The organism is Providencia sp. PROV236 (assembly GCF_033676985.1).
In the GTDB taxonomy this organism is placed as follows: Bacteria; Pseudomonadota; Gammaproteobacteria; order Enterobacterales; family Enterobacteriaceae; genus Providencia; species Providencia manganoxydans.
Genome location: NZ_CP096297.1, coordinates 2,420,992 through 2,478,662, shown reverse-complemented (window position 1 = coordinate 2,478,662; position 57,671 = coordinate 2,420,992). Strand labels below are relative to the sequence as shown.

Here is a 57,671-nt window from a genome sequence, read left to right as displayed (position 1 = left end):
GAGATGGTTATTTCATCGCCATAATCTAGAAATTGAAATAGCGTTTGTAGTTCATGATACCCATCAGCTCTACGACCTGTGATGTAAAGAAATAGATTTAATTTTGCGGGCGAGGGCCATGTCAAAGTCATTTCTGTAGCGTCCAACTATCCATTTTGAGTTTAATCAGTCGTGAACCTTGGCGTAACTCTAGGTTACTTGGCAACATTGGCGAAGTACTTTTATCATAAGAAAGATAGTTGAGTTGCCACGTTTCACCATTTTGTTGGAACGTTATTGATTTCAGTAAATGGTTTTCATCAAGTTCAAACTCAGTTGCACGTCCCGGGGAGCCTGTTAGCCATGCGGTGAGGTCATCAAGAGGGATCTCCATTCCAGTGAGTTGATAAATCAACTCTGAAGGTACGTCACTCATGTGAGTTTGCCCATCTTTAGTCGTAAGGCGAGCTAAATCAGGTTCGACTGTTAATTCTAATTCGCGGCTACCCAATGGGTTAGTTAATAATAGACGGTATTTTTCAGGCGTATATTGTTGCCAGAAAAATTTAGCGTAAGTTTTGGTTTCCCCGCCGTTATAAACAAACGAGCCACGTGTTTGATAATCTCGTAGGGCATTAAGTTCTTGTAAATGTGTTTTCCATTGAGGGTCGGATGCTGAGCCAGTTCCTGTTGTTGTTTGTTTGTTGAAGACACATGCGGTTAGCAATAAACACGACAGCGGCAGTAAACGCCACAAACCCCGTGTTGTGATAGAGCGATAAGTAGCCCAAGTAGTGAACAGTTGCATAGCGACTCTCAAAAATCATTTAGTGAAAATAAATGGTGGCCTATCAAAACCTAGGCCCAAACCGAAGTGTAACCTGTTATTGTCAGTGAAGAAAACGTCTTCATTAGCAATGATAATAGTGAAAACAGGGTAAACTGAATAAAATAGTGCGCGAAAAACGCTAAATTATCAATCAGATTGAGGCTGATTTGCCTATCTATACAATTAGCTATAACTACGGTTTGCGTTACGATCCAAATTATTGCATTTTAGATACCTATTATTATTGATATAGGGAATACCTTATTATATATAATAAAATAAAGAGTACATTTGTAAGCTTATGCGATGTAAACTTTATAATAACAATAAGGTATGTGATGAAATAGCCATCAATTTTCTCCGCCAAAATCTGGCCTTGATCATCTTTATAATCTTTGATTATTAGCAGGGCGTAGAAAGCGCGGCTCGGATCATCTACAATAGTAGGTAAACAAATCACGGTAATATGATTACTGTTGAATAATTAATTAGCAATGTGAGCAATGTAATTAAGCACAATGACCCTATTAGCCTTAGGCATCAACCATAAAACGGCACCAGTGGCTCTGCGTGAGAGGGTCACTTTTGGACCAGAAAAAATAGACCATGCACTTGAGCAGTTATTACAACAGCCTCAAGTTAGCGGTGGTGTTGTGCTGTCGACGTGTAATAGAACAGAGCTGTACCTTAGCTTGGAATCGCAAGAGCAGGCGCAAGAACAGTTGATTGCATGGCTATGTGAATTTCATAATATCACTGACAAAGATTTAAAGCCTAGCTTGTATTGGCATGAGGGTGATCAAGCCGTTAGCCATTTAATGCGTGTTGCTAGTGGGTTAGACTCATTAGTGCTTGGCGAACCCCAAATTCTTGGGCAAGTCAAAAAAGCCTTTGCACTTTCTCAAGATAATCATTCACTCTCCAGTGAGCTAGAGCGTTTATTTCAAAAGTCATTTTCAGTGGCTAAGCGTGTTCGTACTGAAACTGAAATCGGCGCTAATGCTGTCTCTGTGGCCTTTGCCGCATGTACACTAGCAAGGCAAATTTTCGAATCACTTAAACATTTGAATATACTGCTGGTGGGAGCAGGGGAAACGATTGAATTAGTGGCCCGCCATTTACGTGAGCATGGCGTACAGCGCATGATGATTGCCAATCGTACTCGCGAGCGCGCTCAATTATTAGCCAGTGAAGTTAACGCTGAAGTGATCACACTCTCTGATATTGATACGCGTTTAGCGCAAGCAGATATTGTGATCAGCTCGACGGCTAGCCCATTACCTATTATTGGTAAAGGTATGGTGGAGCGAGCGATGAAAGTACGCCGTAATAAACCAATGTTACTAATTGATATCGCAGTTCCTCGTGATATCGAGGAAGATGTTGAAAAATTACGAGATGTTTATTTGTACACCGTTGATGATCTTGAATCCATTATTCAGCAAAACTTAGCACAACGTAAAGCTGCTGCTGTCGAAGCTGAATTTATTGTTGAACAAGAAAGCAGCCATTTCATGGATTGGTTGCGCTCGCAAGCAGCAGTGTCTACAATTCGCGATTACAGAGCGCAAGCAGAGGCAATCCGCGCGGGTATGACAGAAAAAGCACTCGCGGCAATTAGTCAGGGTGCAGATCCTGAACAAGTTATTACGCAACTTACCCAACAATTGACCAATCGCTTGATCCACGCACCGACAAAGTCTTTACAGCAAGCTGCTGGAGATGGTGATGTGGAGCGCCTGAATCTACTTAGGGACAGCTTAGGGCTGAACCATCAATAACCACATTTTAATCATGGGTCTGATATAACGAATGAAGCCTTCTATTGTCGCAAAACTGGAAGCATTACAGGAACGCTATGAAGAAATTCAAGCACACCTTGCCGATGCAGGTGTGATTGCTGATCAGGGGCGTTTTCGCGCCCTATCAAAAGAGTATGCTCAACTGACTGATGTCGCAAAATGTTTTACCGCATGGCGAACTGTTCAAGAGGATATCGAAACAGCAGAAATGATGCTAGATGATCCTGAAATGAAAGAAATGGCTCAAGAAGAGCTGAAAGAAGCAAAAACGCGCAATGAAGAGCTAGAGCAGCAGTTACAATTACTATTATTACCAAAAGATCCGGATGACGAATACAACTGTTTTCTTGAAATTCGTGCGGGTGCAGGTGGTGATGAAGCGGCTATTTTTGCGGGAGATCTATTCCGTATGTATAGCCGTTTTGCAGAAGCAAATCGTTGGCGTGTTGAGCTAATGAGTACCAGTGATGGTGAGCACGGCGGTTATAAAGAAGTTATCGCAAAAATATCGGGTGAAAGTGTCTATGGACGCCTGAAATTTGAATCGGGTGGTCATCGTGTTCAACGTGTGCCTGAAACTGAATCGCAAGGGCGTATTCATACATCGGCATGTACGGTCGCAATCCTTCCTGAATTACCTGAAGCTGAACTACCTGATATTAGTCCTGCTGACTTGCGTATTGATACTTTCCGTTCTTCTGGTGCGGGTGGACAGCACGTTAACACCACCGACTCAGCGATTCGTATTACTCACCTTCCAACAGGTATTGTAGTTGAATGTCAGGATGAACGTTCACAGCACAAAAACAAAGCTAAAGCGATGTCAGTGTTGGGAGCTCGTATTCGTCAAGCTGAAATGGATAAACGTCAAGCCGCAGAAGCTTCGGAGCGTCGTAATTTATTAGGTTCTGGAGATCGTTCTGATCGTATCCGTACTTATAACTTTCCTCAAGGTAGGGTAACGGATCATCGAATTAACCTAACCCTATACCGTTTAGACGAAGTCATGGAAGGAAAACTAGATACGTTAATTCAGCCAATTATTAACGAATATCAAGCTGACCAACTTTCTGCATTATCTGAGCAAGACTAATGCAGTATGGTGAATGGGTGAGCCTAGCTGTTGCTAGGCTGTCAAATAGCGACAGTGCTAAACGAGACGCAGAGATTTTATTGCAACACGTCACTAGGCAAACGCGAACATTTATTTTTGCATTTGCGGAGACAGAGTTAAAACTCGTAGAGCAAGATCACTTAGAATCTTTGTTGCAACGCCGAGAGCAAGGTGAACCCATTGCTTACATCATTGGTGAACGTGAATTTTGGTCTTTGCCATTATTTGTCTCACCTGCAACACTTATCCCTCGTCCTGACACTGAATGTCTTGTTGAACAAGCCTTAATACGTTTGCCAGCACAGCCTTGTCACATTTTAGATTTAGGGACAGGGACAGGGGCAATTGCATTGGCTCTTGCTTCTGAACGTTTGGATAGCACAGTTGTCGGTATCGATTTCAATCCTGAAGCAGTTTCTCTGGCACAAAGCAATCAACAGCGTTTAGCTATAAATAATGTGCAGTTTTTGCAAAGTGATTGGTATAAGGCTCTTTTCAATCAACATTTTGATATGATTGTTAGTAATCCACCTTATATTGATGGAAATGACGTTCATTTACAGCAAGGCGATGTAAGATTTGAGCCTTTGACTGCATTAGTGGCAGATAATCAAGGATTGTCAGATTTAGACCATATTGTTTCCAAGTCGAAAGGATATCTTAAACCGAAGGGTTGGCTGCTGGTTGAACATGGATGGCAACAAGGTGCAGCGGTACGAAAACTGTTTGAACAATATGGATTTAGCAATATTGAAACCTGCCTAGATTATGGCGGCCGAGATAGAATTTCGCTTGGGCAGTGGAATAAAGCAGTGGAAGAGTGATGAAAACCATAAAAAATATTGAATTCAATAAAATACCTTTAAGTGAAGGTATTATGATGGTCTCGCAAAACGTTCGTGTAGATTTTCCTCTGATGCAGGTTCAAGCTCAGTTAGATAGCTTAGTAGAGACAGCTAAAGCGGTTATCGATTTACAGGCTGATAATGAAAGCAAGATAAATCAGTTGCTGTGCCTTTTTTATCAGCAGTGGCGCTTTGGTGGAGCAGATGGTATTTATGCTTTATCTGATATGCTTTGGTTAGATAAGGTTTTGGCCTCAAAACGAGGTACACCCGTCTCATTAGGCTCAATATTCCTATATATCGCCGAGAAACTTGATATTGCTATAGAGCCAGCGGTGTTTCCAACCCAGCTACTTTTGCTGGCACAAAAAAATGATGGTTCTCAATGGTTCATAAACCCAGTTAATGGTGAAACGTTATCGTGGCATACATTAAATCTTTGGCTTAAAGGAACAGTCGATCCATACTCTGACCTTGATGACGATCAACTTGATGTTGCGGAAAACAGTGTGATTATTCGTAAATTATTTGACACGCTGAAAGCATCATTGATGGAAGAAAAAAAGATGGAATTGGCACTAAGGGTTTGTGAAACATTACTGGCGTTAGATCCTGAAGACCCTTATGAAATCCGTGATCGTGGGTTAATCCTCGCACATTTAGATTGTAATCATGTTGCGTTGAATGATTTAAACTACTTTATTGAACATTGCCCAGAAGATCCTGTTTCTGAAATGATTAAAATTCAGATATATTCATTAGATAATCTTCCTGTAGTGTTACATTAATTTATTGTATAGACAGAAAACTGTCTCGATATAAAAGGTAAGAGCATGCAACAGAAAATGGTCAGTATTGGTGATATCCAAGTCGCTAATAATCTCCCTTTTGTTCTTTTTGGTGGGATGAACGTTCTTGAATCACGTGATATGGCAATGAAGGTGTGTGAGCACTATGTAACTGTGACTCAAAAATTAGGCATTCCTTACGTATTTAAAGCATCGTTTGATAAAGCTAACCGTTCATCAATTCATTCATATCGTGGCCCAGGCCTTGATGAAGGAATGAAAATTTTTGAAGAATTGAAAAAAACCTTTGGCGTAAAAATTATTACTGATGTTCATGAACCATCACAAGCTCAACCCGTTGCTGAAGTCGTGGATGTAATTCAATTACCTGCATTTTTGGCACGTCAAACCGATTTGGTTGCAGCAATGGCTAAAACGGATGCTGTTATCAATATTAAAAAACCACAATTTATCAGCCCAGGGCAAATGGGGAATATCGTTGAAAAATTTATTGAAGGTGGCAACGATAAAATTATCCTGTGTGACCGTGGCGCGAACTTTGGTTATGATAATTTAGTGGTTGATATGCTTGGCTTTAATGTCATGATGCAGGCCTCTAAAGGTTGCCCAGTTATTTTTGATGTTACTCATTCATTGCAATGTCGTGATCCATTTGGTGCTGCCTCTGGTGGTCGTCGTGCTCAAGTTGCTGAATTGGCAAGGGCGGGTATGGCTGTTGGCCTAGCTGGGCTGTTCCTTGAAGCTCATCCAGACCCAGATAACGCGCGTTGTGATGGCCCGTCAGCTTTACCTTTGAATAAACTAGAGCCATTCTTGCAGCAAGTTCAAGCCATTGATGCGCTTGTTAAAAGTTTTCCTGAGTTAGATACTAGCCGTTAATCACTATTTGGTATGCAACTCAATCAAGTTGTCAACATGTTCGGCGCTGATCTGCAGCGCCGTTATGGTGAGAAAATTCATAAAATTACCCTTCATGGCGGTTTCAATTGCCCTAATCGGGATGGCACTCTTGGTCGCGGTGGTTGTACATTTTGTAATGTGTCTTCTTTTTCTGATGAAACCCAATCGTCTCTATCCATTAGCGAACAAATTCGTGGACAAGTGACTAAAATTACCCGTGCTAATCGCTATCTTGCTTATTTTCAAGCCTATACGAGTACTTATGCAGAGGTATGCATATTAAAAGAGCTCTATGAAGAAGCTCTTAAACAGGCTGACATTGTTGGATTATGTGTTGGAACGCGTCCCGACTGTGTCCCTGAAGAGGTTTTATCGCTATTGAGCAGCTATCGTGAGCGCGGTTATGAAATATGGTTGGAGCTAGGTTTACAAAGTGCCCATGATAGAACACTGCATCGTATTAACCGAGGGCATAATTTTTCGTCGTATCAGCAAACAGCGAGTAAAGCACGACAATTGGGATTGAAGGTGTGTACCCATCTTATTTGTGGATTACCTAACGAAGACCAATTAATGAATATGCAAACACTCGATAAAGTCCTTGAATGTGGAACAGATGGCATTAAGTTGCATCCTTTACACATTGTTGGTGGCAGCATAATGGCTAAAAGTTGGCAAGTTGGACGTCTTCAACCGATCACATTGGCGGATTACACCTCAATAGCTGGCGAAATGATCCGCCATACTCCATCTGAAATTATTTATCATCGTATATGTGCTAGTGCTCGACGTCCGACACTATTAGCACCAGAGTGGTGCTCAAACCGTTGGTTAGGCATGAATAGTCTATATCAGTATCTACTGTCTCATGGTGGACAAGGCTCTGCATTGTAGCTCCTGTAGCTGCGTCTAAAATATAAATATTCAGACTAGAATAAATTAATGTGGCATGGAGACGCCCAACAAGACTGATTGAATATTGTTAGTTTTATTGCTGATAAAAATCCTCAATCAGCACAACAAATAAAAAATGAAGTAGCAACCAAGGCTTTACAACTATTATTTTTTCCAGATATGGGGCGAACAGGACAAGTAAAAGGTATGAGGGAATTGGTGATTAATCACCACTATGTCATTATTTATGTTCAATTGAAAAGTAATATCATTATGTTAAGGGTGTTACACACTCCACAGCAATGGCCGCCGATCTCAGTAATTTGAAATAAAAAATTAGCCGCTACTCGGGTATCTGATAGCGGCTAATTTTATTTATTCAGAATCAAGCTCTTCAAGAGCTTTATCTATCGAATTATAGAAACTTAATGTGCCTTCAATTGGTGTCACACGTGCGCGAGCCAAGGTTTTTAAAGGCTGGAATGGAATATCACACACAACAATATGCGTGTCTTTTTTTACGGTATCGATAAATTTTTGAAATGCTTCTAAGCCACCCGCATCGAGAACAGGGACAGCATCCCATTGCATAACGATCGTTTCGTAACCTTCACTTTTGATCCTTAACTCATCAAATATGCGTTCTGCGGCAGCAAAGAACAGAGGACCATTTACGCGTACGACCAATCGACTTTTCGTCTCATCCGTTGCTGCTAACTCACTAATTCGTGTCATGTTGGCTATGCGGCGCATAAATAGCAATGATGCTAAAACGATACCGACAGTAATTGCAATCACCATATCAAATAACACAGTCAGAGACATACAAAGCAGTAGAACAATGATGTCGTCTTTAGGGGCGCGACGTATCAGGTCGATAACTTTACGTGCGGCGCTCATATTCCAAGCGACCATTAACAACAGTGATGACATCGCAGCAAGAGGCAGATAGGAAAGCATTGGTGCCAATACCAGTAATGTAAGTAGTACTAGCAGTGAATGGATGATAGCTGATACGGGTGAGGTTGCTCCTGCACGAACGTTAGCCGCTGAGCGTGCAATAGCTGCTGTTGCTGTGATCCCACCAAAAAATGGTGCAGCGATATTACCAAAACCTTGGCCGATCAGTTCACTATTTGAATGATGTTTTTTACCTGTCATATTATCAAGTACGACAGCGCAAAGTAGTGATTCAATAGCCCCTAAAACGGCCATAGAAAAAGCGGCTGGCATTAAAGCCGTAATCATTGACCAGCTAATTGGTGCACTACCAGGAAGCTCCCACGGTAGAACAAATTGAGGTAAAATGGGAGGGATACCGTTACCCTCAGTGCCATCAGGTAATAAATAACTAAATTGCGAACCAATAGTAGCCACTTGCTTATCAAACAGTGATAAACACCACATGACTAAAGTACCTGCGACCAACGCTGGTAAGTGACCGGGTAACTTTAAGCCAAGTTTTGGCCAATAAATTAGGATTAATAAGGTAACAAGACCAATTAATGTATCGCTATATTGTAAGGTTGGTAAGGCATTAGCTAATGCAATGACTTTATCAACATAGTTTTCGGGCACGTGCGCCAATTGCAGGCCAAAAAAATCTTTAATCTGCATTGTGGCAATGGTGATAGCGATCCCTGAAGTAAATCCCAATGTGACAGAAACAGGAATATATTCGATAAATTTCCCGAAGCGGGCAAAACCCATTGCCAGTAAGATAAGCCCCGACATAAGTGTCGCAACCAGTAAACCACTTATGCCAAATTGTTGAGACACTGGATATAGGATCACTACAAAAGCGGCCGTGGGGCCTGAAACACTGTAACGTGATCCCCCCGAGATGGCGATAACAATACCTGCAATTGCCGCAGTATACAGCCCATATTGCGGAGGCACACCACTTGCTATAGCTAAGGCCATTGCTAATGGAATGGCGATAATTCCGACGGTGATCCCTGCAATTAAATCTTTAATAAAACGTGCAAAGGTATATTTTTCTTTCCAACATGAATCTATTAGCGCACTAAATGGGCGCAATCTATTAATTTTTTTTGTACTCATTGTACCCCACCAAAATAACAGGGTGAAAATAATGGAAAACGAATGACAAAGGATACGCTGAATTCATTGGAAAAAATCTGTTATGAGTCAATGAATTCGTAATTATCATAACGGTTACAGTGCCAAAAGTAAAAAAATGGCTAATATCTTATTGTGGCACCTCTAAAAATGAATAAATAGTAATTTATTATAGTTAATAAGAATCAATGAATAATACCATTCATTAGTAAGATTTTATTACATTCTCATCATTATCACTGAAACTATTAACCAAACCCAATGTATAACAACTAATGAGAGTGCATAATTAAATAATTTTTTTGTACCATACCAACGTTGATGCATATTGGTAATTGTTTGTTTTTTAGGAAAAAGATATTGTAATGCAAAATCAAAATGAGAGCAGTCATCCTGTTGATATAAAACTTGAAATAATTGATTATCAAACCATAGTCTAAAGATATAATAGTGGCTAATAATAAAAATAATGCTATTAACAAATAAATATACCCAGTTATCGAATGAGTATATATAGAGAATGAACTGACAAATAAAGGCGAGCAATGATGCACTTGCTAAATAACGCCAACTTGATGTAAAAATAACCATGACATTGCCGCATTGCCTATTAGATAAATTATTCATGGCATTCTCCTATGTGAATGATATTTCTGATACCAATGATTTAATTGTTCAATAGTTGCTTCATTTAGGATCACTTTCGGCCTTACTTGAGTCACAATTTTAATTGCATCATCAATCGTTTTTGCTTGATGCTGATGGACTAACCAAGCGATAACAATCGTTGCACTGCGTGAATAACCTAGTTTGCAGTGTACATAAATTGAACCACTCTTCGCTAATTCATCCATGGTGTGTACGGCACGTTCAATATCTTTCGCGCTTATTGGTAACAAATCTATTTGTGGTTGGCTACGGTAAATTAAATTTTTGCTATAAACATTGCGTGGCCACTCGCAAGTCATGTCGAAAACGGCTTGTGTTTGCAAAGGATAAAGCGGACGTCCTCCTAAAATAATATGCTCGCTGACTTTACTGGGTTGTCGACATGCGCTTGCATAGTAATGATAGGTACCAATAGCGATGAGTCGATATGGGAGAAGTATTATGTAAGCTGATGGAGAGAGCCCCCCTTCAGGGGTTTTTTGGAACACTGAAGCACCCAACCCTAGGTATCCAAGGGTGACCAATAGGAATGTAATAGCAGGCCATAATAGTATCCATGCTCCTCCTTGGAAGGTAATGGCAATAAATAAGCAGATCAAAGCCCCGATACCATAGTTAATCGATATTTTTAAACTACGTCGGCTGCCGGTGTAGTGCCAGTGCCATTGGCTATCAATAGGCAATAGATAACTAATGATAACACCCACAGCAAAGCCACTGATGACATCAATAAAATGGTGTTGCCATGTGGTAAGGACAGAAAAGAGTATTAATAATGACCAGCTATGAAGTATCCGATGCCATTTAGCGGGTAGATGAGCTCGGAAACGTAGCCAGAGCAGCCATAATAGGATGATATGTAATGAAGGAGCTTGATTGTAAGGAAGGTCGAACATCTCAAGGCGATCAAACATCCATCCAGTAATGTGGCTTGTTTCAGGTCTAGGGAAACTAAATTTTAACGGAAATAGTAAAAAACCAATGCATGCGGCTAATGATCCCGCAATTAAACGTAGCGCATGGATAGTTTGTTCACGTACTGAGGTGCATATGAAAAGGGATAAACCATAGAAAAGGTCAATACTCCAATAGGGGATAATAGTCCAAGCTAGAAATGGAATATGTTTTTCCCATGAATAAACATAGGAAGAAACTTGGGACAATGAAGCCGTGTAGGTATTGACTTGCCCATACGTGAGGAAGAAAAAAGGGGCTAAAAAGATTAACCAAATAAGACCGTATAACCAAATTTGTCGCCGAGATGCGGAGGGCAATGGTTTATGTAGGGATATCATTCGGTTACCTTATTTTTATCACTATTTATATGGTTTGTGATTCATTTAATGCTAATAAATTATCGTAGTGATTAGATGGCAAAATAACCATCTAATCCAACGTTAATACAGCGTATTAGCAGCGCCGAGCAATAGATACGGTAAATATACCCCAGCTATCAATTAATTGATTGAGTTTTTCAAAACCAGCTTCTTTAATGAGAGCATCCATTTCACCTTGGCTACGGCAGCGCATAACCCATGCTTGGCCGCCTTGGTGGCTTGGCAGTACGCGAGCAATCATTTCAACTTGAGGGTGCCATGGTTGACACGTATAGATGAGAAGCCCACCGGAAGGTATGGCACGGGACAAGCCATTTAATGAAGCACGGATCAGCTCATTGCTTGGGAAAAGTTCATACAATCCACTGACGATCCCCAGTGTAGGCGCTGGCGTTACCGCAGCAAGATCATCAGCATCAAAGGCATTACCTTCTTCAAAGCGGGCTTTATCTTCAAGGTAACGTTCTTTGATCTGCAAGCGGCCTTGTTCAACATTGATTGTGCTGTAATCACGTAAGAGGAGTGACTCAACTTTGCCATAGTCGTTGATAGCATCAAAAAGGTATCTGCCTTGGCCTGCGGCAATATCTATGATACGAACAGGCTGTTGATTGTCATGGAGATCGCGGATGGCTTGTCGAATGATATTTTCAATATTGGTTTTACGCTGACGTATACCTTGCCAGCCAATACTGTTGAGATATTGTCTATCAATGATTCGGCCAAATAATCCATTACCTTGTGCTTTATTGCGATAGATATAATCGAGGGTCGAGCCGGAATCAAAGCCTTTATCATAACCGATGCGTACACCTTCGGAAGTTTTTCCTAATGTACTCATTAGTTTACCAAGGAGCTTATAACCTATATTTTTAGGGCACCAAATAGGCATTGGTTTAGTGAGTTCACGATAAGCATCAGCACTGACACTCCATGTATCTTCATATTGGTAGTCATGTTGGTAACGGGGTAATGAAAATAATTTGCCAATGAACTCACGGATCTTAGCGATTGGAATATGACGCTCTTTCTCACCTAAAGTGTCATGGTAAAAATTAGGTAGGATATGTTTTTCTTTGATGGGGGTGTTCAGCCGTGCATAAAATTGGTGTTGAGGTTTGTGGTGCACCACATGATCACTACCTGAAATAAATAATTGTGTAGGCAGAGTGATTGCACTCGCATCAGAAACAATTCTGTCAGCTGTTTTGTAAAGTTCGAGCAGAATGTTAACGGCAATAGGACGTGTAATTAATGGGTCGCGATTGAAAGAATCAATGCGTTGTTGATCATGAGTTAAAAATTTAGCTTTTACGTAGGAGTTCACATAAAACAATCCACGTATTTTTTGCATCAGCGCTAATCCACTACGAGCAAAAGGAACATAAAGTTTTACTTTAAAAGCAGGGGATGCTAACACCATACCTCTAATGGGAGGCGCATAATCATGTACCCAAGTAGATACGAGGACCGCACCAACACTTTGACCAATAACAATGATATTTTCTAACGGTATTTGATATTGCGTAGAAACATAACGAACGAATTCATCAACATCATGTACAGAGGTACTGAGTGATGGGCTATAACCTCTAGGGCCATCATTACGACCGTGCCCACGGGCATCCCATGCAAACATGCTATAGTCAGGTAACTCTAATTCATCAACCAAATGAGCGACCCGCCCTGAATGCTCATGGCCACGATGAAACAGTATAATTGCTTTATCACTGGGTTGTTCTGCGGGCCAATAGCGGTAAAACAGTGAAGTACGATCACTGGTAGTGAATTGTGATTCAATAACAGAGCGTTGTGTTAAATAGTCTGTCTGCACGTTCATAGTAGTTCCTTAATATGAATGATCATCCGTTTTAGCGTTGAGCTCAATCAGCGCACGACGAATACGGTTAAAGCAGGTATAAAACAGCAACAAGGACAGAAAGATAAATATGAGAGTAAACCAATAGGATGTTATCCACTGTGGAAAAATCGACACGATAAGCCCTATAGCGCCAAATACAAAAGCACGATCACTTTTACCGATAGGCCCATCGTAGCGGCGCGAGGCACCAATAGCTTGTGCGATAACACCAATAAATTCAGTGAAAAGAGCAAGTATTAGAATGAGCAAGATCAACCAAAAATCATGTGGAAATAATAAGATAAAGGGTAGGTACAATGCGATATCAGAAATGACATCTCCAATTTCATTTAAAATTGCGCCTAGGTCACTTTTTTGATCGTGTTCACGCGCAAGCATGCCATCAATTGCATTGAGCGCCATACGAATAAACAAAATAAAGGGTAATAATATAAATAGCTGTGGATACGGGAAAAGGAGTAGTAATGTTCCTACTATGATGGACAATAGCATTGCAGCAACGGTTACTTGATTAGCGGTTACATTTGAATCATAAAGCTTTTGTACAATAGGGCGTAACAGGCTCTGAAATTTAGGTTTCAGATCATAGATTGTCATTTATTCATCCTTGTTATTCGCAACAGCAATACATCAAATATACTTTTAGTCATTCAAGATACGGTTGGGCGACAAGTGCATGAATCGCTGGGAGGTTTGCATTAGTCGATGACTAGTGTGAGTGAACGTAGTCAACAGCCCTGTAACTTGAAATATAGTAAGTATCCAACTATATCAATACGCTATTATTACTAAGCTGCAATAAGAGCTATCCTAAGTTAATGATGTGGTGACAGTGTCACTTTTTGTGAAAATAAAGATACGAATAATATTGAATTATCAAATATGCTATTAAATATGGCATCTATATGATGCAGCTAAAGGTATTAGAGAACGAATAGGCCAATCTACTCGCTACTAGGTATACAGCAAGTTGTTGTATTTTGCATTGAAGTATGGCGACTACGCCAATCGCGTAAGTCACCGTATTCTCTGTGCCATTACAGCTTATTTAATTATTTTCTAGTTACACTAGGAGCTGTTTTAAATATAAAAGAAAATAATCATTGTTTATATTTCGATAGCTTGGTCTTCAATAAATGACGTTTTAGCAATATTAAGGCGCATTCGTTTAAATTGACTCGGCGTCATTGTGGTCATTTCTTTAAATTTACGACAAAAAGCACTGTGATCGGCGTAAGCGCATTTGATAGATATTTCAGTGATAGAATAATCCTCCTCAAGCAATTCAATAGCATGCTCAAGTCGTTTCTTTTGAATATATTGCTGGGGAGTTATATGAAATATGGCTTTAAATTGGCGGTTGAGTTGTGATAAAGATAATCCAGAAATCTCTGCGAGAGTGGTTATTTTTATCGGTGTATCAAAGTATTGACTAATATAATGTTCTACTTGGCTTAATTGCTTATTTAATTTAGGGCTAACAGACTTTTCATCTTGCAAATCGACAGAAATTCCTGCAACACCAATGACTTGGTTGCATGTGTTAAATATAGGTACTTTAGTCGTGACACACCATCCTAATAAACCTGCCTTATAAAGATGTAATTCTAATTTGTTAATGACGCTAATTTTCTTTTGCATCACAAGATAGTCTTGTGAGCTATAGCTTCCACCTAATTCAGCATGAAAAATATCTTCTGCCCGTTTACCAATTACTCCATCAATAGATTTAATTTTACAGCGTTTTGCTAGGTTTTCATTCGCTAGAAGATATTTAGCATCACAGTCTTTAACAAAGAAAGTAACGTTAGGTAATGTATTGATTAAAGGCATGACTAGCCCAAGGTGATTTAAAAGTACGTCAATATTATCAACGGGAAACAGCATATTCTCCTGACTAATCAGTAGCAATTTATTTAAATTAATCATGCGGCCTCCTAGAAATTCAACATATTTAATCAGTTATCTTAAATATTTTTAAATTGTGCTGAATTACGCATCAGTGTGCACGAAAGATATCAAGATTCTTTAACAAAAATCAAGCATTCTGTTAACAATTAATGTGGCAGAGGACGCAATATGCACAAGCGCTATACAAAAATCGAAGTAATTGATTCACACACAGCAGGCGAGCCAACACGCTTAGTGATTGATGGTTTTCCTGATTTGGGCGATGGAGATATGGCTTCTCGATTAAAATGTCTAAAAAATGATCATGACCAATGGCGTACAACTACCATATTGGAACCACGTGGCAACGATATTTTAGTTGGGGCGCTACTTTGCAAGCCGCAAAACCCACAAGCAGCGGCGGGAGTCATTTTTTTCAATAATGAAGGTTATCTAGGTATGTGTGGGCATGGCACTATTGGCCTCGTAGCCTCATTATCTTACTTAGGTAAAATCACGGCTGGAGAGCATCTTATTGAAACACCGGTTGGTGATGTTAGGGCTACACTCCATGCTGATGGCAGCGTTAGCATTCAAAATGTTTACTCTTATCGTTATCGTAAATCAGTCACCCTTAATGTACCGGAAGTTGGCGTGGTAACGGGAGATATTGCGTGGGGAGGCAATTGGTTCTTTTTGGTTGAGCAATCCCCTTTAGCTATTGACTATCGTAATGCTAAGGCACTAACCGAGGTATGTATAAAGATAAAGAGTGCATTGGTGGAGCAAGGGATCTACGGAAAAGACGGTCAGGAAATTGACCATATAGAATTGTTTGGCAGTTACGAGAAAGCCGATAGTCAAAGTTTTGTGTTATGTCCTGGTGGTGCATATGACCGTTCACCTTGTGGTACGGGAACCAGCGCTAAACTGGCCTGTTTGGCCGCAGATGGCAAACTAAATGAAGGTGCCCTTTGGCATCAAGCGAGTGTAATCGGTAGCCAGTTTGAGGCGAGCTACTTATGGGCTGATGGTAATGGCATCATTCCAACGATCCGTGGAAACGCTTATATCAGTGGTCGAAATACCTTATTGCTTGATGAAACTGATCCGTTTTGTTGGGGGATCACGGTATCGTGAGGGTATAACATGGATAAAAAACATTCTGTGGTTGTCATCGGTGGCGGAATTATTGGATTAAGCATTGCACTGACATTGCAAGCGGATGGCACTGATGTCTTGTTAGTCGAAAAAGATCATATAGGCGCAGGAGCCTCATTTGGTAATGCGGGGCATATTGCAACAGAACAAGTTTTTCCTGTTGCTGACCCTTCGATTTTGAAATCTATCCCTGGAATGTTATTCGATCCCCTTGGGGCACTGCGTTTGGATTGGCGTTATTTACTGAGATTAACACCGTGGTTATTACGTCTGCTTGGTAACATGCGACATAAACCATTTACACATATTCATCATGCGTTATCTGCAATTAATGGTGTTTCTTTAGAAGCATGGCAATCATTTAGTGAACAATGGCAATTAGCTGATTTAATTAAGATTGAAGGCTCTTTACTGGTCGCAGAAAAAGCCTCATCACTAGAAAAATTACGTAAACATGGTGAATATCTCAATTCGATAGGTGTCACCAATCAGCTATTAACCCAATCACAGTTGCTTGAGCGTGAACCTACATTAGCACATAACCAGTTGGGGGGACTGTTTTACCCTGATACGGGGCATGTGGTCGATCTTAAACAGTTACACATCAAATTAGTTGAGCATTTTTCACGTTTAGGTGGTGAATTACTCACCGAGTGTGAAGTGACAGCAATTAATGCACCAAGCAATGACAAAGTGGTGTTAACCACATCGCAAGGCCAAGTCGTAGCAAAACAAATAGTGATTGCTGGTGGCGCATTTTCTAAGTCCTTAGTCAGTATGATCAGCCGCATTCGTGTACCACTTGAAACAGAGCGTGGCTATCATTTAATGCTGCCTAATGAAATAGGCCGATTAAACGTACCAGTATCAAGTATTGATAGACGTTTTATCATGACACCTATGAATGGCGGATTACGCCTTGCCGGTACAGTCGAATATGCAGGCTTGAAACGACCCGCAAATATGCAACGAGCGCGTCATTTCCTACCGCTTGCTAATCCAATGTTAAATACACCATTAAATAATTATCAATCTACAGAATGGATGGGATTTCGTCCAACGCTTGCAGATTCTTTACCCGTCATTGATAAAAAAGGGCCTTATATTTTTGCTTTTGGTCATCAACACCTAGGGCTAACTCAAGCGGCAGTGACTGCAAAAATTGTACAAAGTTTGTTTCAAGGGCGATCGACTCCAATCGATTGCTCTCCTTATTCGATTGAGCGTTTTCTTTAAGATTTCAAGGAGTTTTATATGAATTTTCATGGCATTGTTGTCCCTATTGTTACACCATTTCACAGTGATTTTTCATTAAATGTGAGTGGACTGGCCCAACTGACTGAAACTCTTATTGAAAAAGGTGTTTCTGGTTTAGTGGTATGTGGTACGACAGGGGAATATTACGCGTTAAGTGAAGCCGAGCGTGAAACGGTTTTAACGACCGTCAGTAAAATTGCTAAAGGTCGCGTAACCCTGATAGCGGGTATCAATGATTTATCTACTGAAGGCGCAATAAAGCGTGCTGAGCAGGCAAAATTATTGGGTTACGAAGGATTAATGTTATCGCCTCCGCCTTATAGCCTACCTGATCAGCAAGGTGTTATCGCCCATTACGAAACAGTGGCTGCGGCAACAACACTACCAATCATTATGTATAACTTCCCTGCACGTATTGGTATCGAAATTGAATATGACACCGTGGTGCATCTATCGAAGGTGAAAAACATTGTTGCCATCAAAGAAAGTAGCGGTGACTTTAGTCGCGCTTTACGTTTACTGCAAACCCAATTTGATAATTTTGAAGTGATTTGTGGTTGTGATGACCAACCCGTCGATTTTTTCTTCTGGGGAGCTAAAAGTTGGATTGCTGGCGCTGGCAACGTATTTCCTGCTGAACAAGTTGCGATTTTTAACGCTGCACAACAAGGCGATTGGGTTAAAGCGAAACAAATTATGTCACAGATTTATCCAGCTATTTATTCGATGGAATCTGGTGATTATAACCAAAAAGCGAAAGCGGGTTGTATCAAAGGAACCGTCGATGTCGGGCCAGTCAGAATGCCATTATCCAATATTTCATCACAGCAGAAACGTGATTTTCTTGCCTTAATCAAATGAGGAGGGAAATGATGAAAATAACAAAAGAGCAGGTATTTGAACGAGCTAAAGGCGGCCAACTTTGGGCTGGCTGCCTTATCGAAAATTATCAGGATAGTGGTGCAAAACTGGAAAATCGTACCCCTATTGATGATAGCGTGATCGGTTATATCGCTGATGGACAAGCCGCCGACGTTGATGCTGCGGTTACAGTAGCGAGAAATACTTTTATTTCAGGTGATTGGAAAAATTTATCGCCTCAGGAACGTAAACAAGTGATGTTGCGTTGGGCGACTTTAATTGAACAGCACAGTGAAGAGCTTGCGGCTTTAGATTGTGTCGATGCAGGCAAACCAATCACGGAATGCTTAAATACAGACATGCCAGCAACCATTGAAACATTCTATTGGTATGCAGAAGCGCTAGATAAAATGTTTGGCAAAGTGGCGCCCACTGGTCAGCAAGAGCTTGGATTGATTGTTCATGAGCCTATCGGTGTAGTTGGGGCAGTATTACCATGGAACTTCCCCGCACAAATGTTTGCTTGGAAAGTCGCGCCGGCCTTAGCAGCAGGGAACTCTGTAATAGTAAAACCCGCCGAGTTAACCTCTCTGAGCGCGTATCGTATGGTTGAACTAGCTTATGAGGCAGGTGTACCGAAAGGTGCTCTGAGTCTAGTGTGTGGTTTAGGCGAAAAGGTCGGTGAAGCCATTGGTCGCCATGCGGATATTGATATCGTTTCATTTACAGGCTCTACCGAGGTAGGCCGTTTATTTCTTAAATACTCTGCCGAAAGCAATTTAAAAGAGATCGTATTAGAGTGCGGAGGTAAGAGTCCACAAGTCGTGTTTGCCGACGCCGATCTTGATGCTGCGGTTCCACATATTATGGCCGCTGCATTTTGGAATATGAGTGAGAACTGTAGTTGTGGGTCACGCCTGATTGTCCATGAAAGCATTCGCCAATCGCTATTGGATAAATTAATCGCTGCAAGCACCAGCTGGAAAGTCGGTAATCCAATGGATGATTCAGTGTCTATCGGTCCTATGGTTGAAAAAGCGCATTTTGAAAAAGTGAAGTCATTTATTGATGTTTCTATAAAGGAGGGCGCAAAAATTGTCTCTGGAGGAAAAATTCACAGTGAATTAGGCAGCGGTTGGTACATTGAACCGACCATTTTCGATAATGTGACCCCAGAGATGTCATTATTTAAGAATGAGGTGTTTGGTCCTTTGCTTGCGGTATCCACTTTCTCTACCGATGAAGAAGCTATTGCATTAGCCAACGACACCCATTATGGATTAGCGGCTTCTTTCTATAGTCAAAATGTGCATCGTGTTATGAAAGTTGCCCGTCAAATTAACGCAGGTACAGTTTCTGTAAATGGGTTTAGCGAAGGTAACATCACCACACCATTTGGTGGATTTAAGCAATCAGGGTTCGGAGGTAAAGATAATGGGCTAGAGGCCTTCGAACAATATACACAGACAAAAGTGATTTGGATTATTAATCATTAATAACTCGATAACCTGAATTTGATGAATTCAGGTTTTTTTTACCCTACAAACAGACAATTACAATAACGAAGGAGTACTCATATGGAAGCCATCGTGAATACGCTCGTTGGATACATTTGGGGTAATGCCTTAGTGATTTTATCACTAGGTGTTGGGTTGTACTTTACATTAGCTACACGTGGTGTTCAGTTTCGCTATTTAATTAAAATGGTTTGCTTACTGAAAGAAAATAAAGCCTCAAAAGAAGGAATATCATCATTCCAAGCGTTTTGCCTCGCATTATCCGGTCGTGTTGGTGTTGGTAATATTGCAGGGGTGGCGACAGCCATCGCCGCTGGTGGTCCGGGAGCCATATTTTGGATGGTAGTCATGGGCTTATTAGGGGGTGCAAGTGCATTTATTGAATCAACACTGGCTCAAATATATAAACAGCGTTCTGATGGGCAATATCGTGGTGGCTCGCCTTATTACATTGAAAAAGGGTTAAAACTCAAACCGTTTGCTATTATTGTGGCGGCAGTAATTTGCTTATCATATGGCGTATTGGTGCCGGGGATCCAAGCCAATACCATAGCCGATTCTTTTCAAACCTCATTTAACATTCCACCCATGGTAACTGGTGCGATCGTGACCGTGTTAATGGCTTGGCTGATTTTTGGTGGAGTAAAAAGAATTGCCAGCGCTGCTGATAAAGTCGTGCCACTAATGGCTGTCGCTTACATTATCATGATGGTGATTATATTAGGTAGCCACTATGAGAAAGTTCCCGCTATGTTTGGACTGATTTTCCGTAGTGCATTAGGGATGGATGCGGTATTTGGTGGCATTGTCGGTACAGCCGTTTCTTGGGGAGTACGTAGAGCGGTATTTTCTAATGTGGCGGGCGCTGGTGAGGCAACATTCAGCTCGGCAGCTGCGGAAGTGAGCCATCCGGCAAAACAAGGGTTAATACAAGCCTTTTCAATCTATATAGATACGGTTGTAGTGTGTACGGCTTCAGGGCTGATGATCCTCGTCACTAATATGTATAACGTTTTCCCTGATGGCGCTGCCTCTGCATTGGTTGAGCATGTGCCGGGGGTTGCTGCGGGAACTGCATGGACACAAATGGCGGTATCAACGGTATTTGAATCTGCGGGGTCTGGTTTTGTTGCTATTGCTGTTTTCTTATTCGCATTTACCACGTTAATGGCATATTACTATATCGCTGAAACAACGATTGTTTATTTAGATCGTAAGCTTAAATACCCTGTTTTAAAGTTGATATTAAAGCTAGTTTTCTTAGTCATCCTCTTTATGGGAAGTGTTCAGTCCGTGAGTATGATGTGGAGTTTAGGCGATATTGGTTTTGGTAGTATGAGTTACCTTAACTTAATTGCGATTGTTTTCTTATCTAAACCCGCATTGAGAGCATTACGTGATTATGAACGACAAGAAAAACTGGGTATTGACCCTATATTTGACCCTAAAGTCGCGGGCGTTGAGAATGCTGAATTATGGGAAGATATTAGTAAAGAATACCAATCTCAACAACAAAACAAAGTGGGTAAAACAGAAGGTGAGTTAACGACAGAGCAGAAATAACCAATAAGGAATTTAATTAAAAATGGCGGTGAGGGAGGGATTCGAACCCTCGATACGTTGCCGTATACACACTTTCCAGGCGTGCTCCTTCAGCCTCTCGGACACCTCACCGTATTTTTAATTTCTCGTTGTGGGCAAAATAACTTGTCCTACAACGGGGCGCTACTATAGGGAAAAGCGTGGCTTGCGTCAACTCCCTATTTATTCTTTTTTACTGTTTTATTGCTTGTTTAGCTAAATATAAAGCAGTTTGGCTATTATCTAATCTTGTATGATTAATTGATGGTTAATTTAAACTTCAAGCACTAATTTTAAAATTCGTAAGCTGCTTAACAAAATATCAATCGGAATGACTATCTATCATTCTATTCGCTTGAAAGTAAGACATTTTCATCACACTCTGTGGGTAAACATAAAAGGAGTTGTCATGAATATTCTATTTTATCATCCGTCTTTTGATGCTAACGAGTGGATAGAGGGCATGCAAACTCGCCTTCCACAAGCCAACATACGCCAATGGGTAAAAGGGGATAACCAAAAGGCAGATTATGCCATGGTTTGGTTGCCTCCTTATGAATGTTTAGCGGGGCGAAAAGACTTGAAAGGCATTTTTGCGCTTGGGGCGGGGGTTGATGCGATTTTAAAACAAGAGCATGAAAATCCAGGAACATTGCCAGCGGGTGTGCCATTAATGCGTTTAGAAGACACAGGCATGGCTCTACAAATGGAAGAATATGCAATGGCAAAAGTACTTTATTACTTTCGTCGCATGGATGAATATCGCCAATTCCAATCACAGCGTCAATGGAAACCGCTTCCTGCAAATCGACATGAAGATTTTGTGGTTGGTATTATGGGCGCAGGGGCACTGGGGCAAGCGGTTGCTAAAAGATTAGTTGAGTTTGGTTTTCATGTGAGAACATGGAGCCGAAGTGAAAAGCAAATTGATAAAGTCATAAGTTACCATGGGCAAGAGCAGTTAAGTGATTTCTTACAGGGGACTCGTGTCATTATCAACTTATTACCTAGTACGCCACAAACTGTTGGGATCTTAAACCAATCACTGTTTAGCCAGCTGCAACAAAAGGCTTATATCATTAACCTTGCTCGCGGCTCTCATTTAATTGAGCAAGATTTATTAGTTGCACTTGAATCAGGCCAGGTGGCTGGGGCGTCTTTAGATGTCTTTGCGAGTGAACCATTACCGCAGATGCATCCGTTCTGGACCCACCCTCGCGTTGCTATCACACCACATATTGCCGCGATCACAGTGCCCCAAGAAGCTATGGATATGATCAGCGATAATATTAAGCGAATTGAAAGTGGGCAACAACCTTTCGGGATAGTAGATATGGGACGTGGTTACTAATATACTATTTTATACTCGTCATACTTCAAATTGCAGCGCTTTTCATTAAGAGATAGTGACTACGTCCATTCGTGGCAGTCACCAATTTATGTAGGCTCCTAGCGACTCATTCACTTGCCGCTAAACTGCACCTCGAATTATAGAGAGTATAGTAAGGGTTGGTTATCGCATATCGCAAAACAGGGATTATATATGAATGAATTTTCAATTGTCTGCCGTATCTTAGGAACATTATTTCAGCGTTCTCCTGATGATAGTCTGGTGAAACCATTGCTTGAGATGATCGCCCAAGACAAATTAAAGGCATCATGGCCATTAGAACAGGATGAGTTATGGGCTCGTATGGCAAAATCAGTTGAAATGAAAGCGATTGTGGCTGACTATCAGACTCTATTTGTAGGGGAAACAGCCGCCGTTTCAGTCTTTGCCCATGACTATGATGCTGAAATTGCAGAAGCTGAGATCCGTGAATTTTTAGTTGAACGTGGAATGACAGTAACAAATGCAAGAACGGATGCATTTGGATCATTGTTATTAGCGGCTTCTTGGCTTGAAGATCAAGCCGCAGAAGATGAAACGGCGGCTCAAATTGAGTTATTTGATAGCTTTATTCTGAGTTGGTACGGGACATTTTTAGGTAAAATGGAGGCTCATGCCTCAACTGCCTTTTATCGTACATTGGCACAAATTGCTCGAGATGCAGTCATTGCATTGAGAGATGAATTAGAGTCTGAGTGACAGCGTCACGTTTATTGTCACAAAAGTTTTTGATGATTAATAGGTATATACTCTAAATAATTCGAGGTGCAGTTAGGCAACAAGCGAGTGAGTCGCTAGGAGCCTACTAGGTAGGTGACTAGTGCGAATGAGCGTAGTCAACAACACTGTAATTTGAAGTATGACGAGTAAACGTATAAATACAAAAGGCAACGTGTTAAAACCGTTGCCTTTTGTGCTTTTATCAATCGAAAAAACTTATGGAGCTCAGTCAACTAATGGAATAATTATCTTACCCGGTTTTACTTCGATACCCTTAGCTAACTTTTTAGCGGTTGCTTCAACAGCACTATTGTCAGGGTTTAACACATAAACAGGTTGAGTTTCAAAGAAGGTTCCTAGTGAGCTATTAAGATATGGGATCACTGCTGAGATAGCGGTATCCATATTTTCAGGGATCACTTTATATTGACTAATATTCAGTTCTCTCAGGTAAATCGCGCCTGCTTGAGCATCAAAATAAGGGCGAGCAGTTAGTGTTAGTTCAATTTTAGCGCTGGTTTTACCCAGTAGCGAATCCAAATTGACAGTAGCTTCACCAGTAAGGGCAATCATCCCCGGTTCTGTTCGACCAATTTCTGATTTTAAATTAGCTAACTGAATGTCTGCATCAGCGACGCCAGAAATTCCCACATTGTGGTTGTATTTAACCTTAGTTGCTAGGTAATTATTAATGGTTCCTTCGCTAATAGAAAACTCAGTTAGCTGGCTACAACCTGTGAGTAAAGTAAAACAGCCAATCATTGCAGCCAATATAAATTGTTTCATAAATGCTCCTTTTACTGTAACACTATTATCTTATCCTATAATTGTCGTTACGGGGGAATTTCAGTCGGAAACAATTTAATTTAACAGGCGATTAGATAGCAAAAGTATTGCCCTTAACCGCTTAACATGGCTGATTCAATTTTTTTACGGTTAAATTGTTTATGTAGTGCCCACAAGGTAATAAAACCGATAATACCAAGTAAAAACCAAGGTAATTGCGGCATATTCCATTGATGGCCGATATCATACATCCAGCCACCGCCTGTATAACCTACTGCTCCACCTAAAGCTAACCCTAATCGGCTGAAGCCCATATAACTACCGCGAGCACGAGGATCAGCGAGTGATGCACTGAGAGTCTCTCTTGCGGGATCCGCAGTTACCGTACCTAAATAGAACAGACAAATTAAGCCAAATAACACATGCAGAGAGCTTGTCATACCAATAGGGAACATGCTTAAACTCATTAACAATAATCCAGCCATTAAGCGTTGTTCAAGGCGGAAATATTTTTCACTCCATCGTGCAATAGGGTAAAGCAGTGTTAGTGATATAGCAGCTTCGATGGCATACATCCATTTTACTGCGGTAGGTGTACCAGCTAGCTCGTTAACCACGATAGGGAACATGAGCATCACTTGCACTGACAACATAAAATAGCCAGCCAGAGTCACAACATAAGTGACAAAGCGTTTATCTTTCAGGACTCGTCCCATTCCTTCTTTTATTGGTGTTCTCGTTGTTGAAATACGGTAGGCAGGCAGTAACCAAGCATTGAAGATCGCGGCAATAACAAATACAGCAGCACCGGCCCAACATACATAGTGGAAATCATATTGAAGTAACCAACTACCAATAAGTGCACCTATAACAGCACCTGCACTGTCTTGCATTAGAAGCAGTGAATAAAAACGACCACGCTCATAAGGGCGAGTCAGTTTTATCACTAAAGCAGTTCTTGGTGGGTCAAATAAAGTACCACCTAAAGCAGAAAGTATACATGACAACCATAGCACCCATGGATCGTAAGCCACAGCCATTAATGCAAAACCACTGGCGCGTAATAGCATACCAATCACAATCATGGGTTTGGCGCCAAAACGGTCTGCGATAGCACCGCCAAAGATACCAAGCCCTTGCTGGACTAATTGTCGGATGCCTAATGCAAAACCAACAATAACAGCAGCCCAACCTAGTTGATCGACAAAACGAATCGAAATTAATGGAAAGACAACGAAAAAACCTAGAACGACTAACATATTATCTAGGAGTAAAAAATATTTACCTAGGCTTCTCGCCTGTGACACCTGTGCCATGACACACCATTGTAAAAAATAACAAACAAGGAAGGATTCTTAATGTTTCTCATCAATAATATCAGTAGAATATAGAAAGGAAGATGATATTTTTTTATCGTAATACCTGCCTATTTTTGATGCTTCATTTTTATCGTTGTGCAGTCTTTGGTTATTTTAATTTTATAAGGGTTAACGATGTTTGGTTATCGATCAAATGAGCCTAAAGTACGTCTTGTGACAGAAAGAATGGTTGTAAGGTTGGCATATGAGCGTGATGGTTATCGATTAGCCGATTATTACAGCGAAAATAAAGACTTCTTAAAGCCTTGGGAGCCAACCCGAGATAGCTCGCATTTTAATCCATCTAGTTGGAATAATCGTTTACAACTGATGTCAGAATTGCATCGTCAAGGTAATGCATTTCATTTTTTATTGTTAGATAGCCAAGAAAATGAAGTGATGGGGGTCGCGAATTTCAGCAATGTATTACGTGGCGCTTTCCATGCTTGTTATTTAGGCTATTCATTGGGTGAAAAATGGCAAGGACAGGGATTGATGTATGAAGCCCTAGTACAATCGATTCGTTATATGCAACAACATCAAGGAATACATCGTATTATGGCAAATTATATGCCGCATAATATACGTAGCGGTGATTTGTTGGCCCGCCTTGGTTTTGAACGTGAAGGTTACGCAAAACAGTATTTGCAAATTGATGGTCAGTGGCGTGATCACGTATTAACTGCACTGACCTATGAAAAATGGAAGTCTCTCAAGTCATAATAGGTAAAAGCTGATTTTGACATTCAATCGTAGTCAGTTATGCTTCGCGCTGTTAAACTGACACGATTGTTTTCTTTTAGTCTACCAATCATGAATTTATTAAAATCGTTAGCTGCGATAAGTTCCATGACCATGATGTCACGGGTACTTGGATTTATCCGTGATGCTATCATTGCTCGAGTCTTTGGTGCCGGCGCAGCGGCAGATGCTTTTTTTGTTGCATTTAAACTGCCTAACTTATTACGGCGTATTTTTGCCGAAGGGGCGTTTTCTCAAGCGTTTGTACCGATATTAGCGGAATATAAGAACCAACAAGGAGATGAAGCAACACGTACCTTTGTCGCTTATATTTCAGGGATGTTAACCCTTGCATTAGCGATTGTGACTGTTATAGGTATGATAGCAGCGCCATGGGTTATCTATATTACCGCACCTGGTTTTACAACAGATGCAGATAAATTTGCCTTAACGACAGATTTATTGCGTGTCACTTTTCCTTATATTTTTCTAATCTCACTGGCCTCACTGGCTGGGGCGATCTTAAATACTTGGAACCGTTTTTCGGTACCGGCATTCGCGCCGACATTATTAAATGTCAGTATGATTTTCTTCGCCGCTTTTGCCGCCCCTTATTTTGATCCGCCAGTGATGTCATTGGCTTGGGCCGTCATTGTGGGTGGTGTGCTGCAATTGGTTTATCAGCTACCACATTTGAAGAAAATTGGTATGTTGGTACTGCCCCGACTCTCTTTTCGTGACAGCGGTGTTTGGCGAGTAATGAAAATGATGGGACCTGCAATTATAGGGGTATCTGTCAGTCAAATCTCACTGATCATCAATACTATTTTTGCATCCTTTCTCCAATCAGGGTCAGTTTCATGGATGTATTATGCCGATAGGCTCATGGAACTGCCTTCAGGGGTACTTGGTGTTGCGCTGGGGACTATTTTATTACCTTCATTATCAAAAAGTTTTACCAGTGGTAACCACCAAGAGTATCGTCACTTAATGGATTGGGGATTGCGTTTATGTTTATTGCTAGCGCTGCCTTGTGCGATTGGCCTAGCTATTCTTTCTGAAGCACTCACAGTTTCACTATTCCAATATGATAAATTTACTGCTCATGACTCGCTGATGACGCAATATGCACTAATGGCTTATTGTGTTGGTCTTACTGGTATGATTTTAGTGAAAATCTTAGCGCCAGGCTTCTATTCACGTCAGGATATTCGTACTCCAGTGAAAATAGCAATTGTGACACTAATTTTAACGCAATTGATGAACTTAGCCTTTATTGGCCCAATGAAGCACGCAGGTCTTGCACTTTCAATAGGTCTAGCGGCTTGTTTCAATGCAGGTGTTCTTTACTGGCAGCTGCGTAAGCAAGAAATTTTTAAACCGCTAGCAGGTTGGCGTGGTTTTATCGTTAAATTAATCATTGCGCTACTAGTTATGGCGGCTGTACTGTTTGGAGTATTGCAATTTATGCCCGAATGGCAGCAAGGCAATATGGCCATGCGTTTATTACGTTTAATATTTGTGGTGATCATTGGTGCAGGTAGTTATTTTGCAGCGTTATTTGCATTAGGCTTTCGCCCAAGAGATTTTAAGAAACACAGTATTTGATTCTTTATTATAAATAAAAAGAGCGCATATTGTTGAATATGCGCTCAGACCAGTATGATAATGAGGTAGGATAACAGTGAGCCCTACTTTTTATTAAGCGATATACTTACTACACTTCCAGTTACATCTAGACGATTAACTAAATGATTAAATATGAGGTGACGAATGAAAGGCTTCACTTCTCATTAATCAAAATGTTTGGATGGCTTCAATGACTATACAATAATTGATATTCCTATCATATTAAATACATCAATCATGAGTATTTACAAAGTGTTACCTTAAATTACCGCCATATTTTAGCTTGAATAATAATAAATCACTAATTGATTAATTTTTTATAAATTAAATTTTAATAATTATTTTATTATGATTTGTCTTTCGGCTAGGCGGTTCCCAAATCACCATCATGGAGCGACATGTTTGTGGGAGATACCCAAAAAAGCTTATCCGATGCGGAAAAAGCCGCGAACCACTGGCAATCGTTAGTGAATAAAACCAAGCCGCCACGCCTTGATGTGCCATCAGGCTCGGCCCTCGCTAACCAGCCTCAAGCGAGTGGCATTGATATCTACGAGGCGATAGCCAATCGTAAGCTTTATTCAGGGTTGGTATTTACGTGTCAAATTGCCAATCTTCCCGAAGGCACGTTTCAAGTCACCCAATTTGACTTGCACGAAGGGTTGTCGGAACTGTTCACCCTGACCATTCAAGCGGTGAGTCCATTGCCCAATATCGATTTTAAGCGAGTACTGGGGGATAAATGCTCACTCACGGTGATGCGAGAAGGGATAGTCACCCGAAAAATTGAGGGGTTATTGGCGAGCGTTGAGCAGGGAAATACTGACGGGGTGAAGACGTGGTATCAGTTTGTTATTCGCCCTGAAATGTGGGTGATGACCCTTAAACAAGACAGCCGCATCTTCCAAAACACCACGGTGCCGAAGGTGCTCAACACCTTATTACAGGAAGCGCATATTCCCAACGACAAGTTGCTGTATCACCCCGAAGAGCATCTTGAACGCCGCTATATTACCCAAAAGCGCGAAACGATGTTCGATTTCTGGTGCCGCCTCGCGGCTGAAGAAGGCATCACCTTCTGGTTTGAGGAAGGTTCGATGATGTTTTACAGCGACCGCCATTTGGGGATGAAGGCGGGACTGCACCTGACCTATAACCCACAATCGGAGACCGATATCACTGACAGCACGGTGACCGCATGGCGTTATGTAGAAAACCTGTGCAGCGATATTCGTATTGATAAAGATTACAATCAACTGCGCCCGTCTCACCCGCTGAGCCACCAAGTGACGGGTGAAAATCACCAACAACACGAAGTGTTTGAAAGCTACGGACGCTTTCAAGACGACGCCGAAGGCAACGTGTTCAATCAAATTCGTTACGAGCAATCGCAAAACAACCGTGAAGTGGGTACGGCCTCGAGCAACTGTATCGAACTGGCACCGGGGCGAATTTTCTCGCTGAGCAACCACCCCAGCAGCAAGATGAACGATGATTGGCAAGTGGTCACTGCGCATCACCACGGCGTACAACCGCTTGCCGACAACAGCGGCGGTCAAGGCACCCAGCTGAGCAACAGCATCACCTTTATGCCAAGCACCCAAGAGTGGCGCCCACCGTACCGTTATAAACCGACTGCCGATGGCAATGAACTTGCGACGGTAGTAGGACCGCCGGGGGAAGAAATCTACACCAATGAACAAGGGGCGGTGACGGTCTATTTCCATTGGGATCGACGCGGAAAGCCCGACCACAGCGCATCCTGCTGGGTGAGAGTCGCACAGGGTTGGAACGGCGATGGATTTGGGTTTATGGCGATCCCCAGAATCGGGCAGGAGGTCATAATATCCTATTTAAACAATGACATAGATAAACCCATCATAACCGGCTGTACCTATAATGGTCGAAATCGTCCGCCGATAGACTTACCCAAAGACAAGACGCGCACCACGTTTCGTACCAAAACCCACAAAGGTGAGGGATTCAATGAACTGCGCTTTGAGGATTATAACGGCAAACAAGAAATCTATCTGCATGCGCAGAAGAACTTAGCCATTAATGTCCTGAATTCGCGCGGTGAACGGATTAATTATGACCGCACCACCAGTATTGGTCATGACGATGAGCTGGTGATCGCCAATAACCGTACTGTCACCGTTGAAGGCAATCAAGCGCATAAAACCACGGGCAATTATCAGAGCAAAGTTGATGGTGACCAGCACACCACGATCGAGGGCGATAGTGTTGAAGCCGTGCAAGGGGTGATTAGCACCAATGCGCGAGGGGATATCACGTTGCAAAGCAGCAGTAAAATCACCTTGAAAGTCGGTGGTAGTTTTGTGGTGATCCACAGTGGTGGCGTTGATATTAAAGGTCCTGCGATTAACCTGAATTCAGGAGGCAGCCCAGGGGATATTTTACAAGCCACCAATCCAGCGGTATTGAAAGCTGCTGCCAGCACAGGTGCCGCCTTTGTGGCACATTGCCCAATGAAAGAGACCCAAGAGGAGGAGGAATAATGGCAAAATTAGATACCTGCTATGCCATTATCGATGCAGCTTCTGAACCGGATATTTTTACGATGTTGGAAGAGCTCGATCCGCCTGCCAGCTGCTTGTACAGCGAGCCTATCCAGCCAGAGATTGCTGAACTTGCGCCGTATTTGGTGGAAGCGACACCTGAGGTGAGAAAGTGGCTCAGCCAACGAGATACGCCATGGGGCATTTATGTGTACACCCAAGCCACCATGCGTGAACTGCGCCAGCACCTGCGTAAATATTTGATGGTGATGATCCCCGGTCAAGACAAACCGGTATTTTGGCGTTATTACGACCCGCGTAATGTGTGGGACGTGCTCAGCACGTTTGATAACTGGCGGTTACATACATTTTTAGGGCCGATTAAAAAACTGGAAACGCAATTATGGGGTGAGCACGAAGAGTCTGATTTTGAATTAGAGCGCCGCCGTTACCCTGAGAGTGTCAAACAAAGCGGTAAGTTGATGAAGTTCACCGCTAGCCAATATGCGGATATTGAAGGAGTGTTTGAGCGTCAATTTATACGGCGGATTAGTTACTTTTTCCTAAATGCGCGAGTTTCGATTATCGATGAGGATGAATCCTTTTGCTTAGATGAGTGGATTGTAAAAGCATTTGAGCGCCCGCCACTGAACAGCGTGAAGTTAGACCAATATTACAGTGACCAATCACAAGTGATCAGTTGGGAAATGGCATACGCATTGGTGAATTTTTGCCAAGCCAATGGCATTCACGATAAGCACTCTTATATGCTGCTGTGCTACATCTTAATAACTTACCGTATATATCGGTTTGAAGATGTGCCAGAGGATTGGAAAAGTAGTTTGGCGAGTGAGGTTGGTTCTGGGGACTATCGTGTATCTAAGCTAGCAAGTGACGTGCTTTTTGAAATTCCTAGCTTTAGTAATTAGTGTCACTATGAAGTAAATAATGACTCTTATACTTATTTAGTACCTTAATGAAGATGATTTTAAGCCAAAATAGGTGAAATTATGTCTGCAATAATTCTCATAGATGATATGGATACAGGACATGGTAAATATGGAGCAACACAAGTTATTTCAGGCTCTTCAACGGTAAAAGTAGATGGGCGTTCTGTAGCTAGACAGGGTGATAGATTAGCTTCGCATGGTGGCCATTCTCGCATTATTTCAGGAGGGTCAGAATCTGTGTTTATTGATGGGCTACCCGCTGCTAGAAATGGGGATGCTGTCAGCTGTGGTGGCGTATTGATTGGGAATTCTAGTGTGAATATTGGCTAAAAACCTATTTCAATGATCTACTTACCATAGTATTCAAAACTGTTATAACAGTTGATTGTATTGAGTATGTATTAATCATAAGGAATGATTATGTCATCATTAAAAAAGATATACTCAGGAGTGATGGGGAAGGCTTGTCAGGAATGTAATATTCCACCTAATTGTATATTGGAGGCTTCCATAACCTTCGGAGATAAAACAGATGTTTATCGTAAAGAAAATCATTTTTTTAAGCGATATACCTATTTGATAGAACCAAAGAAAGGGCGCAATGTGCTACTAAAGCTCACGGCTACGCCAATGAATTGTGTTTCTCATAACCCGAGTTGTCCTATGGGAAATGTTTTTAATGAAGATGGTTCACTATACGCGGATTTTTCAGCTCAAAAAAGCTTAGATGGAGTACTTAGTTACCGTAAACCAATGTCTGGATTTTCTCTTGGGGAAAATAATCCTATCTCATTATTAGACAGTTTTATTTATCGTCAGTCTTTTATTGATGATCCTCGCTATCGGCAGCGTTATAGTATGCGATTGTCTGAATGTGGGGCTGTACCATTTTTAACTATCCCAAAAGCAATGAAGTTGCTGAGAGCATCTTTTAGCCCAATGACGCATGGTGCTGTGATGCTTTTTCAAGAAGGACGACGACATTTAGCATCAGCGCAATTTGATCTTATTTTATATAGGGAACTTAAGGTTGAGGTTGAAGTGGGTTTTGAATCAGAAATTAAAGATAAAAAAAGTGATGATAGACAAGCTGAGCAAAAAGCTAAAAATATTGCTCGGGGATATAAACCTACACATGGAGGGTGGACTAAACGAACACATAAATATGATATAACGAGAGGATTAAGCATTAAAGGTGAAATTACTAGTATTACTGGGGATGAAGAAGTTACATTTAATGCAGAATTGAAAAAGGAATTTATTCAACATAAAAACAAGCTTAGCTTTACCAATAGCATAGATATGGCCTTTGATAAAATAAGCTCAGTATTAAGCAGTGGAAATAAAGTAAAGTATCCTATAGTTAAGACTGAATTTTGCTATCCAACACTAAACATCAATGGTGGGATAAAAACACATCAATCTTCTGATTATGGTGTTATCACACAAGGAAATGTGTCAGTTGGGTTCGCTCCTCTTTTTGGCTTCCAAATCACATTAGACCTATTAACTGTTTTTGCAGCATATGCTCACATTGATTTTATTGTTAGTGATTTGAGAGCATCTTTGGAAGAAAAAAAGGAAGAAGTTGAAGAGGGAAAAGAAGGTTATTACGCTACAATGGAACTCACGCTAACTTTTAGTTTCGGTTTACATGGTAACTTTAATTTCAAAACTAATGATGAGGGAAATTTTGAGTCAGATGGGCGTAGTATCAAACTTCAAGGGGAACTAATTGGCAAGGCTCATTTAGAAGCAGGGGTGAATTATTGGGGGATTCAAGGGTTTTTCGAGATCGGAGCTGAGATTACAACTTCTTTACAGATCGAATTTGATAAAGAAAAAGGTGATGATTTAACTGCTGTTATTTATCATGATGGTATTACTGCAAAAGTTTATAATAATTATAGTGTTGGTAATAATAAAGTTTCTAGAAAATCAAAGGTAAATACAAATGGAAAAATTAGTGTTGATAAAGACATTAAAAAATGGGTGATTTATGAGGCGATGGACAAAGATGAATCTGAGTGGCGTTTTACGTTGGGTTAGACTTATTTATTTCAGTGGAGTTATAATGTTAACAGCAAATTCAAATGCAGAAAGTATAATGAAAACAAACTATGTAGTAAGCTTTAATGCCCATGATACTTTTTGTATGGTGAAAGTTAATGATATACTGATAACAGATAATACAGACGCGACGCAAGGTAACTATATTGTTAGTAAAACAATTAGCTCATTACTTAATAATGGAGCTAATACATTAAGTGTTACGATGCCAAGTGATAGCTTAAAAAATAACATGTGGTGCTCTGCTACAATTAAAGAAATAAATAATCAAACTACCTTGGTTGGTGTTAAATTAATAGTTGAAGATAAAGAAATTAAGCCAGATGAAAATTTTCATTCAAGTAAAGTAGACTATTTCGGTAGTAGCCCTAGGGCTAATAGTACGGAAGAAGGTATGCTTGAAATAACAAAAACCTTCTTAGTGAAGGATTTGCCTGATTGGAATTGGACTAAAGGAAGGCCTATTACTGATAAAGATATCCCGCAGGTTAAAGCCTTCTATCAATCTTTACAAGAAGCGTTTAAGCAGCAAGATTTAGATAAAATTTATGAAATGACTAAAGGTATGTGGGAAATTTTAGCAAAGGAACAGGGAAGTACCCCACAGAAAATGTGGGATTCGATGAATTTCAAAAAATTCTTTGAGCAAGGTTATAGGTATTCTCCTGTTGATTGGAATGAATATGAATTAAATTCATATATGAATGGACGACTTTTCCGTTATGAGGTTGGTTATGGCAGGATATCTCCAATCGAAATTCAAACTCCGAATGGAGATTTTTTCTCATTAGACCCTTATTTATCTATTATTGATGGGAAAGTAATAGTCGTTCGCTAACTGACATTTAATTATTAATTTTAAACCTAATTTAGACACAGTTCGTTATTGATATGAACTGTGTCTACTCACCGGCTCATCGGTAAAAAAGGAGAACATGGTTAGCTGTGGCGGTGTGCTTATCGGTGGTTCCTCTGTCAATATTGGATAACTGTTATTGAGCAAAGATGTTTTTAGTCGTAATGGCGCGGTTGTTTACCTCGCCATATGACTCCGAGAGTTAAACATGGAAACAATTTATGCCAATCAATATATCGAAAAACCTAATTGATTTTGAAAAAATGAATAATGAGAGGGCGTTGTTAGAACGCATATTAAAGCCTATTCGTCTTATAAAATCAGATGATGATATTGATGTAGAGGCCCCGTAATGTTCAAATTTTTTATGGGAACCATGTTTCCGAGTAAACTAAAAACGCAAAAAATCACGTCTTATCCAGAAGACTATAATGCTAAAGGTTCGTTAGAAGACAGTCCTTATGTGTTAAAAATAAACTCGGAACAATGCCAAATAAAATCAACCAACTTTAATCATCGAAAGGTCAGTTCAATACCGTTATTTTTGGTTGTTCTCGCTGTTTTTATATTTAGTGCTTACTCTTTTTTTGATGGGCATAGCTCAAGATATCGTCACTTTATTTTTTTGACTAACACATATAAAGAGAAATATGAAAATTCTACTAATACACCTCAAGGAATAGAGAGATACCGTCCTTTTTTTGATAAAACCCCCAATTTATTTGATTACTTAATCTCTTATTACTCGGGAAATTTTTATGCAGGGACAAAGTACTCAATATATTTAACCATATTATTCGCATTCGCTTTTGGTTATGCTCTCTATATTACAGGAAAATCCGTCTTTATTGGACCTTACCCGATACTGGTATTGGATAGAAAACGTAATCTTTTATATACATGGGAAAATAAAAAAGTCTATGTAGCCCGCTATGAAGATGCCGGATATGCAGCCCCAAGCAATAATCTATTTATCAAGTTATTTACATTTAATACCGACAAAAATCGATTAGACACGATTTTGTTTCAACCGAATGCATCGGTTCACAGTAGTTTGTTTCTCAGTGAAGAGTATGAGAATAATGCATTTATTAGCTTTATTAACGCTTATATGCAAAAAGGGCGAGAGGCAATCACCGATCATGATTTTGAAAGTGAGCCATTGAAGTTTTATTTTGGTAGTTACGAGCCCCCTGTTGATGTTGATGCACAAATCGAGACAATCCTTAATCAACTTGACAAGGAAAAGCCTCATCATGCGCAGCACAGTTAACGGCCGTAAAATCATTTTAAAAAACGACACCACCAATACCGGCGGTACAGTGCTGACAGGCTCTTCCCTAGCCAAACAAACCGAAGGCGTCGCCTGTGTAGGCGACTCGGTTTATTGCCCGTCATGCAAAAAAACAGGCGCTATCGCCGAGGGGGACAGCTTAATAAAAATCAACGGGATCCCCGTCGCACTCGAAGGCCATAAAGTGGCGTGTGGCTGCTCGAATGGCTGTATGTTAGTTGCGGTCGGATGAGTAACTGCAGTCAAATTGGCAGAGTAGCCAGTCATGTAGATGTATACTCTAAAAGTGGCGGGAAAAATCAGTCAATTAATTTTTATTATTCAATTTGGTATAGCTAACTGCCACCATCAAACATCTTATGGTTGGTGGTTGTCTCTGAGCGCATATTATTGAATATGCGCTCAGTCTATCTAATATAAACAGAATAAATTACATTCTTTCAACAGTATCAATACCTAAAGTATCTAGGCCTGTTTTTAAGGTTCTTTGAGTCAGTAGCGCTAATTTCAAACGACTTTGACGCTGTGCTTCTGTGTCTGCGGTTAAAACAGGGCAGTGCTCATAGAAACTAGAGAAAAGACCTGCTAAGTCATATAGATAAGCACACATCACGTGTGGTGTTCCATCACGAGCAACCTGCAAAATAGTTTCTTCAAATTGCATCAAGCGAGTGGCTAAGGCAATTTCACGTGGATCTTCTAGCATTACAGGTGACGTAAGATCAGCTTGTGTCACATCGGCTTTTTTAAAGATAGAAGCAACACGGGTGTAGGCATATTGCATGTATGGCGCAGTGTTACCTTCAAAGGCCAACATATTATCCCAATCAAAGATATAATCGGTGGTACGGCTTTTGGATAAATCGGCGTATTTGACGGCACCGATACCAACGACATTGGCGACATTGTTGAGCTCATCTTCTGGCATGTCAGGGTTTTTAGTGCGGATCAAAGCTTGTGCACGCTCGATTGCTTCATCCAGTAAATCAGAAAGACGTACAGTCCCACCAGAGCGGGTTTTAAATGGTTTGCCATCTTTACCTAGCATCATCCCAAACATATGATGCTCAAGTGACATGGAATCAGGGATATAGCCAGCTTTACGTACGATGGTCCATGCTTGCATCAGATGTTGATGTTGGCGTGAATCGATATAATACAGTGAGCGATCGGCATGGAGTACTTCATGGCGATATTTTGCACAAGCGATATCTGTCGTGGTGTACAGGAAACCACCATCTTTTTTCTGGACAATCACGCCCATCGGTTCACCTTCTTTGTTTTTAAACTCATCAAGGTAAACGACAGTAGCGCCTTCACTTTCTACAGCTAAGCCTTTTGCTTTAAGATCAGCAACAATACCCGGCAACATGCTGTTATACAGACTCTCACCCATCACATCATCTTCAGTCAATGTGACATTTAAGCGACGATAGGTTTCTTGGTTTTGTTGCATGGTGATGTCAACCAATTTACGCCACATTTTGCGGCAATACTCATCACCTGACTGTAACTTAACAACATACCCACGGGCACGTTCAGCAAATGCAGGATCAGCATCATAGTGCTGTTTAGCTTCGCGATAAAATTCTTCGAGATCAGCTAGCGCCATATCACTGGCGTTTTCATTTTGCATTTTTTCAAGGTAAGCGATTAGCATACCAAACTGTGTACCCCAGTCACCAACGTGATTTGCACGGATCACTTTATGACCAAGGTACTCTTGAGTTCGTGCTGCTGCATCACCAATGATGGTGGAACGTAAATGTCCAACATGCATTTGTTTTGCCACATTGGGGGCAGAATAGTCGATCACAATTGTTTCAGGTTTAACAGGTGATAAGCCTAAATGTGGATCGTTAAGTGCACGTTCAACATGTGTAGTAATCCAAGTTGGCTCAAGAAAGATATTTATGAAGCCAGGGCCTGCAATTTCGGTCTTACTTGCAATCCCTTCAAGATCTAAGTGGTTAACTACTTGCTCGGCCAGTTGTCGGGGGTTGATGCCCATTTTTTTAGCAGCGCCCATAACACCGTTAGCTTGATAATCGCCAAACTGGGCTTTTGCTGATTGACGCACAAGTGCATCACTGCCTTCTGGGGCTCCCGCTGCCTGCATTGCAGCACTGATTTTATCTGAAAGAATAGCCTGAATATTCACCGGATTACCTTAAATAACGAACATAGTTATCGCATTGTGCCATCACATGCGCAGAACTAAAAGAAAGAAGAGAAAATTCGGCTGGTTTTATACCATATTTCGAGGGACTCGTGCTACAGTCTGGCGATTTTATTCAAAAGTAAAAGAGTAATTAAAATGACTGACTTTGCTAATATCGCAGAATTGCACGATTTGTGGCTGGCTTTACCTGAATTTGAACAACAGTTAACGCAAATGGCGCAAGATCTAAAAATTTCCCTAACTGATTTTCAGATTGATCATATGTCTGTGCGTTGTCATCATAGAGAAACCGCAGAACGTTGGCGAACAGGGTTACTGCGTTGTGCACACCTCATGTCAGAAAATGAGATTAATGGTCGTCCAATTTGTTTATTTAGTCTTTTTCAACCACTGAATGTGGTATCCCAAGAGGTGTTTGTGATTGAATTGCCTTTCCCCAAAGGGAAAGTCTATCCAAAAGAAACCTGGGAGCATGTTGAAATGGTGATTGATGTTACCCCAGAACGGCTAGAAAATACCGCGTATGCATTATTACCTCAACCATTACCTCTAGGCTATTCGATAAAAGTCAGTCAGCCAAAAGGCCAGTCAGAAAGGTTGCCTAATCCAACATTAGCAGTGACAAATGGATTAATCACCATCAAATACCATCCATTTACACTAAAACAGATCATTGAAAGCGAAAAATAAGTGATGTGATTAACGTTATTGAGAATAACTCGCAAAAAACTGTTCATGCTGTGATGTTTATCCGATAACGAAAAAGAATTAGTGGCATGATTGCACGAATGTTAACGAATAACATTTTTAACTTAAGTGATTAATTAGCTATTAAAGTAAATACTTTAATCTTACGTTTTGGAGGTGGTTATGGCAAAGCTGGAAATTTGCTGTTTTGGTATCGAATGTGCGCAAGTTGCACAAGAATATGGTGCCGATCGTGTTGAATTGTGCTCTGGTGCCGCTGATGGTGGTTTAACACCAAGCTATGGATATCTGAAGCTGGCGAAAGAAAAGCTGCATATTCCAGTTCATCCAATTATTCGTCCTCGTGGCGGCGACTTTTGCTATGACATGAATGAATTTGAAGTGATCCGTGAAGACCTATTGATGGTGAAAGAAATGGGCTTTCCTGGTGCAGTCATTGGTATATTAGATACAGAAGGGCGTATTGATATTGACCGTATGTATCCATTAATGGAAATCGCAAAAGGCATGCAGATTACTTTTCACCGTGCTTTTGATATGTGTATTAACCCGCTACAGGCATTAGAGCAACTAAAAAATCTAGGTGTCGCACGTATTTTGACGTCAGGGCAACAGCAAAATGCAGAGCTTGGTTTACCATTATTAAAAGAATTGCATGACAAAAGCCGTGAAATAGAGGGGCCAGTAATTATGGCTGGAGCTGGGGTACGCTTGGCTAACTTGAGTAAATTTATGGAGATTGGCCTGACAGAAGTACATAGCTCTGCTGGGAAATCGGTTCCTTCAAGTATGAATTACCGTAAAGTTGGTGTCACCATGGCGTCCAACAGTGAAAATGATGAGTTCACGCATTATTGTGTTGATGGGCCAACAGTTGAAGCGATGAAAGATTTTATTTCGATTACTGAAAAGGCTGTAGTGTAGTTTATTCGAAAATAGATGGAGTATTAATATAGGGTCTCATTCAATTGTTTCGAATAAAAAATTAAAGTAGTAAAAGGATCAGTGACAGGGAATGTCGATTATAACATTACTGAAGTTTAGTTTTTATATTTTTCATAAAACCTCACCTATCACAATAGCTGTTTTAATGTTTGCAGCACTATGGTTGTCATCTATCACATCTAATAAGAAAATGTCCATTTTATTGTTTTTAATTGCATTTTTAACTATTTCTCCTTATGTTATCATTGGTTCTTATTTTTTATTTATGATGATATTAGGAAGTCTATTAAGATGATCAGAGGATGGAGTATGTACTCGTCACACTTTAAGTTACAGGGCTGTTGACTATTTTCAGTTAGTCGTTTACCTGTAACTCAAATGATGTAGAGTATATATCGTAAATGAAAGGTTAATTTTTGGCAGATAAAACAGTGTTTGCATAAGGGATCCCATTTTCTAAGATCTCTCTAGCGAGAATGAACATTTCGAGTTCTTCTTGGTCATCATCCTCTATTTCGGTGTCATAATTACCAATTACCGCCAAATTTTTATCATTTTCATTTGTATGTATGTATTTTACGATATTATTATTAAATGGTTCTAAATCGTATATTGCAGAGTTTAATAATGAGGTGAAATAAATATCGTTTCCTTTTTTGTATGCGATTATGCTTACATAACGACCTTCGCCATTATCAACTATCTTGAGTGTATCTGCACTTAATTCGGAATCATAAATTTCTTTTGCTCTATTTATTAGATGTGTTACAACTCGTTTACGAACAGACTCATCATGGATATTCTCTTCTATTACAGCAAGCTTATTTATATTGTTCATGAATTCTTGCCTTTGGCGATTTTGGGCGCTTTTTGCTCCTTCATAGCCATGGTTTTCACAAATTAATGAAGGGAAGCTGCTAGAATTATTTCTATTTCTAATATTTATACTGAGAATATCTATATTATCGCTTATAACAACTTGGCTGACAAAAGGTTGATATCCAATAAATTCACCATTGCTGTTTTTTGCATTAAATTCACCACATATGGTAGCGTCATCAATATTTCTATAAACAGAAATATCTTTATATTGAATAGTGTCTGGTTCTGGATAATGTTCACTAATTGCTTTTTTTACAGCAGTCAAGATTCGATTTTCAGAAGGGGAGCAGGCGAGCAAAGACAATGATATAATGAAACAGTAAAAAATTCGCATAAGAAAAACCAAAAATGAAGAGTTAAAATTAATAATCTAAAATAGATTTTTGAAGGAATATAATTATAACTATTTATATTAGAATAAAGAACATTTGGATATAGAAAATGTTTTTTACTTTGTAAGTATATATGTAAGTGTTTTTGAAAGTATGCTCGAGTTTTATTTAAGCTAGCGATGCTATAAGTACGTCAAGGGAACTTATTATTGAGTTTTTTAATTTATTTTAAAAAGCCTAATGACTGCCAGCAACCATAAAATGTTTGTCAGCAGCCAGAAAGGGGGAACAAGACCCCTTTTATTTAAGGTTTACGAGCGACTAAGATCGCTCTTAACGGTGCGGGATAGCCTTCAATCGTTTTAGTGGAGTCGTTAGGATCTAAAAACTCAGCTAATGATTCAGTTGTCATCCATTCAGTACGTCGTTGCTCTTCAACTGATGTGAGGGCTTGATCTACAATGCGTACATCAACAAAGCCACATTTTTCTAGCCAAACTTTCAGCATTTTTGCCGAAGGAATAAAGTATACATTACGCATTTGTGCGTAGCGCTCACCGGGTACAAGGCATTGGAATTCATCACCTTCAACGACTAAGCTTTCTAATATTAATTCACCTTCACTGGTAAGCTGATTTTTCAATTGCCATAAGTGATCTAATGGCGAACGGCGGTGGTAAAGTACCCCCATTGAAAAGACGGTATCAAAGGCATTTAGTGCGGGTAATTGTTCTATACCTAGAGGAAGTAGGTGAGCACGTTGGTCATCACCAAGCAATTTTCTAACAGCTTCAAATTGGCAAAGGAAAAGCTGTGTTGGATCGATACCAACGACAAATGAAGCACCTTCTCCTAGCATCCGCCACATGTGATAGCCACTACCACATCCAACATCGAGTACCATACGACCTTGTAATGGGGAAATATGAGGTAATACACGTTCCCATTTCCAGTCGGAACGCCATTCGGTATCAATATTGACCCCATAAAGGGAAAAAGGACCTTTACGCCAAGGTTTTAGTTGTTCAAGAATATTATTTAAACGACGTGTTTCGCCAGCAGATAACTCAGGATCACGCGTTGCGGTGACACTATGCTTTAAATCTAAAACAGTTGGCGTCATCACGGGTAAATTATCAAGCATCTTCTCCCATGATTTGAATCCGCCATGTAAGTTATGATTTTTCCACTCAGTGATTTGAGACGGTAGGGTATCTAACCAATGGCTTAAGGGCCCCGTCGCAATGTGCTGATAGAAGCGTCCAAAATCAATCATTATGAGGCTCCTTTTAAGGCTAATAATGAGCCAAAATTGAAGCATTGAAACCAAACTTCACAATGGGTAAAGCCTGCTTGTTGTAAGCGTGATTTATGTGTTTCAACGGAGTCGGTTAACATCACATTTTCTAGCATGCTACGTTTTTGACTAATTTCTAATTCGCTATAGCCATTAGCACGTTTAAAGTCATGATGCATATTGAATAATAATTCACCAATTTGTTGGTCTTCAAAATTAAACTTCTCTGATAACACTAAAATCCCGCCAGGTTTCAAACCTTGGTAGATTTTATTTAAGAGTCGTTGGCGATCATCAGGATTGAGGAATTGTAATGTAAAATTGAGTACTACCATTGAGGCATTTTCAATATCAACATCGCGAATATCACCTTCAATAACATTGACAGGAGTCGCAGCTTTATAAGCATCAATATGACGACGGCAGCGTTCAACCATAGCGGGTGAATTATCAACAGCAATAATTTGACAGTGTTGAGCGTTAATATTACGGCGCATCGACAATGTTGCAGCACCTAACGAGCAACCCAGATCATAGATATTGCTGCCTTCTGTTACAAAGCGGCTCGCTAGCATCCCAATCATGGTAATAATATTTGAATACCCCGGTACGGAACGTTGGATCATATCGGGGAAGACTTCAGCAACTTTTTCATCAAATTGCCAATCACCTAAATTAGCAATTGGGGCGCTAAACAGGCTATCTTTATTGTTGGATTCCTGACTTGACATAAGATCTGTATATGTAAAACGAAAAGTAGTCGCAGATTGTAGCAGAAAAGGCGGATAAGCTGAAAATCAATTGCTCAAAAGTACCATAAAAGTTTTACGACGCTGAGTTAAGCGTCGTATATATCCGTGATACTTTAACTCATTGGGCTTTTTGTTCAGGTGCGGTGACTACATTCAGCGAGTTGAGTCTTAGAACTTAACTATGCATAACGTCGCATAACGTCACTGTGCTGCACCTCTATCTTTTTTTACCGGTATTTCGAATTATTTACAGTATTAATAATAAAAATTAAAGATTGAACGAGAAGATTTGTATCCAAGGTAAGTAGTAAATATTGGCCATAACCATCAATGTGATCGCAATATAGGTTGCTGCCATGCCTGAACGTCGATAAGAGATATCATGGTTTTTGAGTCCATATGAATGTAGTACTCGTCCCGCAATCAAGATCAACCCACATAGATGGATCATCCAAACTTGTGCGCCATTCATTTCCATAAAAAGCAATAAAATTAAAGCAATAGGAATGTATTCAATGGCATTGCCATGAACACGTATTGCGGTTTGTAGCTCATAAAAACCACCATCACCATACGAAACGCGGTATTGGTTCCTCAGCTTAACCACATTTAATGACAACTTAATAAGTAGCAAAGCGCCCAGTACAGCATATAAAGAGCTGACCATTTATTCACTCCATTGCTTAACCAAAATGACTCACTAATTGATTAATACTGTGTATTATATTAATAGATATTAGTAAAATTTACTAATGGTAAAACGATTAGTCACTTTCTTTCAAACTGAAATCCAGTAAAGTTTAAGTGTATATAATATCTATTTAATTAATGAGGCCATCTTGTTGTAATTGCGAAACGATGATTGCCGCTGTGGCTGAGCATAAGGGAAGATCATGACTATCAAGCCACGCTAACTCAGCGATTTCTGCGGCAGGTATTGGGGAACCATCATAATCTGCGAAATAACAACGTATGCGCACTTGTGTTCCATCTTGCTTGCCATCAGCAAGCCCAATGAATTCACCATAAAAGCGAATTGAATCGAGATGTAATGTTAGGGTGAGCTCTTCGTCAAGTTCACGGCATAAGGCTTGTTCATCAGTTTCATTAAGCTCTCGTTTTCCGCCGGGGATATAAAACAAGGTTTTATTGTGAGAACGAACCATCGCGACTTTTCGGTCACGTAGAGTAATTAGGCCTAATTTATCAATAATTTTGCTGTTCATAAAAATATTCATTATATGTGTAGATGATGATGCATTTTTAATGCGTAAAATCTTATGATCTAACCATAATAAAAACAATGGATTATTGATTAAACTCTCGTTAGCAGATGAAATATGTACCTGCTAACGAGATAGTATAAGGTGACATGACATTATTGAGTTTTATTGATGATCTCAACTAGCTCATAACGGATGCTTGGAGCATCAGCGGGTGGATTTGCGATATCAAATTGTTTTACTTTCAAGGTATATTGATAGCCAGGTTGATAGTCAAACCCTTGGATTGAACCATAAAAATATTCCCAATCTGCATTAGGATCTTGTTTGACTTTCATGCATTTCATGGGGGCAACACCGACACAGTCAGCGAGTGTTGAGTCGATATAAAACGTTTTTGTATTATCGGCTGGTTTCACAGTTTGGCAACCTACAAGTAGAAGAAACAATGAAGAAACGAATAAGCCTTTTTTCATAAAATGACCTTTATAGTGATAGTCTAAATTAGTGTAATCATAGCAAAGGATAGGCAGTAATGATTCCGAAATAGATGTGTTATGAATGTTCCCTCTATATATAATATAAAGAGCAAAATGATCCTTTGTTTAGCTTTTATTGATGTTTTTAATAGACAGTTTGTTGTTTTTTTCTGCGCCTAAAGCGTTAGTCATGAAATAAACCCTAATGACAATATGTACATAAGCGGTAGAGTCACTTAAAATCACCTTTAGTTATAAATTCTGTCTATACCAAGGTGCAGTGCTCGTTACGTTTTTCGGCTATCTTTTAATCGATTTTAAAATGATTAAAAACAAAAATATTAGGTTTTGCCCCCTAATACGTCACTGTTTGTGCAACAGAATTTCCTGTATAATGTCTGCCTTTTTGACATTCTGATGTTCAGCAAAATGCCAAATTTCCGCAGCAAGCAAATGCACAACAAGCTGAGTAAAAAGGATATTGTATGCGTACTAACTATTGTGGGCAGTTAAACATTGCTCATGAAGGCCAAAAGGTCACTCTTTGTGGATGGGTAAACCGTCGTCGTGATTTAGGTGGTTTAATTTTTATCGATATGCGCGACCGTGAAGGTATTGTGCAAGTATTTTTCGACCCAGAGCGTAAAGACCTGTTTGAAAAAGCCTCCGAATTGCGTAATGAATTCTGTATCCAGATCACAGGTACTGTGCGTGCTCGCCCTGATAACCAAAAAAATAAAGATATGGCGACAGGCGAAATTGAAATTTTTGCTGAAGAACTTGATGTCTTTAATAAATCAGAGCCATTACCTCTTGATAGCAATCAAACCAATACCGAAGAGCGTCGTTTAAAGTATCGTTATCTTGACCTGCGTCGTCCTGAAATGTCAGAGCGTCTACGCACACGTGCAAAAATTACTAGTTTTGTCCGTAACTTTATGGATAACGAAGGCTTTGTTGATGTTGAAACGCCAATGTTAACCAAAGCAACGCCTGAAGGTGCACGTGACTATTTGGTGCCAAGTCGCGTTCATAAAGGGAAGTTTTATGCTTTGCCACAGTCACCACAGCTATTTAAACAATTGCTGATGATGTCTGGTTTCGATCGTTATTACCAAATTGTAAAATGTTTCCGTGATGAAGACTTGCGTGCAGATCGTCAACCTGAATTTACTCAAATCGACGTTGAAACATCATTTATGACGGCTGAGCAAGTCCGTGAAATCATGGAGCGTATGATCCGTCAATTATGGCAGGAAGTGAAAGGTGTCGATTTAGGCGACTTCCCAATCATGACGTTTGCTGAAGCAATGCGTCGTTATGGTTCGGATAAGCCCGATCTACGTAACCCGATGGAGTTAGTAGATGTGGCGGATATCGTTAAAGATGTCGAATTTGCTGTCTTTGCAGGACCTGCTAACGATCCTAAAGGCCGTGTTGCTGCGCTAAAAGTACCCGGCGGTGCTGCAATGACGCGTAAACAAATTGATGAATATGGTCAATTTGTTGGCATTTATGGTGCGAAAGGTTTGGCGTGGATGAAGGTTAATGAACGCGCGAAAGGTTTGGAAGGTATCCAAAGTCCAGTCGCTAAATTCTTAACAGAAGATGTGATCAATCAGCTTCTAGAGAGAACGGGTGCAGTCGATGGTGATATTATACTGTTCGGCGCGGGCGCTAAAAATGTTGTCACTGATTCAATGGGAGCCTTGCGTTTAAAAGTCGGTCGTGATTTCGAACTGACTAATTTGAATAGCTGGCAGCCATTATGGGTGATTGACTTCCCTATGTTTGAAGACGATGGTGAAGGCGGTTTAACAGCAATGCATCATCCATTTACTTCTCCGCGTGATTATTCACCGGAAGACTTGGCGCAGAAACCAGAAGATGCGGTTGCTAATGCCTATGATATGGTTATCAATGGTTATGAAGTGGGTGGTGGCTCAGTACGTATTCACCGTAGCGAAATGCAACAAACGGTGTTTAATATTCTAGGAATTAATGAAGAAGAGCAACGTGAGAAATTTGGCTTCTTGCTCGATGCATTAAAATATGGCACACCGCCACATGCAGGTTTGGCATTTGGTCTTGACCGTTTAGTGATGTTGTTAACCGGTACTGATAACATCCGTGATGTTATTGCGTTCCCTAAAACAACAGCAGCGGCTTGCTTAATGACTAATGCACCTAGCCATGCAAACCCTGACGCACTGACAGAATTAGCTATTTCAGTCGTTGCTAAAGATGTAGAAGCTTAAAATTAATTGATGATGAAAAGTTTCAAACGACCTGAATCGGTCTTAGTGATTATCACCGCTAAATCGAGTGGTAATGTGCTTATGTTAAGACGTAAAGATGATCCTGACTTTTGGCAATCGGTGACAGGAAGTTTAGATCATAACGAAGGGACGTTTGAAACTGCTGTGCGAGAAGTGAGTGAAGAAACAGGGTTTCTCTTAGAGCAAGGTCAATTATGCGATCTTGATCGTGAGGTAACGTTTGAAATATTTGCACACTTTAGACATCGCTATGCCCCCGATGTCACTCATTGTAAAGAGCATTGGTTTAAAATGGTGCTTAGCGAAGAGCAGGTACCAATCTTGACGGAACATACAGAGTTTTGTTGGGTGCCACCTCAAGAGGCGGCAGAGCTCACCAAGTCTTGGAGTAACCGTCAAGCTATCTTAGAATTTGCTGTTTAATTTTTATTGACGTTTTTGGAGATATTTCATGGCAGGTCATAGTAAATGGGCCAATACCAAACACCGTAAAGCGGCACAAGACGCTAAACGCGGTAAGATATTCACTAAAATTATCCGTGAGCTGGTCACAGCTGCGCGTTTAGGTGGCGGTGATCCTGCTACTAACCCGCGTTTACGCGCTGCTGTGGATAAGGCGTTATCGAACAACATGACTCGTGACACACTAAACCGCGCGATTGCACGTGGTGTGGGTAACGATGATAACGATAATATGGAAACTATCATTTATGAAGGCTATGGCCCAGGCGGCACCGCGGTTATGGTTGAATGCCTGAGTGATAACCGCAACCGTACCGTTTCAGAAGTCCGTCATGCTTTTACAAAAACGGGTGGTAACTTAGGTACTGATGGTTCAGTTTCTTATCTGTTCACCAAACGAGGTGTGATCACTTACGCACCGGGCGTTGATGAAGATGCATTGATGGAAGCCGCGTTAGATGCGGGCGCTGACGATGTTGAAACGTATGATGATGGTGCAATTGATGTGTATACAACGCCAGAAACGTTCGGCGAAGTAAAAGACGCACTTGATGCAGCCGGTTTCACCAGTGAAGGCGCAGAAGTTTCTATGATCCCATCAACTAAAGCGGAATTAGATGTTGAAACAGCACCTAAACTGCTGCGATTGATTGATATGTTGGAAGATTCTGACGACGTACAAGAAGTCTACCACAACGGTGATATCTCTGACGAAGTTGCTGAACAACTTTAATCAGTGAGCACTTGCGTAGAGAAAGCTGGATGGTTATCACAACAGCCCGCTTTCTCTAACGCCTCTTTCCCTTATCTTCCATCCTGTTAAATATTCTGTTTACAGAATACACCTCACTACTGCCATGCTGGAATAGACTATTGTGGCATCTAAAAGATACAGATAAGATGATATTAAAAGTAATAAAGGATATTAATAGGCTTTGATATGGCGATTATTTTAGGTATAGATCCCGGTTCTCGAATAACTGGGTATGGTGTGATCCGCCAACAAGGCAGGCAACTTTTGTATTTGGGAAGTGGTTGTATTCGTACACAAGTTGATGATTTACCAAGCCGTCTGCAACGTATTTATGCGGGAGTCTCGGAAATTATCACGCAATATCAACCAGATGTTTTGGCGATCGAGCAGGTATTTATGGCTAAAAATGCCGATTCAGCATTAAAGCTTGGTCAAGCACGAGGCGTGGCAATTGTGGCTGGTGTGAACCAAAACGTGGCGGTATTTGAATACGCGGCACGACAAGTTAAACAAACCGTAGTAGGTACTGGTGCAGCAGAAAAAAGCCAAGTACAGCATATGGTTAAATCTATCTTGAAACTGTCAGCTAACCCACAAGCCGACGCAGCAGACGCCCTTGCAATCGCGATTACACATTGTCACTTCAATCAGAATCTATTACGTGTTGGTGATCCGCGTTTAGTTTTAACTCGTGGCCGACTGAGATAGTGATTGATTTCTACCGCACATAATTTGTTTGCTCACAGTCTGGCTGGATATGCATCCAGCCTTTTTTATGGTATAAACAGCGCTATCAAAAAAATAAATAGAGGGCTTCATTGTGATTGGTCGTTTACGTGGCATTGTATTAGAAAAGCAACCTCCCATTGTTCTGCTAGAGTTACAAGGTGTTGGTTATGAAGTTCATATGCCAATGACCTGTTTTTATGAATTACCCGAAATTGGCCAAGAAGCGATCATTTTTACCCACTTTGTCGTGCGCGAAGATGCTCAATTACTGTATGGATTTAATGAAAAACAAGAACGCGCGTTGTTTAAAGAACTGATTAAAGTTAATGGCGTTGGTCCCAAATTGGCGCTAGCTATCTTATCAGGGATGTCAGCACAGCAATTTGTCTCTGCAATTGAAAAAGAAGCCATTTCATCATTGGTTAAACTACCGGGTATTGGTAAGAAAACAGCAGAGCGTTTAGTTGTTGAAATGAAAGACCGTTTTAAAGGTCTAAATGGTGATCTATTTAATCAAAACACCGATATCACTTTACCTGATGTGAATAGCAAAGCGCCAAGCAGCGCAGATATTGAAGCTGAAGCGGCAACCGCACTGGTCGCATTAGGTTATAAGCCACAAGAAGCAAGCCGTATGGTCAGTAAAGTGGCGAAACCTGACAGTGATTGTGAAACATTGATCCGTGATGCATTGCGTGCAGCACTTTAATTGAGAGAATTGAACGATGATTGAAGCTGATCGCCTAATTTCTGCTGAAGTGATCCATGAAGAAGAAGAAGCCATTGATCGCGCGATCCGCCCGAAATTACTGCAAGAGTATATTGGGCAACCGCAAGTTAAAGAGCAAATGGAAATCTTTATTCAGGCGGCCAAATTACGCGGTGACGCGCTTGATCATCTGTTAATTTTTGGTCCTCCTGGTTTAGGCAAAACCACTTTGGCAGGCATTGTCGCTAACGAAATGGGGGTTAACTTACGTACAACCTCAGGTCCAGTGCTTGAAAAGGCCGGTGATTTAGCCGCAATGCTGACTAACTTAGAGCCTCACGACGTTTTATTTATTGATGAAATTCACCGATTATCGCCAGTGGTTGAAGAGATCTTATATCCAGCCATGGAAGATTACCAACTCGACATCATGATAGGTGAAGGGCCGGCAGCGCGTTCGATTAAAATTGATTTACCGCCATTTACTTTGATTGGCGCGACTACACGTGCGGGGTCTTTAACATCGCCACTACGTGACCGATTTGGGATTGTGCAACGCCTTGAGTTCTATAACGTTGATGATTTACAGCATATTGTGAAACGTAGTGCCCAATATATGGGGCTAGAAATTAGTGAAGAGGGGGCTCGTCAGGTAGCAATGCGCTCACGCGGCACTCCACGTATTACTAACCGCTTATTACGTCGAGTACGTGATTTCGCGCAAGTCAAAGGTGATGGTTCAATTGACGAATTAATTGCTAATCAAGCACTGGATATGTTGAACGTCGATGCCGCTGGTTTCGATTATTTAGATAGAAAATTATTAGTAGCGATCATTGATAAATTTATGGGTGGACCTGTTGGTGTTGATAACCTTGCGGCGGCAATTGGTGAGGAACGGGAAACGATTGAAGATGTATTAGAACCTTTCTTGATCCAACAAGGTTTTATTCAGCGGACACCTCGTGGTCGAATGGCAACCGCGCATGCCTATTTACACTTTGGCTTAACGCCAAAAGAAATTTAGCATCTATGAATGATTTTTATTGGGGGGAAGATGCTGATAGCTATCGGCATCGTTTGGTGGTTATCAGCTGACCTAATAGCATCAATCTATTGAAGATCAGCTGATACACATTTAATTTTTTGCTTTTGCTAATAAACTTAAAACAAATAATATCGCAGCTGTTAGTACTACTGATGGGCCAGCAGGTGTATCGTAGAACGCAGAGAATGTCAGTCCTCCTGTCACCGATAACATACCAATTAATATCGCAACAAATGCCATTTGTTCAGGCGTTCTAGCAAAACGACGCGCTGTTGCCGCAGGTATAATCAATAAGGAAGTAATAATTAATGCTCCAACGAACTTCATTGCGATGCCAATGGTTAACGCTGTGACTAACATTAACAATAAACGGAGTCGTTGAATATTCACACCATCAACAAACGCCAGCTCTTGATTCACCGTCATGGACAGTAGTGCTCGCCAACGCCATAAAAGTAACCCACACACCACAACTACCCCAATAAAAATAGTGATAATGTCATCGTAAGTCACTGAAAGCAGGTCACCAAACAAATAAGCCATTAAATCAACACGTACATTAGCCATTAAGCTAACAACCACTAAGCCAAGTGACAGCGCACTGTGCGCCATAATGCCAAGTAAGGTATCAACAGCGAGCTGAGGTCGACGCTCTAACCATACTAATATCAACGATAGTAGTAGAGTTACACCAATCACAGCATAAAAGGGGTTAATATTCAGTAAAAGTCCGAAAGCAACCCCCAACAAGGAGGCATGAGCGAGAGTGTCACCAAAATAGGACATACGACGCCATACAACAAATGACCCTAAAGGACCTGCTGCGATAGCTAAGAGTACCCCTGCAATCCAACCGGGCAATAGCAACTCAATCATGGTTACATTCCTTACTGTGGGTATGAGCTGTTACCACATTACCGTCTAAATCATGCTGATGATTATGATGATGACGATATACCCCAAGTTGTGATGCACCTCGATAGCCGAACATTGCAACGAATTCAGGATGATTAGAGACAACATCAGGGGTACCCGAGCAGCAAATATGACCATTAATACACAGCACTTTATCTGTTTTTGCCATCACTAAGTGCAGATCGTGGGAGACCATCAGTACTGCGCAGCCAAGCTCGGTACGCAATTGATTGATTAAATCATAGAGTGCGACTTGACCATTAACATCGACACCTTGCGCAGGCTCATCAAGAACCAACAGATCAGGTTTATTCAGTAAAGCACGAGCGAGTAATACACGCTGTGTTTCGCCACCAGATAATTTTTGCATCGGTTGATCGAGTAAATGGGTTGCATTAACGCGTTCAAGGGCAGGAGCCAACTGTTCTGAGCGAACATTTGGTTTTAGCATTAAAAATCGTTTTACAGTCAATGGCAGTGTGGCATCTAAATGTAATTTTTGTGGTACATAGCCAATTGATAGCGCTGAAGCACGTTCAATCGTACCTGAAGTTGGCGCTAATAAGCCAAGAACAACTCGCACAATTGTCGATTTACCCGCACCGTTAGGGCCTAAAAGTGTCACGATATCGCCTTTATTTAGCGTAAAGCTGACATTTTTAAGAACCCGTTTCTCACCAAAGGAAACAGATATTTTATTTAAATTCAGTAATGGTTGCATGTGAAAAACATCTTGCAGAAATCATGTTGTGTTATATTATAACATTTCAAAATTAAAATCACGGAAAAAGACGTCTATGATACATAAATCTCAATCTAATGCCCGACAATTTATTTTAGGGCTGGCCGCAGCATCGGTGCTGAGCACAACGATGGTGACAGCGGCAAAAGCCGATGTGGTAACCTCTATCCGCCCACTGGCGTTTATTGCGGCGGGTATCGCAGATGGTGTTACGGATACACAAGTGCTATTACCGGATGGTGCATCACCCCATGATTATGCGCTGAAACCTTCTGATTTGAAAAAAATTAAACAAGCGGACTTATTTGTATGGATTGGTCCTGATATGGAAATGTTTTTAGATAAGCCTCTCAAAACGTTACCACAGAAGAAACGTCTAGCGCTTGCACAACAGGCGAATATCGTTCCATTATTAATGAAAGGGGATGATGAAGACAAACATAGCCATGATCATGTTGATGAAGCTAATCATGATACGGATCACGAACATCATCATCATGGTGAGTATAATATGCACATTTGGTTGTCTCCAGAGATAGCCAAACAAGCCGCGTTAGGTATTCATGATCGTTTAGTAGAGCTTTATCCTGAACAAAAAGATAAGCTGGACGTAAACCTTCGTAAATTCAATGAAAAAATGACGCAAAACGATGAGAATATTGTTAATATTTTAGAACCAGCCAAAAACAAGGGCTATTTTGTTTTTCACGATGCTTATGGCTACTTTGAAAAACACTATCGGTTGGCTCCATTGGGGCATTTTACGATAAACCCGGAAATTCAGCCTGGTGCACAGAAATTACATAATATACGAACTCAATTGGTTGAGCACAAAGCACAATGTGTTTTTGCTGAACCCCAATTCAGGCCAGCCGTCATAGAAAGCGTAGCGAAAAATACGGGAGTCAAAATGGGAACTCTCGACCCGCTTGGTAGCGGGCTGGAAATAGGCCCAGATAGCTATATGCAGTTCTTAACACAACTGTCGAAGCAATACGCGAGCTGCCTGAATTAAACAAGAAGGAATTGTTTAGTGCAGCAAATGGCTAAAGGGCTTGCACAGGTATACGGTAGCCTGTCCAAGTCTCATAGGATCATGTTAGGAACATTAACAGTCGCAACACTGGCCGTCGCAATTTGGCGGCCAACACACCTACCGACATCGAGCTCCGATACCGAAAACACTGTAGATACAGTGATCCCTTTGTCCTTTGCGCCTTTAACGGATGCAACTGACGATATTATTCAAGATAGCAGTGATCAACTGCCTGACGAAGGTGTGGTTGATGATAGCGATGGTGCCGAAGGAACGGATAGCGCTATTATCCCTCATGAATATGTCGTTGCTAGTGGTGATAATCTGTCCAGTATTTTAACCCAGTTTGGGATAGAGTCAGGTGATGTCGCAACACTGGCAAATCAACATAAAGCGCTGCGCAATTTAAAAATTGGTCAAACGTTAAATTGGAGCTTAACCGACCAAGGCGAACTTGAATCATTAACGTGGGAAGTTTCTCGCCGAGAAACGCGAATTTATACGCGGGTTGGTAGCACGAATAAATTCGAAGAAACGAAAGAAATTCGTGAAGGCGAATGGCAAAACAGTATATTGCCGGGTGTGATCAACGGCAGTTTCGCACAAAGTGCAAGCCAAGCAGGCTTAACGCGTAATGAAGGCCGTGAAGTGATTAAAGCACTACAATGGCAAATTGATTTTCGTAAGTTGAAAAAGGGCGATAAGTTTACCGTTTTAATGAGCCGTGAAATTCTTAATGGTCGTAATGAACAGAGCCAACTCGTTGGTGTACGTTTGAATAGTGGTGGGAAAGACTACTACGCATTTCGTGCAGAAGATGGTAAATATTACGATAGTGAAGGGAATGGTTTAGAGCGTGGTTTCTTGCGTAATCCTACAGCAAAACAATTTCGAGTGTCATCGCAGTTTAACCCTCGCCGCGTTAACCCTGTAACAGGGCGCGTTGCACCGCATAAAGGGGTTGATTTTGCTATGCCAGTAGGTACGCCTGTACTAGCGGTAGGTGATGGTGAGGTTATTGTTTCTAAATACAGTGGCGCAGCAGGTAACTTTATTGCTATTCGTCATGGTCGCCAATATACCACACGCTATATGCACTTACGTCAATTGTTAGTAAAACCAGGGCAAAAAGTGAAACGTGGTGATCGTATTGCGCTTTCTGGTAATACAGGTCGTTCAACGGGGCCTCACTTGCACTTTGAAGTGTGGATTAACCAACAAGCAGTGAATCCATTAACCGCAAAATTACCTAGCTCAGGTGGTTTAACGGGTAAAGAACGCAAAGAATATTTGGCGATGGTGAAAGAAACTAAGCCTCAATTAAAAATGAAATAATCTCTTCACGATGGGCAGATATATTGTATCTGCCCAATTCCGTTGTAATACTTTCACTTATTATCATTTTAAGCTATAAAAGAGCGCGAATTGTTCTTTTAGGTACACTATGAATAAAGATAAAGACACCGATAGTAAATTAGGCTACGTGCCAACCTTTCATAAATCCTATTTACATCCAAAATATTGGGGTGTTTGGATGGGAGCTGGCGTGTTTGCAGCATTAGCTTATGTACCCGTTAAAGTTCGTGACCCTTTATTAGCAAAAGTAGGCAAGTGGGTTGGTCGACTAGCCAAAAGTGCCCGTCGACGCGCTAAAATAAATTTATTGTACTGTTTTCCTCAACTAACAGAGCAAGAGCGGGAACAATTAACCGATAAAATGTTTGAAACTGCGCCTCAGTCATTTGTCATGCTTGCTGAGCTTTGTGTTCGTGGTGCCAATAAAACATTAGCGAGAACGTTTTGGCATAATGAAGAAATCATTGAATCATTAAAGCAACAAGGTAGTAATGTGATTTTTATGGTGCCTCATGGCTGGGCTGTTGATGCACCTGCAATGTTACTTGCTGCTAAAGGTTATAAGATGGCGGCGATGTTTCATCATCAAAAAAACCCCGTTGCAGACTATTTATGGAATAAAGCACGTTACCATTTTGGTGGGCGCTTACATTCACGAGAAGCAGGTATAAAACCCTTTATTGCCTCTGTACGGCAAGGTTATTGGGGTTTTTATTTACCTGATCAAGATCATGGTGAAGAAAATAGTGAATTTGTCGATTTCTTTGCGACTTATAAGGCGACTTTACCCGCAGTTGGTCGTTTGATGAAAGTCTGTAAGGCTAAAATTGTTCCATTATTTCCTGTCTATGATCACCATACACATCAATTACATATCTATATTCGTCAGCCAATGGATGATATTGACGGTCAAGATGATGCCTATATTGCAAGGCGAATGAATGAGGAACTTGAATATCTCGTTGCGCCAAACCCAGAGCAATATACATGGATACTTAAATTACTAAAAACACGTAAGGGTGATGAGATAGAACCCTATCAGCGTGATGATTTATATCGCTAATGTTAATAACGCAGTATATTTGTGAGGCATCTGATGGCATTTGACAGAATGGATTGGCATTACGGTGGCGATTATCCAGAGGGGCTACCTAATGAAAATGGTGGAACACATATAGGGTTCTACTTGGCATGGTTGATTCAAAATGATCTTATTGGTGAATTTCATCTTGAAGAGTCTATTGATGAATTGACCGCTGTTCGTGAACGTAAAATGGACGGACGTACATTTTTAATCGCTATGTGCGATGAGAAATTTACCGATGAGGACGTCAATGATGAGGGATTAGAATTTACTGAATTCTATTATCAGGCAGAAGAGAACGGCTTTTTTGATGATTATGAGCGCATTTTAGCACAAGGTTTACCAACGGTATATCATGTTGAAAATACTTGGGAAAACTACGATAAAATAGCACCAGTGATGACTGCTGCTTTTCATAATTGGAAAAACGAACAACAAAATTAGCCTAATCTACAGTTTCTATAGATTTCATCTCATTGTTAAAATCAGGGTAATAGCCTCCATAAATGGTGTTGTTACCCTAAGTCATTTACATAAATTCATTAATTATCACTCTAATTAAGGGGGAAGTCGTGCTTCGCTTATTTTCCTTTTATTCGGGGTGATTTCGAATCAATAAATGCTTTGATCAAATCAGGGAAGCTGTTTTTAATCGCAAGTTAGTATTAACTTATTAATTGATACTAGTTGTATGTTCAGAATATAACAATGAAATAATAAAACTGTGATATAAATATCAAGGGAGTTTGACTCTCCCTTGATATTTCTTTAATAGATGGTTTTATTCAACTTCTAAAATACGGCAAGTATTGGTGCTGCCGATAGTTCCCATTAAATCACCTTGGGTTACAAGAACTAAATCACCACTCATTAAGTAACCATTGTCACGCAGACGAGTGACTGCTTCATTTGCCGCTGCAATGCCATCGGTGTGTGTGCTACAGAACACAGGTGTAACACCACGATATAGGGAAGATTGGTTCAGTGTTTTTTCGTGACGAGACATTGCGAAAATTGGTAAACCTGAACTAATGCGTGACATCATGCGTGCGGTACGGCCAGATTCGGTCATCGCAATAATGGCTTTTACCCCTTTAAGGTGGTTAGCTGCGTACATGGTTGACATGGCGATAGCTTCTTCAGGGCTGCTGAATTCGGCATCTAAACGATGTTTAGAGACATTCAACCCAGGCATTTTTTCTGCACCAAGGCACACTTGAGCCATTGCTGCTACGGTTTCAGCGGGATATTGGCCTGCTGCTGTTTCAGCAGAAAGCATCACTGCATCGGTACCATCAAGAACGGCGTTAGCCACGTCCATGACTTCTGCACGCGTTGGCATCGGATTCGTGATCATAGATTCCATCATTTGTGTCGCGGTGATCACGACACGGTTGAGCTGACGGGAACGGCGGATAAGTTTTTTCTGTACCGCAACCAATTCAGGATCACCAATTTCCACACCTAAATCACCACGAGCAACCATCACGACATCAGAAGCAAGGATCACTTCATCCATGATTTCATCATTGGCAACGGCTTCTGCACGCTCAACTTTGGCAACAATTTGGCATTCACAGCCTGCATCGCGCGCTAAACGGCGTGCATAATTTAAATCTTCGCCTGAGCGAGGAAAAGAGACAGCAAGGTAATCAACACCAATTTTTGCAGCAGTAATAATATCGGCTTTGTCTTTATCGGTTAATGCTTCAGCGGATAAGCCACCACCCAGTTTATTAATGCCTTTATTGTTTGACAGTTGGCCGCCGACAGTAACTTCAGTGAAGACTTGTAACCCTTGGACTTCGCGGACTTTGAGCTGTACGCGACCGTCATCAAGTAACAAAATATCCCCTGGGACGACATCAGCGGGCAGACCTTTGTAATCAATGCCGACTTTTTGTTGGTCGCCTTCACCTTTACCTAGCGTGGCGTCTAAAGTGAATTTATCGCCCACATTGAGGAACACTTTGCCATCTTTAAATGTAGAAACACGAATTTTAGGGCCTTGTAAATCGCCGAGGATCGCCACATG

At 40.7% G+C, this 57,671-nt stretch carries 55 protein-coding genes and 1 tRNA gene (2 of these 56 only partly in view); 35 read left to right on the top strand and 21 right to left on the bottom strand.

What is annotated here, in order from left to right:
- Both ispE and lolB read right to left on the bottom strand, forming a co-directional pair.
- On the bottom strand, positions 1–131 hold the 5' end (the start) of the coding sequence (gene ispE / locus M1E96_RS11055; RefSeq protein ID WP_140179244.1) for a 4-(cytidine 5'-diphospho)-2-C-methyl-D-erythritol kinase. Its footprint begins 745 nt before the window's first position; 131 of the gene's 876 nt are visible here — the first part of the coding sequence; the start codon lies at positions 129–131; its stop codon lies beyond the left edge, outside the window.
- Entirely contained in the window at positions 128–787 is a 660-nt protein-coding gene (lolB, locus tag M1E96_RS11050) for a lipoprotein insertase outer membrane protein LolB (protein WP_070929650.1), read from the bottom strand. Before lolB ends, ispE begins: the two co-directional genes overlap by 4 nt.
- A 539-nt stretch (positions 788–1,326) precedes the next feature.
- Here lolB and hemA point away from each other — a divergent pair.
- The 7 genes from hemA (at position 1,327) to M1E96_RS11015 (ending at position 7,499) form a co-directional block, all read left to right on the top strand.
- The gene (gene hemA / locus M1E96_RS11045; RefSeq protein WP_070929649.1) at positions 1,327–2,589 is read left to right on the top strand and encodes a glutamyl-tRNA reductase; all 1,263 of its coding nucleotides are present in this window, start codon (positions 1,327–1,329) and stop codon (positions 2,587–2,589) included.
- A 31-nt stretch (positions 2,590–2,620) separates the two neighbouring features.
- A complete protein-coding gene (prfA, locus tag M1E96_RS11040; protein ID WP_070929648.1) occupies positions 2,621–3,703 on the top strand; it encodes a peptide chain release factor 1 in 1,083 nt (360 codons plus the stop codon).
- Positions 3,703–4,548 carry a peptide chain release factor N(5)-glutamine methyltransferase gene (gene prmC / locus M1E96_RS11035; RefSeq protein ID WP_335674147.1) on the top strand — a complete coding sequence of 282 codons (846 nt, stop codon included), beginning with the start codon at positions 3,703–3,705 and terminating at the stop codon, positions 4,546–4,548. The genes prfA and prmC overlap by 1 nt, the downstream gene beginning before the upstream one ends.
- A complete protein-coding gene (gene sirB1, locus M1E96_RS11030) occupies positions 4,548–5,357 on the top strand; it encodes an invasion regulator SirB1 (RefSeq protein ID WP_272579747.1) in 810 nt (269 codons plus the stop codon). Before prmC ends, sirB1 begins: the two co-directional genes overlap by 1 nt.
- A 45-nt stretch (positions 5,358–5,402) precedes the next feature.
- Complete coding sequence (gene kdsA / locus M1E96_RS11025) at positions 5,403–6,257, top strand: 3-deoxy-8-phosphooctulonate synthase (protein ID WP_070929646.1); 855 nt, start codon at positions 5,403–5,405, stop codon at positions 6,255–6,257.
- 12 nt (positions 6,258–6,269) lie between these two features.
- On the top strand, positions 6,270–7,172 hold the full coding sequence (locus tag M1E96_RS11020) for a TIGR01212 family radical SAM protein (protein WP_272579748.1): 903 nt from the start codon (positions 6,270–6,272) through the stop codon (positions 7,170–7,172).
- Positions 7,173–7,250: 78 nt separating this feature from the next.
- Entirely contained in the window at positions 7,251–7,499 is a 249-nt protein-coding gene (locus tag M1E96_RS11015; RefSeq protein WP_319065925.1) for a type II toxin-antitoxin system RelE/ParE family toxin, read from the top strand.
- Between the two features lie 48 nt (positions 7,500–7,547).
- On the opposite strand, the gene dauA is transcribed toward M1E96_RS11015, so the two are convergent.
- The 6 genes from dauA to M1E96_RS10985 all read right to left on the bottom strand — a co-directional run bounded on the left by dauA (position 7,548) and on the right by M1E96_RS10985 (position 15,071).
- Positions 7,548–9,236, bottom strand: coding sequence for a C4-dicarboxylic acid transporter DauA (gene dauA / locus M1E96_RS11010; RefSeq protein WP_140179248.1), 1,689 nt, complete (start codon positions 9,234–9,236; stop codon positions 7,548–7,550).
- Positions 9,237–9,473: 237 nt separating this feature from the next.
- On the bottom strand, positions 9,474–9,881 hold the full coding sequence (locus tag M1E96_RS11005; RefSeq protein ID WP_337979376.1) for a hypothetical protein: 408 nt from the start codon (positions 9,879–9,881) through the stop codon (positions 9,474–9,476).
- The gene (locus M1E96_RS11000) at positions 9,878–11,218 is read right to left on the bottom strand and encodes a phosphatase PAP2/dual specificity phosphatase family protein (protein WP_319065926.1); all 1,341 of its coding nucleotides are present in this window, start codon (positions 11,216–11,218) and stop codon (positions 9,878–9,880) included. The genes M1E96_RS11005 and M1E96_RS11000 overlap by 4 nt, the downstream gene beginning before the upstream one ends.
- Positions 11,219–11,333: 115 nt before the next feature.
- Positions 11,334–13,100: a bifunctional alpha/beta hydrolase/class I SAM-dependent methyltransferase gene (locus M1E96_RS10995; protein ID WP_272579751.1), complete on the bottom strand. Its 1,767-nt coding sequence runs from the start codon at positions 13,098–13,100 to the stop codon at positions 11,334–11,336.
- Between the two features lie 9 nt (positions 13,101–13,109).
- The gene (locus M1E96_RS10990) at positions 13,110–13,739 is read right to left on the bottom strand and encodes a CDP-alcohol phosphatidyltransferase family protein (RefSeq protein ID WP_319065928.1); all 630 of its coding nucleotides are present in this window, start codon (positions 13,737–13,739) and stop codon (positions 13,110–13,112) included.
- A gap of 510 nt (positions 13,740–14,249) precedes the next feature.
- The gene (locus M1E96_RS10985) at positions 14,250–15,071 is read right to left on the bottom strand and encodes an AraC family transcriptional regulator (RefSeq protein WP_272579753.1); all 822 of its coding nucleotides are present in this window, start codon (positions 15,069–15,071) and stop codon (positions 14,250–14,252) included.
- Between the two features lie 150 nt (positions 15,072–15,221).
- Here M1E96_RS10985 and M1E96_RS10980 point away from each other — a divergent pair, with 150 nt between their 5' ends.
- The 5 genes from M1E96_RS10980 to M1E96_RS10960 all read left to right on the top strand — a co-directional run bounded on the left by M1E96_RS10980 (position 15,222) and on the right by M1E96_RS10960 (position 21,391).
- On the top strand, positions 15,222–16,172 hold the full coding sequence (locus tag M1E96_RS10980; RefSeq protein WP_272579754.1) for a 4-hydroxyproline epimerase: 951 nt from the start codon (positions 15,222–15,224) through the stop codon (positions 16,170–16,172).
- A 9-nt stretch (positions 16,173–16,181) separates the two neighbouring features.
- The gene (locus tag M1E96_RS10975; RefSeq protein WP_272579755.1) at positions 16,182–17,429 is read left to right on the top strand and encodes an FAD-binding oxidoreductase; all 1,248 of its coding nucleotides are present in this window, start codon (positions 16,182–16,184) and stop codon (positions 17,427–17,429) included.
- Between the two features lie 18 nt (positions 17,430–17,447).
- Positions 17,448–18,311, top strand: a complete 864-nt coding sequence (dapA, locus tag M1E96_RS10970; protein ID WP_272579756.1) for a 4-hydroxy-tetrahydrodipicolinate synthase — start codon at positions 17,448–17,450, stop codon at positions 18,309–18,311.
- A gap of 11 nt (positions 18,312–18,322) precedes the next feature.
- Positions 18,323–19,807: an aldehyde dehydrogenase gene (locus M1E96_RS10965; RefSeq protein ID WP_140179329.1), complete on the top strand. Its 1,485-nt coding sequence runs from the start codon at positions 18,323–18,325 to the stop codon at positions 19,805–19,807.
- An 81-nt stretch (positions 19,808–19,888) separates the two neighbouring features.
- A complete protein-coding gene (locus M1E96_RS10960) occupies positions 19,889–21,391 on the top strand; it encodes a sodium:alanine symporter family protein (protein WP_140179260.1) in 1,503 nt (500 codons plus the stop codon).
- A gap of 23 nt (positions 21,392–21,414) precedes the next feature.
- On the opposite strand, the gene M1E96_RS10955 is transcribed toward M1E96_RS10960, so the two are convergent.
- Positions 21,415–21,502, bottom strand: a tRNA-Ser gene (locus M1E96_RS10955).
- A gap of 316 nt (positions 21,503–21,818) precedes the next feature.
- On the opposite strand from M1E96_RS10955, the gene ghrA reads away from it, so the two are divergent.
- Positions 21,819–22,760, top strand: coding sequence for a glyoxylate/hydroxypyruvate reductase GhrA (gene ghrA, locus M1E96_RS10950; protein ID WP_272579757.1), 942 nt, complete (start codon positions 21,819–21,821; stop codon positions 22,758–22,760).
- A gap of 192 nt (positions 22,761–22,952) precedes the next feature.
- Positions 22,953–23,498: a molecular chaperone gene (locus M1E96_RS10945; protein WP_272579758.1), complete on the top strand. Its 546-nt coding sequence runs from the start codon at positions 22,953–22,955 to the stop codon at positions 23,496–23,498.
- Between the two features lie 246 nt (positions 23,499–23,744).
- Here M1E96_RS10945 and M1E96_RS10940 read toward each other — a convergent pair whose 3' ends face one another.
- Both M1E96_RS10940 and mdtH read right to left on the bottom strand, forming a co-directional pair.
- Positions 23,745–24,305: a lipoprotein gene (locus M1E96_RS10940; protein ID WP_070929633.1), complete on the bottom strand. Its 561-nt coding sequence runs from the start codon at positions 24,303–24,305 to the stop codon at positions 23,745–23,747.
- A gap of 113 nt (positions 24,306–24,418) precedes the next feature.
- Positions 24,419–25,621 (bottom strand): multidrug efflux MFS transporter MdtH, encoded by a 1,203-nt coding sequence (mdtH, locus tag M1E96_RS10935; protein WP_070929632.1) that lies wholly within the window; start codon positions 25,619–25,621, stop codon positions 24,419–24,421.
- Positions 25,622–25,798: 177 nt separating this feature from the next.
- Between mdtH and rimJ the strand changes: the two genes are divergently transcribed.
- The 9 genes from rimJ (at position 25,799) to M1E96_RS10890 (ending at position 35,954) form a co-directional block, all read left to right on the top strand.
- Positions 25,799–26,386 carry a ribosomal protein S5-alanine N-acetyltransferase gene (gene rimJ, locus M1E96_RS10930; protein ID WP_272579759.1) on the top strand — a complete coding sequence of 196 codons (588 nt, stop codon included), beginning with the start codon at positions 25,799–25,801 and terminating at the stop codon, positions 26,384–26,386.
- Between the two features lie 90 nt (positions 26,387–26,476).
- On the top strand, positions 26,477–28,012 hold the full coding sequence (gene murJ / locus M1E96_RS10925; RefSeq protein WP_272579760.1) for a murein biosynthesis integral membrane protein MurJ: 1,536 nt from the start codon (positions 26,477–26,479) through the stop codon (positions 28,010–28,012).
- A gap of 419 nt (positions 28,013–28,431) precedes the next feature.
- Entirely contained in the window at positions 28,432–30,552 is a 2,121-nt protein-coding gene (locus tag M1E96_RS10920; RefSeq protein WP_369427000.1) for a type VI secretion system Vgr family protein, read from the top strand.
- A complete protein-coding gene (locus M1E96_RS10915; RefSeq protein WP_337979371.1) occupies positions 30,552–31,481 on the top strand; it encodes a DUF4123 domain-containing protein in 930 nt (309 codons plus the stop codon). Before M1E96_RS10920 ends, M1E96_RS10915 begins: the two co-directional genes overlap by 1 nt.
- An 81-nt stretch (positions 31,482–31,562) precedes the next feature.
- The gene (locus M1E96_RS10910; RefSeq protein ID WP_337979370.1) at positions 31,563–31,832 is read left to right on the top strand and encodes a PAAR domain-containing protein; all 270 of its coding nucleotides are present in this window, start codon (positions 31,563–31,565) and stop codon (positions 31,830–31,832) included.
- A gap of 90 nt (positions 31,833–31,922) precedes the next feature.
- Positions 31,923–33,551, top strand: coding sequence for a hypothetical protein (locus M1E96_RS10905; protein WP_369426999.1), 1,629 nt, complete (start codon positions 31,923–31,925; stop codon positions 33,549–33,551).
- Positions 33,552–33,576: 25 nt separating this feature from the next.
- Entirely contained in the window at positions 33,577–34,410 is an 834-nt protein-coding gene (locus M1E96_RS10900; protein ID WP_337979368.1) for a hypothetical protein, read from the top strand.
- 370 nt (positions 34,411–34,780) lie between these two features.
- Positions 34,781–35,701, top strand: coding sequence for a hypothetical protein (locus tag M1E96_RS10895; RefSeq protein ID WP_337979367.1), 921 nt, complete (start codon positions 34,781–34,783; stop codon positions 35,699–35,701).
- On the top strand, positions 35,685–35,954 hold the full coding sequence (locus M1E96_RS10890) for a PAAR domain-containing protein (protein WP_337979366.1): 270 nt from the start codon (positions 35,685–35,687) through the stop codon (positions 35,952–35,954). Before M1E96_RS10895 ends, M1E96_RS10890 begins: the two co-directional genes overlap by 17 nt.
- Positions 35,955–36,152: 198 nt before the next feature.
- Here M1E96_RS10890 and argS read toward each other — a convergent pair whose 3' ends face one another.
- On the bottom strand, positions 36,153–37,883 hold the full coding sequence (argS, locus tag M1E96_RS10885; RefSeq protein WP_272579766.1) for an arginine--tRNA ligase: 1,731 nt from the start codon (positions 37,881–37,883) through the stop codon (positions 36,153–36,155).
- Positions 37,884–38,039: 156 nt separating this feature from the next.
- On the opposite strand from argS, the gene M1E96_RS10880 reads away from it, so the two are divergent.
- Positions 38,040–38,594, top strand: a complete 555-nt coding sequence (locus M1E96_RS10880) for a VOC family protein (protein ID WP_319065938.1) — start codon at positions 38,040–38,042, stop codon at positions 38,592–38,594.
- A gap of 180 nt (positions 38,595–38,774) precedes the next feature.
- Positions 38,775–39,536: a copper homeostasis protein CutC gene (cutC, locus tag M1E96_RS10875; RefSeq protein ID WP_070929629.1), complete on the top strand. Its 762-nt coding sequence runs from the start codon at positions 38,775–38,777 to the stop codon at positions 39,534–39,536.
- A gap of 430 nt (positions 39,537–39,966) precedes the next feature.
- On the opposite strand, the gene M1E96_RS10870 is transcribed toward cutC, so the two are convergent.
- The 6 genes from M1E96_RS10870 to M1E96_RS10845 all read right to left on the bottom strand — a co-directional run bounded on the left by M1E96_RS10870 (position 39,967) and on the right by M1E96_RS10845 (position 44,519).
- Positions 39,967–40,704, bottom strand: coding sequence for a hypothetical protein (locus tag M1E96_RS10870; protein ID WP_272579767.1), 738 nt, complete (start codon positions 40,702–40,704; stop codon positions 39,967–39,969).
- A gap of 371 nt (positions 40,705–41,075) precedes the next feature.
- Positions 41,076–42,047 (bottom strand): tRNA 5-methoxyuridine(34)/uridine 5-oxyacetic acid(34) synthase CmoB, encoded by a 972-nt coding sequence (gene cmoB / locus M1E96_RS10865; RefSeq protein ID WP_140179287.1) that lies wholly within the window; start codon positions 42,045–42,047, stop codon positions 41,076–41,078.
- A complete protein-coding gene (cmoA, locus tag M1E96_RS10860) occupies positions 42,047–42,799 on the bottom strand; it encodes a carboxy-S-adenosyl-L-methionine synthase CmoA (protein ID WP_070929626.1) in 753 nt (250 codons plus the stop codon). Before cmoA ends, cmoB begins: the two co-directional genes overlap by 1 nt.
- 289 nt (positions 42,800–43,088) lie before the next feature.
- Positions 43,089–43,487, bottom strand: coding sequence for an MAPEG family protein (locus tag M1E96_RS10855; RefSeq protein ID WP_140179291.1), 399 nt, complete (start codon positions 43,485–43,487; stop codon positions 43,089–43,091).
- Between the two features lie 154 nt (positions 43,488–43,641).
- Entirely contained in the window at positions 43,642–44,046 is a 405-nt protein-coding gene (locus tag M1E96_RS10850) for an NUDIX domain-containing protein (RefSeq protein WP_318705764.1), read from the bottom strand.
- Between the two features lie 152 nt (positions 44,047–44,198).
- Positions 44,199–44,519 (bottom strand): DUF4377 domain-containing protein, encoded by a 321-nt coding sequence (locus M1E96_RS10845; protein WP_070929623.1) that lies wholly within the window; start codon positions 44,517–44,519, stop codon positions 44,199–44,201.
- Between the two features lie 488 nt (positions 44,520–45,007).
- On the opposite strand from M1E96_RS10845, the gene aspS reads away from it, so the two are divergent.
- The 6 genes from aspS to ruvB all read left to right on the top strand — a co-directional run bounded on the left by aspS (position 45,008) and on the right by ruvB (position 50,482).
- A complete protein-coding gene (aspS, locus tag M1E96_RS10840; protein ID WP_070929622.1) occupies positions 45,008–46,780 on the top strand; it encodes an aspartate--tRNA ligase in 1,773 nt (590 codons plus the stop codon).
- 12 nt (positions 46,781–46,792) lie between these two features.
- On the top strand, positions 46,793–47,224 hold the full coding sequence (nudB, locus tag M1E96_RS10835; RefSeq protein ID WP_337979965.1) for a dihydroneopterin triphosphate diphosphatase: 432 nt from the start codon (positions 46,793–46,795) through the stop codon (positions 47,222–47,224).
- Between the two features lie 28 nt (positions 47,225–47,252).
- Positions 47,253–47,996: a YebC/PmpR family DNA-binding transcriptional regulator gene (locus tag M1E96_RS10830; protein WP_070929621.1), complete on the top strand. Its 744-nt coding sequence runs from the start codon at positions 47,253–47,255 to the stop codon at positions 47,994–47,996.
- Between the two features lie 207 nt (positions 47,997–48,203).
- Positions 48,204–48,725 (top strand): crossover junction endodeoxyribonuclease RuvC, encoded by a 522-nt coding sequence (ruvC, locus tag M1E96_RS10825; protein WP_140179296.1) that lies wholly within the window; start codon positions 48,204–48,206, stop codon positions 48,723–48,725.
- A 112-nt stretch (positions 48,726–48,837) separates the two neighbouring features.
- On the top strand, positions 48,838–49,455 hold the full coding sequence (gene ruvA, locus M1E96_RS10820; protein ID WP_272579771.1) for a Holliday junction branch migration protein RuvA: 618 nt from the start codon (positions 48,838–48,840) through the stop codon (positions 49,453–49,455).
- A 16-nt stretch (positions 49,456–49,471) separates the two neighbouring features.
- On the top strand, positions 49,472–50,482 hold the full coding sequence (gene ruvB, locus M1E96_RS10815; protein ID WP_140179298.1) for a Holliday junction branch migration DNA helicase RuvB: 1,011 nt from the start codon (positions 49,472–49,474) through the stop codon (positions 50,480–50,482).
- Positions 50,483–50,593: 111 nt separating this feature from the next.
- On the opposite strand, the gene znuB is transcribed toward ruvB, so the two are convergent.
- A complete protein-coding gene (gene znuB, locus M1E96_RS10810; RefSeq protein ID WP_070929617.1) occupies positions 50,594–51,379 on the bottom strand; it encodes a zinc ABC transporter permease subunit ZnuB in 786 nt (261 codons plus the stop codon).
- Complete coding sequence (gene znuC / locus M1E96_RS10805; protein ID WP_272579772.1) at positions 51,372–52,139, bottom strand: zinc ABC transporter ATP-binding protein ZnuC; 768 nt, start codon at positions 52,137–52,139, stop codon at positions 51,372–51,374. Before znuC ends, znuB begins: the two co-directional genes overlap by 8 nt.
- 76 nt (positions 52,140–52,215) lie before the next feature.
- Between znuC and znuA the strand changes: the two genes are divergently transcribed.
- The 4 genes from znuA (at position 52,216) to M1E96_RS10785 (ending at position 56,080) form a co-directional block, all read left to right on the top strand.
- On the top strand, positions 52,216–53,175 hold the full coding sequence (gene znuA / locus M1E96_RS10800) for a zinc ABC transporter substrate-binding protein ZnuA (protein WP_319065946.1): 960 nt from the start codon (positions 52,216–52,218) through the stop codon (positions 53,173–53,175).
- An 18-nt stretch (positions 53,176–53,193) separates the two neighbouring features.
- A complete protein-coding gene (gene mepM / locus M1E96_RS10795; RefSeq protein ID WP_070929614.1) occupies positions 53,194–54,531 on the top strand; it encodes a murein DD-endopeptidase MepM in 1,338 nt (445 codons plus the stop codon).
- Between the two features lie 109 nt (positions 54,532–54,640).
- On the top strand, positions 54,641–55,615 hold the full coding sequence (gene lpxM / locus M1E96_RS10790) for a lauroyl-Kdo(2)-lipid IV(A) myristoyltransferase (RefSeq protein WP_070929613.1): 975 nt from the start codon (positions 54,641–54,643) through the stop codon (positions 55,613–55,615).
- A 33-nt stretch (positions 55,616–55,648) separates the two neighbouring features.
- Entirely contained in the window at positions 55,649–56,080 is a 432-nt protein-coding gene (locus tag M1E96_RS10785) for a hypothetical protein (protein WP_140179304.1), read from the top strand.
- 337 nt (positions 56,081–56,417) lie between these two features.
- Here the strand turns inward: M1E96_RS10785 and pyk are convergent, their stop codons facing one another.
- Positions 56,418–57,671, bottom strand: partial view of a pyruvate kinase gene (gene pyk / locus M1E96_RS10780; RefSeq protein WP_070929611.1) — the 3' portion only. It continues 189 nt past the right edge of the window; only the last 1,254 of its 1,443 coding nucleotides appear in the window; its start codon lies beyond the right edge, outside the window — the gene reads right to left on this strand; its stop codon occupies positions 56,418–56,420.

Coding starts and splice junctions, on each gene's coding strand:
- lolB (WP_070929650.1), bottom strand. CDS start 787: ATGCAACTGTTCACTACTTGGGCTACTTATCGCTCTATCACAACACGG.
- hemA (WP_070929649.1), top strand. CDS start 1,327: ATGACCCTATTAGCCTTAGGCATCAACCATAAAACGGCACCAGTGGCT.
- prfA (WP_070929648.1), top strand. CDS start 2,621: ATGAAGCCTTCTATTGTCGCAAAACTGGAAGCATTACAGGAACGCTAT.
- prmC (WP_335674147.1), top strand. CDS start 3,703: ATGCAGTATGGTGAATGGGTGAGCCTAGCTGTTGCTAGGCTGTCAAAT.
- sirB1 (WP_272579747.1), top strand. CDS start 4,548: ATGAAAACCATAAAAAATATTGAATTCAATAAAATACCTTTAAGTGAA.
- kdsA (WP_070929646.1), top strand. CDS start 5,403: ATGCAACAGAAAATGGTCAGTATTGGTGATATCCAAGTCGCTAATAAT.
- M1E96_RS11020 (WP_272579748.1), top strand. CDS start 6,270: ATGCAACTCAATCAAGTTGTCAACATGTTCGGCGCTGATCTGCAGCGC.
- dauA (WP_140179248.1), bottom strand. CDS start 9,236: ATGAGTACAAAAAAAATTAATAGATTGCGCCCATTTAGTGCGCTAATA.
- M1E96_RS11005 (WP_337979376.1), bottom strand. CDS start 9,881: ATGAATAATTTATCTAATAGGCAATGCGGCAATGTCATGGTTATTTTT.
- M1E96_RS11000 (WP_319065926.1), bottom strand. CDS start 11,218: ATGATATCCCTACATAAACCATTGCCCTCCGCATCTCGGCGACAAATT.
- M1E96_RS10995 (WP_272579751.1), bottom strand. CDS start 13,100: ATGAACGTGCAGACAGACTATTTAACACAACGCTCTGTTATTGAATCA.
- M1E96_RS10990 (WP_319065928.1), bottom strand. CDS start 13,739: ATGACAATCTATGATCTGAAACCTAAATTTCAGAGCCTGTTACGCCCT.
- M1E96_RS10985 (WP_272579753.1), bottom strand. CDS start 15,071: ATGATTAATTTAAATAAATTGCTACTGATTAGTCAGGAGAATATGCTG.
- M1E96_RS10980 (WP_272579754.1), top strand. CDS start 15,222: ATGCACAAGCGCTATACAAAAATCGAAGTAATTGATTCACACACAGCA.
- M1E96_RS10975 (WP_272579755.1), top strand. CDS start 16,182: ATGGATAAAAAACATTCTGTGGTTGTCATCGGTGGCGGAATTATTGGA.
- dapA (WP_272579756.1), top strand. CDS start 17,448: ATGAATTTTCATGGCATTGTTGTCCCTATTGTTACACCATTTCACAGT.
- M1E96_RS10965 (WP_140179329.1), top strand. CDS start 18,323: ATGAAAATAACAAAAGAGCAGGTATTTGAACGAGCTAAAGGCGGCCAA.
- M1E96_RS10960 (WP_140179260.1), top strand. CDS start 19,889: ATGGAAGCCATCGTGAATACGCTCGTTGGATACATTTGGGGTAATGCC.
- ghrA (WP_272579757.1), top strand. CDS start 21,819: ATGAATATTCTATTTTATCATCCGTCTTTTGATGCTAACGAGTGGATA.
- M1E96_RS10945 (WP_272579758.1), top strand. CDS start 22,953: ATGAATGAATTTTCAATTGTCTGCCGTATCTTAGGAACATTATTTCAG.
- M1E96_RS10940 (WP_070929633.1), bottom strand. CDS start 24,305: ATGAAACAATTTATATTGGCTGCAATGATTGGCTGTTTTACTTTACTC.
- mdtH (WP_070929632.1), bottom strand. CDS start 25,621: ATGGCACAGGTGTCACAGGCGAGAAGCCTAGGTAAATATTTTTTACTC.
- rimJ (WP_272579759.1), top strand. CDS start 25,799: ATGTTTGGTTATCGATCAAATGAGCCTAAAGTACGTCTTGTGACAGAA.
- murJ (WP_272579760.1), top strand. CDS start 26,477: ATGAATTTATTAAAATCGTTAGCTGCGATAAGTTCCATGACCATGATG.
- M1E96_RS10920 (WP_369427000.1), top strand. CDS start 28,432: ATGTTTGTGGGAGATACCCAAAAAAGCTTATCCGATGCGGAAAAAGCC.
- M1E96_RS10915 (WP_337979371.1), top strand. CDS start 30,552: ATGGCAAAATTAGATACCTGCTATGCCATTATCGATGCAGCTTCTGAA.
- M1E96_RS10910 (WP_337979370.1), top strand. CDS start 31,563: ATGTCTGCAATAATTCTCATAGATGATATGGATACAGGACATGGTAAA.
- M1E96_RS10905 (WP_369426999.1), top strand. CDS start 31,923: ATGTCATCATTAAAAAAGATATACTCAGGAGTGATGGGGAAGGCTTGT.
- M1E96_RS10900 (WP_337979368.1), top strand. CDS start 33,577: ATGTTAACAGCAAATTCAAATGCAGAAAGTATAATGAAAACAAACTAT.
- M1E96_RS10895 (WP_337979367.1), top strand. CDS start 34,781: ATGTTCAAATTTTTTATGGGAACCATGTTTCCGAGTAAACTAAAAACG.
- M1E96_RS10890 (WP_337979366.1), top strand. CDS start 35,685: ATGCGCAGCACAGTTAACGGCCGTAAAATCATTTTAAAAAACGACACC.
- M1E96_RS10880 (WP_319065938.1), top strand. CDS start 38,040: ATGACTGACTTTGCTAATATCGCAGAATTGCACGATTTGTGGCTGGCT.
- cutC (WP_070929629.1), top strand. CDS start 38,775: ATGGCAAAGCTGGAAATTTGCTGTTTTGGTATCGAATGTGCGCAAGTT.
- cmoB (WP_140179287.1), bottom strand. CDS start 42,047: ATGATTGATTTTGGACGCTTCTATCAGCACATTGCGACGGGGCCCTTA.
- cmoA (WP_070929626.1), bottom strand. CDS start 42,799: ATGTCAAGTCAGGAATCCAACAATAAAGATAGCCTGTTTAGCGCCCCA.
- M1E96_RS10855 (WP_140179291.1), bottom strand. CDS start 43,487: ATGGTCAGCTCTTTATATGCTGTACTGGGCGCTTTGCTACTTATTAAG.
- M1E96_RS10850 (WP_318705764.1), bottom strand. CDS start 44,046: ATGAACAGCAAAATTATTGATAAATTAGGCCTAATTACTCTACGTGAC.
- M1E96_RS10845 (WP_070929623.1), bottom strand. CDS start 44,519: ATGAAAAAAGGCTTATTCGTTTCTTCATTGTTTCTTCTACTTGTAGGT.
- aspS (WP_070929622.1), top strand. CDS start 45,008: ATGCGTACTAACTATTGTGGGCAGTTAAACATTGCTCATGAAGGCCAA.
- nudB (WP_337979965.1), top strand. CDS start 46,793: ATGAAAAGTTTCAAACGACCTGAATCGGTCTTAGTGATTATCACCGCT.
- M1E96_RS10830 (WP_070929621.1), top strand. CDS start 47,253: ATGGCAGGTCATAGTAAATGGGCCAATACCAAACACCGTAAAGCGGCA.
- ruvC (WP_140179296.1), top strand. CDS start 48,204: ATGGCGATTATTTTAGGTATAGATCCCGGTTCTCGAATAACTGGGTAT.
- ruvB (WP_140179298.1), top strand. CDS start 49,472: ATGATTGAAGCTGATCGCCTAATTTCTGCTGAAGTGATCCATGAAGAA.
- znuB (WP_070929617.1), bottom strand. CDS start 51,379: ATGATTGAGTTGCTATTGCCCGGTTGGATTGCAGGGGTACTCTTAGCT.
- znuC (WP_272579772.1), bottom strand. CDS start 52,139: ATGCAACCATTACTGAATTTAAATAAAATATCTGTTTCCTTTGGTGAG.
- znuA (WP_319065946.1), top strand. CDS start 52,216: ATGATACATAAATCTCAATCTAATGCCCGACAATTTATTTTAGGGCTG.
- lpxM (WP_070929613.1), top strand. CDS start 54,641: ATGAATAAAGATAAAGACACCGATAGTAAATTAGGCTACGTGCCAACC.
- M1E96_RS10785 (WP_140179304.1), top strand. CDS start 55,649: ATGGCATTTGACAGAATGGATTGGCATTACGGTGGCGATTATCCAGAG.